Origin of the sequence: Moorena sp. SIO1F2 (genome assembly GCF_010672755.1) — a bacterium.
GTDB lineage: Bacteria > Cyanobacteriota > Cyanobacteriia > Cyanobacteriales > Coleofasciculaceae > Moorena.
The window spans coordinates 1-53,939 of sequence record NZ_JAAHFV010000020.1 but is presented as its reverse complement, the minus strand read 5'-3'; the positions used below and the strand labels follow the sequence as shown (position 1 = coordinate 53,939).

Below are 53,939 nucleotides of genomic sequence, written 5' to 3'. Positions count from 1 at the left end.
GATGCGGCGAGAGTCCTTTAGCCCAAGATGCTTCCAGGTTTTTCCCGCATCAAAAGATTTCCAAATGCCGTAGCCGTGCGAAACGTTCCCGCGCACCGTTTTTTCACCGCCACCGACGTAGATAATCCCTGCTCCCTGCTCCCTAAAAACCATAAATTTGTACCTCATAAGTCGTATAATTGCTATATAATAGCGTAATTACTATTACTTCTCCACCCGATATCCCAACTCTAATAACCGTAAGCGAGATTGTCGCCATTTCGGTTTTACTTTCACAAACAATTCCAGGTAAACTTGACCAGCAACTAACTTTTGAAGTTGCTGGCGGGCCGCAGTACCAATTTGTTTGAGCATAGTACCCTTTTTGCCAATCAGAATACCTTTTTGGGAGTCTCTCTCTACATTAATCGTAGCAAAAATACGGGTAATTTTTGGTTGCTCCTCTACTAAATCAATAGTAATAGCAACCGAGTGGGGGACTTCCTCACGAGTTAGAAGTAAGATTTGCTCTCGAATCAATTCCCCCATGATAAACCGTTCTGGCTGGTCAGTTAAGAAGTCAGGGGGATAATAATATGGCCCTGGTTCTAAGCATTCAATTAATTTCTGCTGCAATAGGTCTAAGTTATTACCTGTTAGGGCAGAAAATTTGACGACTTCCCAGCCTTGAGCAGTAGCTAGTTTAGCGTAACTAGCATCGATTGATTCTCCCCTACTCTGTCGAGGTTGTATATCTGATTTGTTAACACCCAAAATTACTGGTGTCTTGGTATGGCTCAGTAGATCAACAATAAAGCGATCGCCTCCTCCCGCCTCCACCGTACTATCCACCACCAACAGCACCACATCCACTAACTCAATGGCTATTTGGGCGTTTTTCACCAATACCTTACCCAGTTGATGATGAGGTTTGTGAATCCCTGGCGTATCTACAAAAATCAACTGAGCTTCCGGTGTGGTCAAGATACCTCGCAGCCGATTTCGGGTGGTTTGAGCCACTGGCGAAGTGATGGCAATTTTTTGCCCTACCAGTTTATTCATCAGTGTGGATTTCCCCACATTCGGGCGTCCCACAATCGCCACAAAGCCAGACTTAAAGCCCTCTGGAGCAACCGGAATAGTTTCTAGAACTGATGGCTTGATAACTTTTTCCTCTAGGTTATCTTGGGAAGAGTCTACCGTCGGCTCCTCTTCCGAGTTTTGTTCGTCTTGGATTTTAGAATTGTCAGTCATTGAACCAATCGTAGTTTTTATTGTTTTATTATGAAATTTATGTTAGCAACATACATAGGGACTATGTTGAGTATGTTGTTAAAGGGGATAACACCCCGGTTAATTGACCAACATTATCATAAATAGAACTGATCGTGGGCTTGAAGTAAAAAATTTCAAGTTAGTTGCCCAGACTCAAGCAGTTTAGACTAAATACTACTACTGATGACCAATACCGCTACTTTCCCTGACCTAGAAAATCATTGGGCGAGAGATTGTATCAACCAACTGCGGGAGCGTAAGTTGGTCAGTGGTTACCCGGATGGTAAATTTCGTCCTAATTTTAGAATTACCCGCGCTGAGTTTGCCGTCTTAATGCTGAATGCGTTTCCCTCAGCACCGATTCAGCGGGGTGGTATTCGTTTTAAGGACGTACCTAGTAATCATTGGGCCAAAAAGGTGATTCAAGATGCCTACAAGCGAAGATTTTTTTCGGGCTATCCTGGCAGACGATTTAAACCGAATGAGTCCATTTCTCGAGTGCAAGCGATCGCCGTTTTAGCAGGAGCCAAGAATTATCCTATCCCGTCAGAACCCGATGGAACTCTCAAACGGTATTTTACTGATGCTACCCAGATTCCCCAGTATGCTAAAAATGCGATCGCATCCGCAGCAATTAATACTATTGTGGTTAACTATCCCAATATCAAACAGGTCAAACCAAATCAGAGTGCTACCCGTGGTGAAGTAGCGGCTTTGCTGTGTCGGGCGTTAAACATCTATGCTGTTCCACCTCAGTATATTGCTGGAGTGGAAGTCTCTTCTGATGATGTTCGTAGTTTACCAGGGCAATTGGATCAGGTGCCTGTATTTAATAGCAATAGTCCAGAACTAGTCAGAAGTGAGGGAATTTTGCTGTCTACGTTTTCACCGGAAGGGAAACAAGTTCCTTCAGCCCACCTTGATTATGGCTTTAATGGACGGTTTGATATCTTTACCCACCATATTGCTAGAGCAGAGACTCAGGCGGAAACCCATCCCCTTTATCAAGGATTGATAGTTTATAATCCCAATGAAACACCTGTTACAGTGGAGGTCTTGCAAGGGGCGAGTTATCTGTCTACCCCAGATGCACCGTTTATCTCGTTGCCGGATATGGTGGATAATCCCAATGGTACAGTCTATGCTGGTCCTGGCAGTCGGACAATGAATGATGTACTCAGGGGAATTCTCCAAGAACTATTTCCCGCCAAACTGGTGCTGAAGGCAAAACAAAGCCAAATGTTAATGAATCAGCCAATTCCAGTTAAACGATCACCAGCTTCTAATGGTCGTTCTACCATGATGCGGTTACGGAGTGATGGGATGGTCTATGTGGCTAACTTAGCGATGAAAGCCCCTCGTGATGGCAATGGAATCTATCGGGAACCTACGGTAGCAGAATGGCAAGACTTACTGGATACGGGCGGCTTAGCTCAACCCCGTGGACCAATACCCACTCCTCTCGAACCACCTCAAGAACCGACGGTGTTTGGTCGGGTGGCTGGTGTTTCCCAAGGTTCTCAATGGCAAGTGCTGATTCAAGATAATCCAAATGTTAACTATTTGAGTATTCCTCAGCTAGGGCAGGCATTTTCTTATGTGGTGGGGACTCTACATCTGATTACTCTGAGTACAGGGCAAATTCAAAGTGCACCGATGTTAAGGCGCTATGCCGATACGGCCTACTTTGCCCACAGTAATTATGGGGTAGAATACAATATAACTTTACCATTGAAGAATACTACTAATCAACCCCAAACGGTGACGGTATCGCTGCAAACGCCATTGAAGGATGAGGGGGGTACTGATCGACTGCTGTTTTTGAACCCACGGGTTGAAAACGTGTTCTTTCGGGGTACACTCAGAATAAATTATGATGATGATGATCGAAAGGCTCAGACGCGCTATGTGCATTTAGTGCAGCGACGAGGACAGCCAGGGCATCCATTGGTGACGTTGAATTTAGCCCCTGAAGAAGTTAGGCAGCTACAGGTGGATTTTCTCTATCCCCCGGATTCGACACCACCCCAGGTGCTTACAGTTCGGACTTTGGAGGGTTAGGAGAGTTGGAAATCGGCTCACAAATACAAGGTCGCAATTGTGCGATCGCACAATCAAATATTAATCTCGATTCTAGTAGTATCACGGATTTAGCCTGAATCTGCTATTGTGTAACGTTAGCAGCATACTAAACTTTATCAAAAATAGCTGATGCCAGCAAAAGCGATCAGTATTAACTATTTAGGAGTTTAGTTATTGCTGACGAAGTTTTGCCTAAGATCATCAAACCAGCAGAAATGCTTACTCTAGATGATAGAGATGATCTAGTTACGGCAGCTACTGCCTAGGGATATACCTAGAATTGCTGTCGGCACCAGAACAACTATATCACACTCAGGTTGCTTGATAACTTTTGCTAGATAACTATTGATATCTTGACCACTTATGCCTTCTCAAACCTTTATCGTGCGTGCTCACACTCGTACGATCCATACCCGTCCAGTTACCTTTTTTTGCCCCAAATGCAATCATATGACTACTCGTGAGTGCTATCCTGGTAAGCCTCCTAAATACTGTCTCGAATGTAGTCCGAGGCGGAAACGTCAGCAAGATGAGCTGTATATACCCGAAAAGGGGATGTTCAAGCCAACACACAACTTGGTGAATCTTACCAGTGGGCAGAAGACACCAGTATGTCTGGAGAAGTCCCCCCAAGCTGGGTGGCTTTTCGTGAGGACAGCCCTAGATTGGTTTAGCGGGGAAAGCATCATCAAGTATCACACAACTAAAGGGGTTTACAGCCAGGAGGTGCCGTTGGCAGATTATATCGTCGAAGCTCTACCAGCTGGCGATATCACCACAGCATTTCCATCAGCTACCTCTGCTAAAAAGAAGATTACTCCTGCTAAATCTTCATCAGAGCTACTTTTAGTAGAACCCTACAGTGTGAAGAAGATGTGCGATCGCTTCCGGTGTGGGGACAGGTTACTCAAGAGGATGCGCACTGACCCAAACTTCAGCCAGTGGAGTAGCTCTCGGGATCCCGAGGGCATAACTTGGGAGTATCGGCAAGGAAAATATTTTCCTTTACTTAATCAGGTTAATCAGGAATCATCAGCCACCTCTGAACCTGAAATAGAGGAGACTACCCCCACGACTAATGGGTCATCCCAGGGGATTTCAGTAGAACCCTACAGTGTGAAGAAGATGTGCGATCGCTTCCGTTGCGGGGATAGGTTACTCAAGAGGATGCGCACTGAGCCAAACTTCAGCCAGTGGAGTCGCTCTCGGGATCCCGAGGGCATCACTTGGGAGTATCGGCAAGGAAAATACTTTCCTTTAGTTGATCAGCTTAATCAGGTTGATCAAGAATCATCAAACACCTTTGAACCTGAAATAGAGGAGACTACTGCCACCACTAATGGGTCATCCCAGGGTTTTTCAGTAGAACCCTACAGTGTCAAACAGATGTGCGATCGCTTCCGTTGTGGGGATAGGTTACTCAAGAGGATGCGCACTGAGCCCAACTTCAGCCAGTGGAGTCGCTCTCGGGATCCCGAGGGCATCACTTGGGAGTATCGGAAAGGAAAATATTTTCCTTTAGTTGATCAGCTTAATCAGGTTCATCAAGAATCATCAGACACCTTTGAACCTGATAGCGATGAGACTACTCCCACGACTAATGGGTCATCCCAGGGTATTTTAGTAAAACCCTACAGTGTCAAACAGATGTGCGATCGCTTCCGTTGCGGGGATAGGTTACTCAAGAGGATGCGCACTGAGCCAAACTTCAGCCAGTGGAGTCGCTCTCGGGATCCCGAGGGCATAACTTGGGAGTATCGGCAAGGAAAATACTTTCCTTTAGTTGATCAGCTTAATCAGGTTAATCAAGAATCATCAGCCACCTTTGAACCTGAGATCGAGGAGACTACTGCCACCACTAATGGGTCATCCCAGGGGATTTCAGTAGAACCCTACAGTGTCAAACAGATCTGCGATCGCTTCCGTTGTGGGGACAGGTTACTCAAGAGGATGCGCACTGAACCAAACTTCAGCCAGTGGAGTCGCTCTCGGGATCCAGAGGGCATAACTTGGGAGTATCGGCAAGGAAAATACTTTCCTTTACTTAATCACCAATAGTTCATTAGTTTCAAACCTAGTCAGCAGATGCGTTCGCGTAGCGTGACATGCATGTCAATCGCATAAGCGCGGAAGCTTCGCTTCCGGAGCGTAGCGTCGGCTGTGGCCGTAGGCCACGCTGCGCGAAGGCCGAATCGCATCTGCTTTACTATTTCTGGGATACGAGAAAGTTTGGTCTTTCCCAACTTGGGGTATCTTCGAGTCTGTTCTGCCTCTTCCCCTTCTCCAGTTTCTAGTCAGGGAAAGTAGTTACTGACTTTTCCTTTCCCTGTGCTAGCTGCTACGGGCGACCTAACCTTTAGCTGCCATAGATAAGATTAGGTCAATCATGCGGTTAGAGTAACCCCACTCATTGTCGTACCAACAGACAACTTTAAAGAAATTAGAATTAAGTTCCATTCCGGCTCCAGCATCGAAAATGCTTGAATGAGGGTCTCCTTGAAAATCGGTGGACACCACTGGCTCCTCTGTATAGCCCAAAATTCCTTTCATCGCCCCAACTGACGCTGCCTTCATTGCTGCACAAATCTCTGGGTAGCTGGTTGCCTTTTGAGTCCTGAAGGTCAAATCTACCACTGATACATCCGGTGTTGGTACCCGTAATGCCATCCCCGTAAGTTTACCTTTCAGTTCCGGTAACACTAGCGTTACAGCTTTGGCCGCACCCGTAGAAGCGGGGATAATGTTCTGAGCAGCACTCCGCCCCCCCCGAAAGTCTTTCTTACTTGGACCATCTACCGTTGGCTGGGTAGCAGTCATGGCATGGACCGTAGTCATTAACCCTTCCGCTAGCCCAAAATTGTCATTAATCACTTTAGCAATGGGAGCAAGACAGTTAGTTGTGCAACTGGCATTGGAAACGATACTATCTTTAGCCGGGTCATAGGTATCGTGATTGACACCCATCAACAGGGTGGGAACCAAATCAGGGTTTTTAGTAGGAGCAGAGATTACCACCCGCTTCGCTCCCGCTTGTAAATGCTTAGATGCCCCATCATAGGTGGTAAATAGACCCGTAGATTCTACTACATATTCCACACCGAGTTTCGTCCAAGGCAGCTCCTCTGGGTTTTTAATTGAGACACAGGGGATTTTCTTGCCATTGACCACAATTCCATCAGCTTCAGCTTCTACGGTACCCTTGAAACGACCATGGGTTGAGTCGTATTTGAGTAAATAGGCGATAGTCTGTGGTGGAACTAGGTCATTAATGCCCAGCACTTCGATTTCTGGGTAGTTGAGGGCAGCACGGAATACGAGTCGTCCGATACGACCAAATCCATTGATACCCACTTTGACAGTTGCCATGGACAAATCTCCTTTAAGAGGTTTACAAATTTACGTTTGTCGATAATTAATAATCCTCATCCAGCGATGCAGAGGTGCGACCCGTGATGGCGAGCAATCCCTCACCATCACGGAAAGCGCACCTAAGAAGATTAATTCTTCCTTTGTTGTTGACAGCTGGGAGCATCAAAACTATCATGAACGGATTGCAAAGCAACCAGATGTGACTCAATCATTTTTGCTAGGCATCCAAGCTATTGTTTATAGCTCACTATACTCATTATTTGTTAATCCTTTAACTTAATTTAAGACTGTGGTAATTGGTGTCAATCTCTACCACTGTTCTGTGTTAAACTTCAAAGAAATAAAAGAGAAGGTAAGCATTGACATGACCCCTGAGAGCTGAATGTTAAATGCTTGCCATAAAATTAACCTTTTCTTTAAACCTACTCTTTAAATTTTTATCTACAATTTAATTAAGCTGGTTTTGGCATTACCTCTATGAAAGTCGCTGTCTTTAGTACCAAAGTCTACGACCGACAGTTTCTGGAAGCTGTTAATTCCCAATACGGTCATGAATTAACTTTTTTTGAACCGCACCTCGATACTCAAACGACTATTTTGGCATCAGGATGTCCAGCAGTATGCGTTTTTGTCAATGATTCCCTCAACGGACAAGTGTTGGAAAAGCTGGCGCAACAGGGAACTCGTCTGATTGCTCTACGCTGTGCTGGTTTTAATAATGTGGATGTCACAAAAGCGACAGAATTGGACATGACAGTAGTGCGTGTTCCCGCTTACTCCCCCTATGCGATCGCTGAACATACGATTGGCTTAATGCTAGCCCTGAATCGCAAGATACATCGTGCTTATTCTCGAGTACGAGAAGGAAATTTTTCCCTAGATGGACTCTTGGGATTCGATATGCATGGTCGAACTGTAGGCATCGTGGGAACTGGTAAAATTGGTGTTATCGTAGCCCAAATTCTCACTGGTATGGGGTGTCAATTAGTGGCATATGATCCTTATCCAAACCCGGAGTGTCAAGCTTTGGGGGTCAAGTATGTAGAGCTAGCTGAACTCTTTGCTATCTCTGATATTATCACGCTACACTGTCCCTTAACTCCTGAAAACTATCATCTGATTAATTCCGAAGCTCTAGAGCAGATGAAACCAGGTGTGATGCTAATTAATACTAGCCGAGGGGGATTGATTGATACCAAAGCCATTATTGGTGCGCTCAAGTCTAAGAAAATTGGCTATCTCGCTCTGGATGTCTATGAGCAAGAATCTGCCTTGTTTTTTGAGGATTTGTCTAATGAAGTCATTCAAGATGATATTTTTGAACGTTTACTCACGTTTCCTAATGTAATTATTACTGCTCATCAAGCTTTCTTCACTGAAAATGCCCTCGATAACATTGCTGAAACTACACTATCTAATATTACTAACTTTGAGAAAGGTGTTCCTTGTCCGAATAAAATTATTATTAATAGAGAATAGGTCATAATATTAAATCAGCTTGAATACCAAATCTTAACAACTAGTGACCTCGGCAAAATTCAATCAAGATTTTAGTAATTGGTAATCCTAATCTAATTACAATTATCAATTACCAATTACTAAATTAGCCTAAAGTAAGCATTCAGCCGTCAGCCGTCAGCCGTCAGCCGTCAGTGGTCAGTGGTCAGCTTATTTTATTCAAAAGTACCGATTGCGCTACGCGCACGCTGCGCGAACACTAGCCTGACCATTTCCGTAGCGTGGCCATTCGCGTAGCGTGGCCCAAAAGCCAAGGCCAAGGTCTTTGGCTGATAGCTGATAGCTGATAGCTGAATGCTTACAGTCTAAAACGCACTAGGAGGAGGGGCAACAAAGGAACGAGGAGGGAAGACTTGTAAATCAATATGCTGCTCTGGACTGAAATTAAGACCTGCTTGTAGTTGAGCAAATTGTTGCTCTTCAAAGGACAGAGCACCTGTAGTTTTATTGTAGGAGATTTGATCAATATCAAGTTCCCCAAAACTAACAATTTCAATCCTGTCTCCCTGTTGGATATTGAAATCGGTAATCCTGTCAATTCCGCTTTCAGGTCGTGGAACTTCCGAGTCAGAGTTACTCGATAATAGAAAACTATCAGTTATGTTGATTCCCGTTGAAGGTTGTAGCGGTTGTGATGGAGGCATTGAAGGCGGGAAGATCGGTAATGGACGATTTGTAAATGTGAAGCGGAATATATCAGCTCCATGACCACCAGTCAGGGTATCGCTTCCGTTGCCACCTACCAGAGAATCATCACCATTACCACCAATTAGAGAATCATTCCCGCCACCAAAGACATTTTGATCATCACCATCACCAATCAGGGTATCATTGCCAGTCCCACCAATGAGAGTATCACTGCTACCCCCACCTTCGAGCACATCATTTCCGTCTCCACCGTCAAGGATGTCACGACCTGGATTATAGTTTATGGGAATTCCAGTCAAACGCCTACGAACATCACCTAAAAGGGAATCATCACCAGCTCCGCCTTTTAGGGTATCATTACCATCTGCTCCGTTGAGCGTGTCATTTCCTGTGCCACCGTCGAGGAAATCATGATCAGATGTCTGTTTAATCTCAAACAAATTCAAGAAGCCAAAGCTAGGACCCGGTCCACCAGTAAAGACATCATTCCCTGAGCCACCAATCAGGGTATCATTACCCTCTCCACCATCGAGAGTATCCGAATCCTCCTCCCCTTCAAGACGGTCATTACCTCCTCGACCATTGAGAATATCATCCCCAGCTCTACCTTTGAGGGTATCATCCTGTGAGCCACCGTTGAGAGTATCGTTGCCACTGCCACCTATGAGAATTACACTAGTATTTGTAGTATTTGTTTCCAACCCCACGAAGTTCAAGTTAAACATTGATTCGATCACCTATTCCTATCCAACTCCGACCTCCTTTATTGTCTGGTCTTAGGTATGGTAACGGTAGCCAAATTGGCAGTATTTGGCCAATTTGACCGGTTTCTTGCTGCGCGTTCACGCTTGTCGGAAAACCCGAGCGGCGTCGCACCGTAAAATACCGTAAAAAATGCTCAAGAACTATTGACGTTTTCCGAAAATTTTGCTTCCTAGGCGAATCATCGTTGCCCCTGCTTTAATAGCTTGCAAATAATCTCCCGACATTCCCATTGACACTTCTTTTAAATTTAACTGAGTTGTTTGATTAAGCTGTTCCTTGAATTTAGCAACTTCTACAAATGCATCAAAAATTTCAGCTTCTGATAACCCCAAGGGAAGAATCGTCATTAACCCTTGAATATCTAAGGAATCGCAAGCTTGCAATTCTGGTAGCGTTTCTAATAACTGCTCAACAGACCAACCATATTTATTAGGATCGGGCAATATTTTAAGTTGTAAACAAACCTTAGGCCGTTTATCTAACTCATTCGCCCGCCGATTTAAACTCTGGGCTAACTTTAAATCATCAACGGAATGGATCCAGTCCATTGTTTGAACAGCAAGTTTGGCTTTATTCTTTTGTAAGTGACCGATAAAATGCCAGGAAATATCTTCTAAATCTTGTAACTGTTCCTGCTTAGCACAAGCCTCTTGCAAGCGATTTTCTCCAAAATCACGAATTCCAGCACCATAGGCTTCCCGCATTTTGTCTACAGATACGGTTTTGCTCACCGCAATTAAACGGACATTAGGCTTTAACTTTTGACGAATCTGCTGGATATTATGAGTAATAGGTGTAGTCATAGTGAAAGGTATTTTTTCCATAGTCTTCCCTATTCCCTTTTTCCTCCATACCTTTAACCACCAATCACTTTGGACAAATCTTGCAGGATTACCTCAGCTGACTGGTATCTGTCAGCGAAATGATAGCTTACCATCTTTTCTATAATTTGGGCAAATTCTTCAGGTACATCTGCCAGGTTGCGCCAGATCACTTCACCAGTTTCTGGGGAAATGGGCAAATGATAGGGACGAATTCCAGTTAATCCTTGAATCCCAATCATACCTAAAGCATAAATATCACTATTGAAACTGGGGTGTCCCGCTAATTGCTCTGGTGGGGCATAACCACGAGAGCCAATGGCAACCGTATCATTTTTTTCCTCACTTTGCTCTGGGCTTTTAATCTGTTTAACTGCTCCGAAGTCAATTAGTACCAGTTGACCATCAGTTTGACGACGGATAATATTGCCAGGTTTGATATCCCGGTGGATGACGCCGTATTTGTGGATAAAGACGAGAATTTCTAAAATATCTTTCAGTATATCTGCGACTTCCTTCACTCCAAGCCGTTTATCTACTGGTAATTCGTCACTAAGGGACTGACCGGGAATATATTCTTCCACTAAGTAAAATACTTGATCTTCTTCAAAATAAGCTAGTAGTCTAGGAATCTTTAAATGATTACCCAAGATTTCTAATATTTCTGCTTCAGTGCGGAATAGGCGTCTGGCAATTTTCAAGAATTGCGGATCGCTACGAGCTGGTTTCAATTGCTTGACCACACACTGGGGTGAACCAGGTCGCTGAGTATCTTCTGCTAGATGGATTAGACCAAACCCACCCGAACCAAGAACACGCTTAGTTTGGTAGCGTCTAGCTAGGAGGTTATGTTCGGGTCGGTACTCTACCGATGTGCCATCAGGGTCTGCACCTGCTGTTGGGTTCCAAATTGCTGTGGCATCTTCTTGAGATAAATCGGTTTGTGGTATCGGTATAGTTTTGGTGTTAGTGCTGGAGATGGTTTCGTTTTTTTCTTTCAACAACGCCTGTAACAAGGCTAAGTTCTGTTCCTGTTCTTGAGCTTTTGCTTCAATTTTGCGGCGCTCTTGCTCTGCTTTTATACTCTCCTGTTTAGCCTTGTAACCGGTGTAAGTCATTACACCAGTACCCGAAAGGATTAATGCCAACGCAGGTGCCACAACAGGTATCCATCCTGAGTTGAGTAATAGCAGGTAGGATGTTCCGAGCAAAATACCTAGAGCAATGCTCTCAGAGAGTACTAACTGTCGAGTGTTGCGGCTTACCCCAACTAACACGCCCCCTATTAGTGTCCAACCCCAAATCCACAAGCCTTCTGTCCACTCAGACCAAAACCAAAACTGTCCTCTTCCCTCTCCAAGTGCGCCACTGAGCAGTTGACTCACGATTTGACCATGTATCATGACTCCTTGCATATGCTTGCTTTCTTTTTGAGCAAAACTGTAGGGTGTTAAGAAGTCATCATCTTTGATACTAGGAGCATTCATACCGATTAGGACAATCCGGTCTTTGACCAAGTCTGGTTCAATCTCCTCATTCAGAACCTTAGTTAAGGTAACGGTATCGGCAAGGTGATCAGCAGAGCGGTAATTCAATAAAATTTGGTAGCCTCCCGTATCCCCCTTTTGGTAACCTCCAGCAGTAGGAGATATCTTTTTATAGACTGTTTTTCCTAGCTTGATCTGTTTTCGGGAGATGTTTTCGGGCTTGATTCCCCGCTGTTCCAAATAGCTTCGGGCTAACTGAAAGCCGAATGATAATCTGGTGGTGCAACCCACGATGCTGGTATTATCACTGGTATTGTCAAAAAATAATGGAGCCCGCCGGACGATTCCATCGGGATCTTCAAGTAGATTAACAAAGCCTACACGATGCTGAGAAATTTTTGGGGGGGCTGCAACACTGGATGCTTCTGATTGACCCCGATAGCAAATTGGAATTATGCGATCGCTACTTTGCAGTAGTTCAGAAAATTCGCCATGACCCGGTTCTACTGGACTGTCTCGAAAGATATCGACACCAATGACAGCGGGTTGATGTTGCTCCAGCTTCTGTAATACCTCATACATTACAGCATCTTTGATTGAAGACCCTCCTGGAGCTGTTGTGCCTTTTAAATCTGGCTCAGTCACCTCTACTACTAAGAGGCGGTCATCCGGTGGTAAAGCTGGTCGCAGCTCTATCATCCGGTCGAAAGCCTTTAACTCAAAAAACTGCAACATTCCTAGGTGCTTAGACCCTAGCATTAAACCAGTTACGGCCAAACTCCCTATCAATGCTGGATTTATCCCAACATATTCCCCCAAGCGTTTCAGCCGCGACCAAGCTTTCGTCGGTTTTGGGGGCGGGGGGGAGGGATTTTCCGCCTGGGGGCTAAGTTTTGAGTTGTTTGGTGACTCTTCTGTGGCCACTTTTACCAGCTGAGCACTCATATATAATCATTATCACTAGAAATAATCACCCTTGATGTTCACCCTTGATGATTCTATTAATCATACGATTAACAGTTTAATCACCCTGTAGAGTAGTGACTCATTCCTTGATTCTTAGCCCTGATCTAAGTCCGAAAGGTTGCTCTGATTATTTTCCCGATCGATTTAATCGATTGAGCAGAAGCAATGGAAGCGAAGTTGCTTACACTACCATTTTGCTTTTTTTTCCTTAGGAAGCAAGTCGTGATTATTCTGTCAAGCTATCAATCGGAGCATATTAAATTTGTCTTCAAGTTCGCCGTGGTCAACCACCCTTATCCCAATTGTTGATGCCCACCTGACTAATATCTTGGGTAATTCCACATTGACAGTTTTGACGGCAAAAATTTGCACTTAGCCTATACAAACAGCTTCCTGTATTTCAGCTCAACCATCAGTGGATAGTATTTATCCAAGATATCGGCAAGCTTCACTACTCACAGGATATCCTACCACCAACTTTTCGGTTTTTGATTGCTTTATCCACACTATTCGGTTCAATCCCTGGTTGATATTTCCTACAGGCGCACTACTAATCTACACCATCATCAACCCTGCCAACTGATCATCCCACCATGACCTAAGTGGTTCATAGGTAGGATGAATCGTAGGGCTTATTGATTACGTAGTCTTTATCAGAGACAAACGTTGGTCAGGTATTGAGGTTACTCACCCCCGGATTCATCCGTTGGGTTTGTACTACTCCCTTCTGACACAACTAGCGAGATTTTTGGGAGATATGTCTAAATTTGTCAATATTTATCCATAAAACCAACCCCTAGAGCCAAACAGGTTTTCTAGCGGGGCAGAAGTTTACCGGAAACCCACGGCGGCTTGCCAGACAAAGGCTAGCAGCAAGAAGAACACAGGGATGACTGGTAGAACGTCCACCACTGGACCAAAAATAGAGTAAGCTTCGGGTAATGTTCCTAACAGGAGTGCAGCTTCCATATCTTAAATCTTCCTTTCCAACACAGATTTAATAATTGACATGTATCTTAACATGAAGTGAACAGCCAATGAGCAAATTGTGTAGTGAATTGATCACTTAAGATGGCTGCCCTGATCGCTTGAGTAAACCGAATTAGCTCAGTCACATTGTGGTGAGAGAGTAACATATAGCCTAGAGATTCACGCGATCGCACTAAATGGTTCAGATAAGCACGACTGAAATTCTGACAGCAATAGCAAGGACAACTGGCATCTAAGGGGGAAAAATCTTCCCGAAACCGGGCATTTTTCAAGTTCCAGCGTTCCCCCTGCACTAAGGCAGTACCATGACGTCCCAGGCGAGTGGGAATAACGCAGTCAAACAAGTCTATCCCAGATGCGATCGCTAAAACCATTTCCCTGTAGGTACCGACCCCCATCAGATAACGAGGCTTATGCCATGGCAGTAATGGAGCAGTTGTCTGGACAATTTGGTGAATCAATTCAGGCGGTTCCCCTACACTGACACCACCAATGGCATAACCTGGTAAATCCAACTCGACCAAGGATTCGGCAGCTTTTTGACGCAAATCTAGGTACACCCCACCCTGAACTATACCAAACAAAGCTTGTTCATTGGGGCGATTGTGAGCAACAATACAGCGTTTGAGCCAGCGATAGGTTCGTTGAGTTGCTAATTCCACCTCAGTTCGCTCAGCTGGATAGGGGGGACACTCATCAAATGCCATGATCACATCTGCTCCCAAGGCATGCTGAATTTCCATACACCGTTCTGGGGTTATATCAATCATCCGCCCATCCCGAGGAGATCGAAACCTCACCCCCTCTTCAGTAATAGTACGGAGCTGGCTTAAGCTAAAGACCTGAAAGCCACCAGAATCAGTCAAGATTGGTCCGTTCCAACCCATAAATCGATGCAGCCCACCCGCTTGTTTAATGATGGCTTCTCCTGGTTGCAGATGGAGATGATAGGTATTAGCCAAAACCATTTGGGCCCCAGCTACCTCTAACTGGGCTGGTGTTAGAGTTTTTACCGTTGCTAGGGTGCCTACTGGCATAAACCTGGGAGTTTCCACCACACCATGGGGGGTCACAAACACCCCAGCTCTTGCTTTAGTGTGGCTACAGGAAGCCTGACATTGAAATGAAAAATTAATTTTCTGTTGATTCAAGTTGATCTAGGTCTTGAAATATCGTTAACTAGACGATAGCGTCTAATTCAGTTAACCCAGGTGAAACTCTTGCGTCTTTGATATTGTGTATTCGATGCATCCAACTTGAAGCAAGCCAATACTTATACCCTTGAATTTCATTTATCAACCTGTAACCTGTAACCTATAACCTATAACCTTCTAACCTTCTAACCTTCTAACCTAAAAAGGACAATCTCCATCATCATCAATTTGCACATCCCATTTCGCGCTTAGAACCTGTGTGACCATAGCTTCAAGGGCTTCCGCCTGAAGTTGCTCAACACACTCTTGTTGTAAGGGATTCAACAGGGGAATTAGCCGCAACTGACGATTTTCGCTAATTAGGTCAAAGTAAGCTTCTTGCTCTGGAGACTGACTCAGTTGTAAATAGTCAAAACTATGGACATTGATGTAAAGTGTCCGATTGGCAATCAGGGTAGAGCAATGGGGATCAGCAAATACTTCCTGAACTAACCCTTCCCCCTGGTTTTTTAGTTGACCATCGAGAGTGTGGATGTAACGGACGCAACCTAAATCACCAAGCAAGCGTTTCATATCTCGCTTGTTGATGATAATGCCAGTTTCAATGATGCAAGGAGCTGGGAGTTGGTGTCTAGATTGGTGGTGACTCATGGATAAAAGCCTATAATGCTTTTCAGGGCTGATATTGACATGCAACTGGTTAATTTAATTGATTGGCGAGGCAAACCTAAAGGTGAAACCAATTGATGAGAACACAGCTACGGCAACGGGTTAAAACCAACAATAAAGGTGTTAGGTGTTGGGTTAATGGTTATCGTACTTAATACCTAATCTAAGCATGCTTAATTGTTAATACAAGGGTATAAGCGTATAAGCGTGCCTAGTAAGCAGCAACAGATAATTCCAATAGATGCAGGGAATAATCGCGTGTTAGGTGTTTATCCTTAAATAGTTCATAGTCAACTAGTCAAATCTAGACAACTAGATTACTACTTTTTAAGGGTTTACCCTTATTGAGTAAACACCAACAGCTTATACCCCAAATGGGATAAACCCATTGCCAACTACTTTTCGACCAAGGAATGTTGATTGAGCCGTTTTGGTCGGCACGAACTAACTAGATTAGCAGCCCGTTGCTGTTGAGACCTAAGCCATAGGGTGAGGTAACTTGCTGCTTATAACAACAGCTTATGACACAATACTATCTCAATCTTTCGATGGTGCTCAAAGGAAAATTCAATAAATTTCAGTAACACCAGTTACCCATGAAGTATTTCACTGGACAACAATTTAGGCAATGGGGACGTCAACTTTTCCGTTATTTGAGGGGTGCTATAACTTTTTATACCAGCATACCTCTACCAGGTACCCAGGAGATGGAGTTTCGGGGGATTGCCCGTTGGGCACCGATCATCGGATTGCTGATTGGGGGAATACTGATAATATTAGACATCTTATTGCAACAGTTGGGGATGCCAGCACTTACTCGCTCTGTTGCAGTTGTGGTCAGCTGGCTTGCCCTGACTGGAGGATTACACTTAGATGGGGTGATAGACACAGCTGATGGTTTAGCAGTTCCAGATCCCCAGCGCCGTTTAGATGTAATGGCAGATAGTGCTACAGGAGCCTTTGGGGCAATGGCAGCCTGTACTCTATTACTGATCAAAACCGCTGCCCTAACTGATATCGGGGCTTATCGGTGGGCAGCTTTGATGGGAGCAGCTGCTTGGGGACGCTGGGGACAAGTAGTAGCGATCGCATTTTATCCCTATCTCAAACCCACCGGTAAAGGGGCATTTCACAAACCATGGATACGTATTCCCCAAGATATTCTCTTGGGATTATTCGTTGTCTTAAGTTTATCTCTAGTGCCAGTGTTGCTAGATCCCACAAATACTTGGTTATCCTTAACCATGGCCATCGGAGGATGTGCGATCGCTCTACTGACTGGCGGCTGGTTTCACCGCCAGCTGGGGGGACATACTGGAGACACTTACGGAGCAGTGGTGGAATGGACAGAAGCCCTGTTTCTGTGCTTACTGACCCTGATCCTTAACTAATTACTTTTACTAATTCTTTGTCAAAGACGACCTGTTAGTTTATCGAGTACTTACCGACTCGACCACTAACCCCCTAAATTGGTTTAAGTCTGGTTATCTTTAATCTGAACTTGCCACCGCCGGTTGAGCCAAAGGCACGCACCCTGATAATGTACTCATCTGTCTCAGTAATGCGAGCAAATAGCAAGGAGTTAGTACTGCCATCAGGTCCATCATCATTTTCCGCTACCATAGAACCGTCAGAAGCGATCACAGAGATCATCGTGTCAAAGTTGTCTGAGATCAGGTCAATGGCAACTTGGTCTCCCGCATCAAGAGTTACTACATAGTCTCGGGCAAAGCCACCATCCCCGATCGGAATATCTTTCTGAGTCAGGGTGTCAACAATTTCTTTGCTATGAGAAATCGGCTGCGGATTGTACAGGTTTTGTGCTCTGACTACCGGTGCAGTTACGCTCGTTGCCAACAACGTTGCTGCCACAGGCATAACCCAGCTAAACCAAGCAGCAAAAGCTTTACTCATTTAAATATATCTTTACGTTAGTAACATTTCTAACACTGTACCGTAACCCCCTTAAAAAAGGAGGGTCGTGTCGAGTATGGGTCTAAAACAGACCCAGGCTATCCCCTGACGATACAACTAGGTTACTTTACTACTGACGGGATGTCTCACCGCCAAATTTATGATATTTTCCGTACTTTACTCTAGTTATTTTAGCGAATGCGATCGCTATTGCCACCTCACTTCGACATCACCAACTTTATCCAAGAATTAAAACCTTCGAGTCAGGTCTCCTCTCTCCTCAAAAAAACCGCCAATTTCTGACATCAAACTGAGGGTATTTAACTCAATAGTTACTTCGGAAGAGATTTTTTTAACTAGACCTTGTCAATGATTAATTTATCCTATATAATAGTGATATAGGAAGAGTTAAAACAAAAGAGAAAAATGAACAAGTGTGTTTGTACTACCGAAGCAGCATCTCTCTTAGGTATTTCTTCTCGGCGATTGCGCCAACTTCTAGAGAAGGGTCGGGTTCGGGGTGCCTATAAAAGCGGGAAATTCTGGATTATTCCCTTGTTTAACAATCTCCCGCAAATCACCAAGGGCACTAGAGGACCAAAAGGGAAATGGCGCACTAATCGTGCTCCGGCTATAGCTAAGATCAATGTCAACCGCAATAACATTGGCTCGAATATCCACAAAAACCCCGAAGAACGGAAGCCAGTGATTTCCGTAAAACGCAGCGGCAACAATATATACGGCAACCAAGTAGAAATCCTTGGTCCGTGTCGGATTGTCTATAATCCCGATAACCCACTATCTTGTGGAGCTCGTCTATGGATCGAGACTTTCAGTGATGTCCACTTCATTGGTGGCAGCTTCCCTGCCAGCTAATGGTGGATTTTGGAGCGTCCGCTCACCATAGCGCAATAATCGTTGGATCGTTTCCAGACGGTTGTCCCATACCTGGACTTGATACGGTTGCTCAACCGATTGTCCAAACATCCACGTTTGAAAGCGAGTACGGAAGGATGACATGGACAATTGTGCTGATAGCAAGCTCATCATGGATGGCTTGTCCGCTAGTCGATTCAGCAACAGGGAAAGGGTATCGGCTTGTTGTCCCCACTCTGAAAGGTCTGGTTCCCCAATTACTATTTGATTATTTGCTAACATAAAACTCCATTCCTGTTGCAGAGCCTGATAACGTTCTGCTGCAGCTAGGAACGGTTGACGGTAAGGTACTTGTACTTCAGTGGTAGGCTCTTGTTGTCCTTGAGTGCGAGTCAAGATGCCCCTGAGATTATCATTGAGATTTTCTACTGCAAATAGGGCATAGCCAGGAGCTGGTAAATCTCGCAGCAGTTGAATTTGGTCAACAGCTACAATATCGGGCAAATTCAATAGGCGAATCCCTGGTAAAACTAAGGCTGAGCTTAGGGAGGATTTTTTTAGCCATGGTTGGGCTAATTTTTGTAACTCTTCCGTTTCCAACGCATAAGTCATCGGTACCATCAGGTCAATCTCACCCCGAGACGCCCAATCTTCCCAGTTTTGTTGGATTTTTTGCAATCGGTCTTCCCTAGGCATGGGAAATACAGCAGCAGAGATAATCAACTCGGGACGTTTCTGCCGCAGCATTTGTGACACTGACTTGACTAAAGTGTCGATTTGCTCTATACGAAAATCTGTCCACTGTCGCCATAAGTTCTGATTCTTTGGGTCAATCTCAATGGGGTCAACACCGGTCAATTCCTGGAACTGTTCACGGGCGGCCTTACCATAGCCAAAGGTATGACCAGCTTTGGGGTCTTGAAACGGGTAGCGAATATAGTCGAGCTGAATCCCATCCACTTCATAGTTGCTGGCTATCTCTTCCAATAGCTTGGTTAGATAATCCCGCACTTCCGGATTAGCGGGGTCAAGAAATGCCTTTCTAGTTCTCTTGTGAAACACACGTTTTTCGTTATCCAAGATTGCCCAGTCTGGATTCTTCGATAGCACTGGTCCGAGATAGTCTGCTGGTTGATCCAAAACCGCATTGTGACGCTGGTTAGCTGCAGCAAACATCCAAACCCAAGCGTGCAATTCCATCCCTCGCTCATGGGCTAACTTCACTGCCGCTTTTAGAGGATCCCATCCCTCAACCAGGGGATTTTGCTCTGGTGCGATCGCACTCGGGTAAATCGTATAACTAGCGTTAACCGTTTCAAAAAAGATGGTGTGAAAACCAGCTGTAGCCAATTTGTCAAAAATCTTAGCTAAATCTTTTTCAGACTTGGCTTTAACAATAGTACCCCGGTCTAGCCAAATGGCTCGAATCTCTGACTGGGCTAGTTTACGATCAGTTGGGTAGTTTTCCCACAGAGTATTTCGTGCTGTCATCCACAGCTGACTTGCCTTTTGATACTCTCTGCGAGCCACTGCTCGACGGAAGTTTTCCAAACCCACTCTGGCCTGATTCAATGCCTCAATAGCTGAGTCAGTAGCTGAGTTAGTTTCATTCGTTTTACCCTCAGAGGTTTCCTCGGAAGTTTCCGACACTTGCTTAGCACCAGCAGTGACAAATTGTTCGATAGCAGCACCTGTAGATAAATTCAGATTACTGTTAGCTGCATCGGCTCTTAGCAAAGCACTTTCAAACCGACCAATCAGATTTTCTAACTCCATCTCCATTGCAGTAGCTTGCTTTAGGGTTAGAATTCGTCTTCTATATCGTGGTGGTGGGGCTTTTGCTGGCTTGGGTGACGGAGCTAATCGGGAATTAGTAGGCTTGGCTGAAGCATCTGTGTTATTGCCAGACTCTGCATCTTCTGTTTCCACCTGTTTCTGGGCAATAGTGGTGTCGATATCCCGACAATGTTGTGGAGAGTGATCAGAGGATTCAGACGATGTAGATGAATTAGTGATGAGTTGGACATCAGTGAGATTGACATCAGTGACTTGGACATCATAGCGACCAAGAGCCGCTCGTAACCAAGCACTATCGACCTCCGCCGGAGCTACCCGATCGATACCCCAGCGCCAACCAAAAAACGTAGCATTATTAGAGGTTACTACAGCAGGGGGCTTGTCAACCTGACTCCAGACTGCAACAGTAGTGGAATTAAGATCAGCAGGAATAAGAGTGCCCCCCTGGATGATACCTGTAATTCCAGTATCCTGCACCCATGTTTGGTTACTGTCTGGGGAAGGATGGAGGATAGAGGGTTGGGTCATCGCAAACCCCCAATAGGCACCCAAAAGCTCACGCAATTGTTTGCGGATGTCAGGTTTGGAAAGTAACCCAGTAGGACCGCTAACAATAACTTTTCCTCCTTGTGCGATCCATTCCTGTAACGCTTGGAATTGTTTGGGGTGGAGGAACTCGACATTGGGCAAAAATAGCAAGTTAGTGTTCTCGAAGTCAGAGGCTTTCTTAACGTCAGTCAAGTCAACAATACAGTAGTTAACTCCAATTGAATGTAAGCGTTCGGTAATGCCAGACCAATGCCCTTGATTATCTCGACTTTTAACTACTCCCAGTTGCACCGTTTCAGCTCTAGCAGCTGGTAACCATGGTAGACAATTGAGCAAAAGCCCGATCAAGGTACTAACTACAATAGTCTTGGGCTCGATAGGATTAGATTTGACTCTGGTTAAATCTCCGATCAAGGGGGTTAGCTGCTTGGACAAAGAGCACTGCCAATTGGAACTACTATCGCTACTCCTGAACACCGTTCACTCCTTAAAATTAGTTATCAAAATCTTAACCTCTGTTGGTAATTAACAAGGTTAGCGAGAAGTGGGGATTTAGATCACACAGATAGTGGCAGGTATTGGTTCAATTGTAGTTTATGACTGGTATATCCCATACGGGATATCATCTCAGCTAATTCTAGCCGAGATGAAGGGAATAGTTTTACCATCAATGATTACTTTTCTTTAGTTGATGATTCACATAACTACGAAGAACGTTATTAATTGATGATTGATAGCCTTTTCCTTGACTTTTAAACCAGTCTATGATGTCACTATCTAAGCGAATAGAAATCGCTTTTTTAGTAATTGGTTTAACCATTTTGGCATTTTCCCAAAAATGATCGTCTAACTCAGGTATATCTGAAGTATCAATTTCAGAGTCAGGAATATTTTTGATTTCTTCAAGTCGTTTGGGCGAGATACTCATAATACTTTCTCTTTTCCTTAGGGGTAGCTTTTCGAGCAGAAATTAATCGAATTTTACTGTTTCTTTCGGTGTGGGCTACGGTGACAATGACAACGCCTTGTATGGCACCGATGCTGATTTCTCTGATTTCATCATAATCGTATCGTTCATCAATTGAAGTAAAAACGATTCCAAAGAAGATTTCCTTTGCTTCTTCAAAGCTGATGCCATGTTTTCGCTGATTTTGTCGGTTTTTGTTTTCGTCCCATTCAAATTCCATTAAATTGTATATACTTTTTGTATATACAATAACTTTAACATAAAATTTAGTTTTTTTCTATCCTACTTTCCGGGAAATGGTATATGGACGCGATCGCATTCTAGGGTAAGCGCAAGAAAACATTGCCCATAGTCTGCATTGGCTAGATATGCTGATTGCTGATTGCTGATTGCTTACCTAGGGAGTAGGAGTATGAAGTAAGGTGAAGAAAATTGGATGGCTCTGATAATTATTAAAAACGCTAGAATTACTGATAAGGAAATATATAGCGTTTGTGTTTGAGATGTAAATCTTTATGGTTTTTTTTCTTGGAAAATAAAACTCCGAATCTCTTTCCCCTTTTGCCTCTTTCAGCAATTCCTGTGTTTACAACCCAGATCCAAACGCTATAAACCCTACCGAAATTAATATCCTGGATAGGTTGGGTATCTCCCATGAAAACTAATAAGCATCGGTCAGTGTGTGGGAAATTAAAGCAGCAGTTAAATAACAGAGTTAAACGCTGGTTTAATTCCCCTAAAAATGGTCATAGCAGCACCACACAACCAATAGCTGTTAATGTGGCAGAGCCTTATGCTCCCTACAAACCTCCCTCAACTACTCAGCCACCTAACCACAGCAACGGCGTAGGTAATAATACCTGGCTCCCTGGTTATCGGCTACAAAACGGTAAGTACACTATCGAAAAAAAACTAGGAGAAGGTGGGCTGGGTATTACCTATTTAGCCCGAAATAATAAAACAGGCGATCGCATTGTTATTAAAACTATCCTTAATCATGTACTACGCCAAGATAATTTATTAGAATATTGGAAAATTTTTGCCAACGAAGCGGTAAAGTTAGCCCAATGTAGCTGTGGCAATCCTCATCTAGTCAGCTTATGTGAAGAAATCATCCGAGAAGGTGAATTGCCCTGCCTAATCATGGAATACATCGAGGGGGAAACCTTGTCGGCTCTGGTGAAACGGCAGGGTGTGCTTTCGGAAGAGAAAGCCTTGCTTTACATCCAGCAAATTGGTAGCGCCCTCTGGGACATTCATCAGCAAGGGTTGCTCCATCGGGATGTTAAACCCAATAACATCATGGTGCGGAACGATGGTACTGGTGCGGTGTTGATTGATTTGGGTATTGCTACTAAGTTTGTCCCTGGGGTTACCCAAACTCATCTGTGTGGGCGGACTCCAGGCTATGCTCCTCTGGAACAATATGAGTGGCGGTCCCAACAGGGTCCCTACACTGATGTTTATGCTTTGGCCGCTACCTTGTATGTGCTCTTAACTGGAAAGAAACCAGTATCAGCTGAGGATAGGGCTGAGGGAGCTGTATTACCACCACCAAAGGATTTTAATCCCAAAATTAGCGATCGCATAAATCAAGCCATTCTCCATGGTATGAATTTGGTGGCAAGGGATCGCCCTCAGTCTATACCAGAATTTTTCAACTTACTGGGTATTGAATTACCAAATAATAGTAGCACAAATACCACCAATAATCAAAAACAGACAACTGCTCAAGTTGGAGAATTTTATATACAACGTCCTCAAGATGCTGAGTGTTATCAAAAGATTGTACAACCAGGGGCACTAATTCGGATTAAAGCACCGAAGCTGATGGGTAAAACCTTACTCAGTCATCGGATTCTTGATTATGCTAAATCTAGGGATTATCGCACGGTTTATTTGAATCTGAATGAGTTTCCTTGCCATGACTTGGATATATTTTTACAGTCTTTTTGTGTGCGGGTTACTCAAAAATTGAAATTACCTAATGAGTTGCAAAATTATTGGGAGGATAGTTTTTTTACCAGTGAAGTCAAGTGTAGCACCTACTTTGAAGAGTATTTGTTGGTTTCTTCAGAGAGTCCTTTGGTTTTATGTCTCGATAACCTAGAGCGAGTTTTTCCTCATCAACACGTTGCTGAAGGGTTTCTTACTTTGCTGCGGAGTTGGCATGAAAATGGCCAGTTTTATGAGAGTTGGAAAAGACTGCGGTTGATAGTGGTTTATGCTACGGAAGTTTATATTGAATTGGCTATCAATAAGTCGCCTTTTAATGTAGGATATCCTATAGATTTAACTGATTTTACTTTGAATCAGGTTCAGGATTTGGCGAAATTTTATGGCTTCAATTTATCAGTTAATTTACTACATGAATTAATGAGTATGGTAGGAGGACATCCTTATTTATTACAGTTAGCTTTCTCTACTCTTAGCAAAAATCCCAACATCACCATCGAGCATCTTTTAGAAACAGCCCCGACAGAATCAGGGATTTATCGCCATCATTTGCGAGAGCTTTTAAATAATCTCATGCTCCATCCCAATTTACTAAACGCTTTCAAAAAATTACTGACAACTACTCAAGCAGTGCGCCTGGATTATAAAGAAACCTATCTGTTAGAAAGTCTGGGATTAGTCAGAGCAATCGGTAATGATTGTATTCCCAGATATAATTTGTATCGTGAGTATTTTAGTAACAGACTTTTATAGTTGCGTAGGGTGCGTTAGGGACGGGCTTACCCTGATTTTCAGGCTCAAATCCCGGGTTGCGATCGTCCGTCCCGTAACGCACCAAGGGACGGGCTATGCCAACAGTGGCTATCGATAAAATCAGGGCTTGCCCAAAGGTGGTGCGTTACGGGGCGGGCTATCCCAACACTGGCCCTCGGTGTTGAACATGATGGCAAGCCCGCCCCTAACGCACCCTACGCAACTCCCCACACTCCCCAAACTCCCCACACTCCCTACTCCCTATTCCCTACTCCCTACTCCCTACTCCCTACTCCCTACTCCCTTTCCAATCATGAAAAACCAACCAACAATCTATCAAGTTGGGGGAAGTTTACCTAACAATGCTGCTACTTATGCAGTCAGAAAAGCTGATACGGAAATTTTTGATGCTTTGATGGCTGGGGAATTTTGTTATGTGCTCAACTCGCGACAGATGGGTAAATCTAGTTTGCGGGTAAAAACGATGCAAAGACTAATAGATAGGGGAGTAGCTTGTGCTTCTGTTGATGTTACCCAAATTGGCAATTACGTAACGTCAGAGCAATGGTATGCTAGCTTAATTAAGAGTTTGGTAAATAGTTTTAAGCTATCAGATAAATTCAAGGTTTTACCTTGGTTACGAGAGCGTCAGCAACTCTCGCCAGTCATGTGGTTGGGTGAGTTTATTGAAGAGGTGCTGTTGTCAGAGATTCCAGACAATATTGTTATCTTTCTGGATGAAATTGATAGTATTATTAAGGTAGAGTTTAAAGATGATTTCTTTGCCTTTATTCGCAGTTGTTATAACCAAAGAGCCGAAAAACCAGTCTACAATCGGCTGAGTTTTTGTTTGCTGGGAGTAGCAACTCCAGCGGATTTGATTCAGGATAAACAGCGCACTCCCTTTAATATTGGTCGGGATATTGAACTGACTGGCTTTACCTTTGAAGAAGCGAAAACACCACTGCTCCCTGGTTTGGTAGGTAAAGTGGATAATCCGGAACAGGTGTTAGCTGAGATATTGACCTGGACGGGGGGACAACCGTTTCTGACCCAGAAGTTGTGTAAGTTAATGGTGGAGCATTCTCAAGCTTCCCCCTTACAGCCGTGTTCAGATGAATTAACCTCACTACCAACAGCTGCAAGCCCCCTAAATCCCCCAATTCTGGGGGACTTTAACTCCAGTTCCCCCCAAAATTGGGGGGTTAGGGGGGCGAGATACTTTAACTCAATTTCAGTTGAACAGGTCGCCCGTACCCAGATTATTGAGAATTGGGTATCTCAGGATAAGCCAGAGCACTTGAAGACTATACGCGATCGCATTCTCAGAAATGAGCAACGGGCGAGTAGGCTGTTGGGATTGTATCAGCAGGTATTAGATCAGGGTAGTCTTGCCGCTGATGGCAGTGAAGAACAGACTGAATTAAAGCTATCGGGGTTGGTAGTGGAACGCAATGGCTATTTGAGCGTTAACAACCGGATTTATGGCAGTGTTTTCGATCGCGATTGGGTTAAGCAAGAATTAGCGAGACTGCGTCCCTATTCTGAAGCCTTTACCGCTTGGGTTGAGTCTGGGTGTAAAGATGAATCCCGTTTGTTGCGTGGGGTGGCGTTAGAGAATGCTCAAGCTTGGGCTAGGGGTAAAAGTTTGAGCGATTTGGATTATCAGTTTTTGTCAGCTGCTCAGGAATTAGACCGACAGGTATTAGTAGAAGAAAGGCGGATCTTAACTGAAGCAAAAGAAAAAGCGAAGTGGATCATAAGTATAGGTGGTACTGTACTGGGTTTGTCCTTAATTGTGGCTGTAGTGACTGGGATCAAAGCTAGAGATAATTTTAAACAATCACAGGAAGCTCAAACAGGTACCCGACTAGAACAACAAGGGGTTAGTATTTTACGACGCTTAGGAGGGGATAATGTTTACTATGGCGAGCGAGAGCTTTTATACTCAGCCATGGAGACTGGGCAACAACTATATAATATCGTGAAAGATGGTCGCCCCCTGGATAACTATCCTGCTATTAGTCCTCTGTATGCTCTACAGCAGAGTCTTAGTAAATTCAAAGAAAAGAGAAGATTTCGAGGACATGAATCCTTGGTATCAAGTGTAAGTTTTAGCCCCGATGGTAAGATGCTTGCTACTGCATCATTTGACCAAACTGTCAGACTCTGGGATTTACAGGGAAATCAATTAGCTCTGTTGAAAGGACATGAATCCTCGGTAAGAAGTGTAAGTTTTAGCCGAGATGGTAAGAGGCTTGCTACTGGATCCGACCTTACTGTGATACTTTGGGATTTAGAAGGAAATCAATTAGCTCTGTTGAGAGGACATCCATCCTCGCTATTAAGTGTAAGTTTTAGCCCCGATGGTAAAAGGCTGGCTACGGCATTATCGGACAAAACTGTCAGACTCTGGGATTTACAGGGAAAGCAATTAGCTCTGTTGAGAGGACATCAAAAGTTGGTAAGAAGTGTAAGTTTTAGCCTTGATGGTAAAACCCTGGCTACGGCATCAGACGACGCAACTGTCAGACTCTGGGATTTACAGGGAAAGCAATTAGCTCTGTTGAGAGGACATCAATTCCGGGTAAATAGTGTAAGTTTTAGCCGAGATGGTAAGATGCTGGCTACGGCATCATACGACAAAACGGTCAGACTCTGGGATTTACAGGGAAAGCAATTAGCTCTGTTGAGAGGACATCAATCCTCTGTATCAAGTGTAAGTTTTAGCCGAGATGGTAAGATGCTCGCTTCTGCATCAAAGGACAAAACTGTTAGACTCTGGGATTTACAGGGCAATCAATTAGCTCTGTTGAGAGGACATCAATCCGAGGTAAATAGTGTAAGCTTTAGCCTTGATGGTAAAACCCTGGCTACGGCATCAGACGACAAAACGGTCAGACTCTGGGATTTACAGGGCAATCAATTAGCTCTATTTCAAGGACATCAATCCTCGCTATCAAGTGTAAGCTTTAGCCCCGATGGTAAGATGCTTGCTAGTGCATCATCGGACAAAACGGTCAGACTCTGGGATTTACAGGGCAATCCATTAGCTCTGTTGAAAGGACATCAATCCGAGGTAAATAGTGTAAGCTTTAGCCCCGATGGTAAGATGCTTGCTAGTGCATCATCGGACAAAACGGTCAGACTCTGGGATTTACAGGGCAATCCATTAGCTCTGTTGAAAGGACATCAAGAGTTGGTATTTAGTATAAGTTTTAGCCGAGATGGTAAGATGCTTGCTACTGCATTATCCGACAATACGGTCAGACTCTGGGATTTAGAAGGAAATCAATTAGCACTGTTGAAAGGACATCTTGACTGGGTAGAAAGTGTAAGGTTTAGCCCCGATGGTCAGAGGCTGGCTACGGCATCATGGGACAATACGGTCAGACTTTGGGATTTAGAAGGAAATCAATTAGCACTGTTGAAAGGACATCTTGACTGGGTAGAAAGTGTAAGGTTTAGCCCCGATGGTCAGAGGCTGGCTACGGCATCAAGGGACAAAACTGTCAGACTCTGGGATTTAGAAGGAAATCAATTAGCACTGTTGAAAGGACATCTTGAGTCGGTAAATAGTGTAAGTTTTAGTACCGATGGTAAGATGCTTGCTAGTGCATCATCGGACAAAACGGTCAGACTCTGGGATTTACAGGGAAATCCATTAGATGTGTTGAAAGGACATCAAGACTCGGTAAATAGTGTAAGTTTTAGTCCCGATGGTAAAATGCTGGCTACGGCATCAGCCGACAAAACTGTCAGACTCTGGGCTGTTGAAGATTTAGGTGAGATGCTGGCTAGGGGATGTAAGTTGCTTGAAGATTACTTTGTGGATCATCCTGAATCCTTAGATAGCTTAAAGAAATGCCAAGATTAAGATGGCAAAATAGCTGCAGCTTCTGGTTTTGTTAAACAAGGTGAGGAGTTAGCGAAAGAGGGGGATGTGGAGGTTGCTATTGCTAATTTTAAAAAAGCCAAAGAATGGAATCCAGAGCTAGAATTACAGCCAGAGATAAAAGCCAAACAGCTAGCAGCTGCTGCTGCTAAAGTTGAACAAGGTGAGCAGTTAGCTAAAGAGGGTAAATTCACCAAAGCCCTATCTCTCTATAAACAAGCGCAACAACTAGATCCAAACCTAGAAATTGATGCTAATTCTTGGAATGAACTCTGTTGGTTTGGTAGTCTCCATGGATATGCTGCTGACGTGATGGATGCCTGTGAAAAAGCAATAATCAAAGATCCTAATCAAAAGTTTCATCAAGGTAATCGTGGTTTGGCTAGAGCCTTGACTGGGGATACAGCAGGCGCAATATCAGATTTTAAAGCAATTGTAGACTCGATTGATGATAATGAGTCGAAAGCAGAACTGCAAAAATGGATAGATGAGCTGCGGGCTGGTAAGAATCCTTTTACGGAAGAGGTGTTGAAGGGTTTACTTGAGGAGTAAGGGTAGGGAAGGCAATAGGCAATAGGCATGCTAGCAATAGGCTGTAGAACTGGCATCTTGCCAGTTTCATGCTTATTGTCGGGCGGGCAGGATGCCCACTCTACTGATATTGACACTGGCAGTAGAACTGGCATCTTGCCAGTTTCAATATATTTTTTGTAACAAAATTTTTCAAAATATGTTATAATTAAATATTTTTGTGCTATAGTATAAGGGTGGGCGCTGAGACGCCCAGAGTCAAGAGCTAGCCCGGTGAGTGTCCAAAATCTACGGGCTAGCTCTGGCTCCCCTAAAAAAGGAGACAATTTGATTATGAGTTATTCTGAACGCCTTCATCCGTGGGTGGTCATTAGGCTGTTACCACAAATGCAGCGAGTTGTTGTTGCTCGCTTCCGCAATCGATCGGATGCCGAGGGACATTTGTGGGCTCTGAAACGATTAATGCCTGATGCGGAATTTATAATTGTTTTTGATGTTGGGAATAATCCAGTAGGGAATAGGGAATAGGGAACAGGGAACAGGGAACAGGGGTCAAGAGATAGATTACCTAGGAAAATGTTGCTATGTTTGTTAATAACTGATTGTAGTGTTTCTCCTGACTCCTGACTCCTGACTCCTGACTCCTACCCTTACCAAAGGACTTTTTCAGCAAGCCCTACTTAACTCTTTCATTCACCGGAAAGCGGTCAAGTAACTGAGCAGCACGAATCGCATTAGCTTTTAAAGACTCTGATAGAGGCAACACATGGGGAATTTGGGATAATATATCTAAGGTTCGACGTAAGATTCGCACCACGTCCCCTTCATCTAAGCTGGTATTACCGCATATCTCCCGCCAGGATTTGCCTAATGACCACTGTTCTATTAGACCAATTAACCTATCCTCTGACCAAACCGGTAAGGCGACATGATATCGACGCTGTAGCTGAAATACTTGACGCCGAATCCTCCTGAGGTTTGTCAATGCTTCTAGCACTTCCTCACTTGGTTGATAGTTTGTCCAACTATCCGGTCTAGGAGTTTCCGTAACTAAAGCAGAGCAAGCTGCTGCCAGTTGGTGGGGGTCTAAATCATCTAATTCTCCCGACAGCATGGCTAAGGCTAGCCACAACTCATTTTCTCCCCGAAGCGAAGCAGCCGCTTGCCCCAGAACAGTGGGAGTTAAGTCCTCCAAAGAACCAGATGCTTTTAAAATTTCAATCAGGTTCAGAAATTCGTGCCAATGCTGAGCCTGGTATTCTCGGAATTTAGCTTGACGTTGGTTAATTTGCTCCTGCAAAAACAACCGTTTTTTGTGGCGTTTGATCAGTTGAGAAGGATTACCCCACTGACGAAGAGCATGGGTTTCCATTTGACCCTCTAGATCAGCAACAACACCTTCTTGCTCCCTGACTTCTGGAGCAACCCAGAGTTGAGCAATGGTGGGAACTTGGTTAGCCAAGGCTTCAGTATCTTCATTTCCGCTTTTGACTTGACCTGGTTTAATCTCAAGCCCCTCTAAAGGCTGGAGAGTTCCAATATCAAGGCATCGAAGATTAATAATGTGAGAAGAGTCACCTTGAGTTGAGCCGGTTGAGTAATCTTCCGTAGAGCCATTGGATACTTGGTCATCGGCCACTTCAGGAAAGCCATCTAACCCCATCACATCAGCAGTTGTTGCCACATACCATCGGTTAGCAGCACTTAAGCACACCAGATAGGGGAATTGACCGGAACCCTTTTGTTTAGACACCAAAACAGCTGGAACAGGAGAAGACACTGGCACATTCTTGCCCTTCAAATAAAGAATGACTCCCGGTTGCACCTGTTGTAGTAATTGGGATACGGCTTTAGAAACAGATACCTCTGCTTGGTGTTGCAGGTCTTTAAGGATGCGGCGCTCTACTTTCAGGTGTTCCTTCAGTTTTTGATAGCCTTCCATTACTGCCACATCTACCGGTGCCAGTTGAAAATCAATTCTCGTCAGTTCCGCAGTCAGTTCAGTAATTGCCTGTTGTTGAGGTTTGAGGTACAAAGTAGCTAGATACTGAGCAAAGCTGCGTTCAACTAACTCCTTAGCTTGAGGCAGAGAGTGAGTTTGCAACAAATTCAGTACCATACCATAGGTAGGGGTAAACTGACTAACTAGGGGATCAGCACCAGCCGTTGCTAGATAAGCCGCCTCCTTAGCCCCTTCAAAGGGGGTTTGCACCGTCACCACATAGCCATTGGTATCCATCCCTCGCCGTCCTGCTCGTCCAGCCATCTGCAAAAATTCCGAGGCAGTCAGTAGCCGGTGTCCTCGGTCAGTACGCTTAGATAGACTGGAAATAACAGTGGTACGAGCAGGCATATTAATTCCTGCTGCTAGAGTTTCTGTAGCAAATACCACCTTCACTAGTCCTTGTTGGAATAGTTCTTCCACTAGACCTTTCCAAGCAGGTAAAATTCCAGCATGATGGGCAGCTATACCTCGGTAGAGGGGGTCAATTTGTTTCGTACGAGCTGCTTCTGGATTTTTACTGATAAATTCATCAATCCGTTTCTTGAGTTGAGCTGCTTCTTGTTCATTGACCAGGGATAGTGGACCCATCTCATCTACTGCCTTATCACAGCCTCGGCGGCTAAAGATGAAGTAGATAGCTGGTAACATCTCCCGTTTTTTTAGTTTGCTCACCACAGAGCTAATGCTGGGACTTTCCGGACGTCCACTTTTGTCCTTGCTTTTGGGACGTCTGGTTTTCAGGAAGTTGTTAATCTTGGTTTGGTCGTCATTCAGCAGGGAGACAATTCCCTTGGGATGGGCAAAGTAAAACTCTAGGGGAACAGGTCGGAAGTCAGAGTAAATCAGCTGAGTGGAGCCATGAACTTGATTCAGCCAGTCGGTCAGCTGGTCAGAATTGGCAACAGTGGCAGACAGGGCAACAATTTGAATATCTGGCGGACAATAGATAATTGATTCTTCCCAAACCGTGCCTCGTTGTCGGTCATTCATGTAGTGACATTCGTCTAGGATCACCGCCTCAACCCCTAGCATAGAGGCTCCCACTTGACCAATTGGGGTACCATAGAGCATATTACGGAAGATTTCCGTAGTCATCACTAAGACCGAAGCTTCCCGGTTGACCGAGGAATCACCGGTAACTAGACCGACTTTGTCTGCGCCAAATTTTGCCCGAAAATCCCTTAGTTTCTGGTTGGAGAGCGCTTTGAGGGGGGTGGTGTAGAAAACACGTCCTCCTTGAGACAAAGCACGATAAATGGTATACTCACCAATCAGGGTTTTCCCAGAACCAGTCGGAGCACAGACAACTACTGATTTACTATCATTGAGAGCCTCAATTGCCTGTTTTTGGAACTCGTCGAGTTCAAAGGGAAATAGGTTGTTCGGGTCAAGGTCTACTGATGAAGTAGCAATATTCACACAAGGTTTTTCCAATAAGGTATATAATCGTTAGGTGTTGTTTGTAATCACATAGTCCTTTGGTTGTATATATTGTATGTTAGTTAATTAATTGAGAGGGTGTACACCATTTTACTCAAGATACCCCTGGTGTATTTATAGGGATTTGTTTCCTCTAACAAAGGGCGAGACAAACTTGAGGTGCTTTAGGGTAGGGTGTTTGAGGCTATTTCCAAAAACTATTCCGAAAGGGGTTCAGGTATTTGCGGGGAGTCTGGTCATAGGGGAACCCTGCCGACTGGACTGCTGGTACACTGGGGCTTTGCTGTGTTCGGTAGAGTTGTTGCTGACCATGTCTCGATACTATTCCCTTGATCATCAAGAGAACGCACCACCACAGTCACAGCTGGTTCCGAGGTACCGTAGTCTGGGTGAGTTGCGATCGCACTCAGGTAATCTCCAGGCTCGACATTACTAAGACTAATCCCAAACTTCCCGTCTTGATCTGCTTCGGCTGTAGCAATCTTCTTACTCAAGGGACCTATCCCATGGGTTTTTGGGGAAACCTGGTCTACAACATAGATATCTACCTCAGAACCAGGGTCAGGTGACATACTCCCACACTGACCTGACCATCCCGTTGGAAAAACTCTACCGCTAACCACTGAGGTGTATTTACAGAATTATTCCCAGTGTCTCGCCTACGGTTAGGAGAGTCTCGCTTGGGGTTTGGTCGATCACCTACTTGATAATGCCTTGCTCCGGTATGGTTTCTAGTGACTAGGTCAATGCTCAGCCGTCGAAGTATTCGTCCTTTAAGACTGGTTGGAGATAAAGGTTACACAGGTCGTAGAATCCGTAATTACCTCCGTCGTCGTGGTATCCGTCTTACCATACCACGACTTTCCCGCCGAACCACGTCGCGGTCGATAAAACCTTTGAAATCTATCGTCAACGCCACCTTGTAGAGCGTGCTATCAATCGAATCAAGCAATTTCGCTCCCTTCGCTACCCGATACGATTTGCTTGCTGAAAATTATACAGCCATGTTGACGATCGCATTAATTTTATTGTGGTTATAGTTTGAAAACACGCCCTAGAGTAGTCACTTTGAAGTGCATAGGTAAAAATACTTAATAGGTCGTAAACTATCAGCCATAAGTACTAAATATTTCCTGTAGTTGCTTTTTTTTTTCTAGTAGCAGGTTATAGTACTGGAGTCATTGCTATAACTAGCTAATCAAAAGGGGTTACAGCAGCAGATAGGTATGACTTCAGGGTCAAGGTCGGTGATGTTAGCTATATCGAAGGGCGTAAGTAAACTAACTATAACGTATCTAAGCTAAATTAAGTGATTATGCCCATACTTATTTAGTCATACCCTTGATGCGCTAATCCCCCACTTAGGGGACAATAGATTAATTAATAATTCATACAGTGGTTTAGGTGTGATGAAAATTATAATGATTAACTCTATTAGTTATTGGGATAAAAATTACTTATTAAATAATTATATGGTAATAATAAATATGTTGTGAACGCTCAGGCGGACAAGATGCCCGCACTACAAATTTTTTTTGTCTGGATTTTTACAACTCGTTTATAAACGCGCTTAGTAAGTTGTTAACCATCTAATTTGCACAGGAAAAGTTACAGGTTGCGGTGGGACAAAGCGCGAGTTTTCCAACTCCTAGGTCGCCGCTCGGCGAACGCCAAGGGAACGCTCACCAAGAGATAATTTTGAGGGTTGACGGTTGAGGTTTGAAGGTTTACGGCCCCCCTAGCTTCGCGTGCGGAGCAATAAGGGTGGATCCCTGCTGACTGTTAAAGCCTATTAATCAGCCTCTACACCCAAAGCTATCAATTTAAATGTGCCATTTCAATGACTGTCATCTTAGTTATCTACCAAATTCAGCAAAATTACGCTGAATTACAGTCAAATTATCCCAAAAATAGGTTTTAGTAAAAATACCGCATGGATAGCTCATAAATCTTGACTGCTGATTAATCATAATCGAATTTAATTAAAATACCTACAAGTGCTTTAACACATTATCGCTTTGGTGTTTATTGACACAAGGTAGTGAGAATGTTCACTTTTTTAAAAGGGTGAAATCAACGCCATGCTACGGATAATTATTAATTATTGATATTTAAAAAAAACAATGTGAAGTTTTTGTGAACACAATGAAAAATGTTAAATATTATACAAATTTACCGCTAGATTCCCCATTATTAATCAAAATTAAGCATGTTTTTTTTATTTGAATAAATAAAATTTTATAGTAAATTAATATCCCAATACAGTTAATATTTGCAAATAACTGAAGTATCTGCTTACCTCATTACTGATACCAAGTCTAGGTAACATACCAGGGTAAGCGCAAGAAAAATGAATTCATAATATGCTAGTGAAACCGATGTCACAATAAAGGTGTCCCATGGTGATTGGCTTCGATAAACCCACTAACTCAACTTACACCAGTAGTCCATCCTTACCACAGAGCGCCAGCCCTTGATGTTCAACAGGTTCAGCAGCAAATGCTCGAGCATTTTGAACATCTATCAGATCCGCTCCGGAAACAAGGAGTGCTCCATCCATTTGTAAGTATAGTGATGATTGCACTGGAGCGCCACCATGGTCGGGGCAAGGGGCAACGGATGATATCGAAACTTATGGGATTAGCCACCAGCATTGGTTATCGACCTTTTTAGCATTACCAAATGGGATTCCCATTGCAGATACATATCGGCCAGTGTTTGAGCAGATATCCCCTCCAGCCTTTGAGAATAGTTTCGAGAGCTGGCTCACGAAGTTTTGTGATAGATAATGGAGCCGAGGTGATTCCTATTGATGGCAAACAAATCAAGGGTTCCTATGATCGCAACCAGGGAAAATCGGCTTTACATGTGGTTAGTGCCATAGCGAGTGAGCATCGGTTGTTTCGTAGGTCTTGTGAAAGTAGATGATAAAAGCAATGAAATTACAGCCATCAAGCGCCCTACTAGAAATACTCAACATCTCTGGATGCATCATTACCATTGATGCCATGGGGACTCAGCATCAAATAGCCGATGGTATTCGTGCTCTTGGTGCTGATTATGTTTTGGCGCTCAAAGGAAATCATCCTACTTTGTTCGAGCAGGTTAAGCAATGGTTTGAAACTGCTGTTGCTAATAAGTTTGAGGGTATCGAGTATAGCTATGATCTGCGGGTAGAATCAGGACATCATCGTACTGAAAAGCGTCAGGTTTGGGCAGTAACTCTTGCTGAAATAGACTTCGATTTGTACAAACAGTCCCAGTGGTCTGGATTACAGACCATTGTAATGGTTATTCGCACCCGCCATCATAGGAACAAGACTACCCGTGAGGTGATGTTTTACCTTACTTCTTTACCACCCCTCAACACGTCGGGCTTAGCAATCCGACAACACTGGTCCATTGAAAACCAACTGCACGCTCGTATTAGATTTCACCTTTGGGGAGGATGCGACGCGGATTCGTACAGGACATGCACCACAAAATATGGCTAATCTCAAGCGCGCTTAGTCTCAATCTACTAAATCTGGAAACGAGTTATAAACGCAGTACTCGTCAAAAAGTCAAACGATCCATTATGGTAGCAAGGTATATGCTTAAGGTTTTAAAAGCTTCGATTCCCCTACAGTCTAACTTATCTGAGCCATAATTTTTCGCCGCTGTACCCTGGGTAACATACCTCCCAATACTACTGAGTTAGTAGCGGACACCCGTAGATCGCGCAGCTACACCAACGAAACCTGCTTTCCCTACTTTGCTCCAACTGTGGCCGATCCCTTGCAGTATTGAAATAGGTGGTTATATCTTTACGCTGTTCCTTAGCAAAACCTTGTTCAAGATCACCTTCTATGTCCACTACACTTGATTTAAGTCAAAAGAACTATGAATAAGATTCTAGTAATCGAAGACGAGCCAATAATTCGGAAGAACCTACTCACCCTGCTCAGAGCAGAAGGGTTCGAGACGATTAGTAGTGACAACGGTAACAGTGGGGTCAAGCTTGCTCAAGAGGAGCAGCCTGATTTAATTATTTGTGATATAATAATCCCTCAGCTAGATGGTTATGGTGTTTTAAAGACTCTGCAGCAACATCCCGTAACTGCTGCGATTCCCTTTATTTTCCTCAGCTCCAAAGCTGACTGGTCAGATTGGCGTATGGGGATGAGGTTAGGGGCTGATGATTATCTGATCAAGCCTGTTAAGCGCGAGGAATTGCTAGATGCGATCGCGACTCGACTACAAAAACGACTTTATCAAACCAAGTGCCATCATCTTGAACTGAAAAAAGTTCAAGCTCAACTGGACTATCTACTCCGTTATGACCAGCTTACTAACTTACCGAACCGACTCTTGCTAGAAGAGCGATTTAATCAACTACTGATACAACGACAGGGACGTTATCGTCGTCTGCCAGTGCTGTCTTTAAGTTTTGACCAACTTAATCAGATCAACAATATCCTAGGCCCTGTTAGTGGTGATTTGTTACTTCAGGCAGTGGCCAAACGACTTCTTGGTAGGGTTGGACCTTTGGATACAGTGGCTCAGTTAGGGATAGATCAATTTGTGATCTTGCTAGCTACTACAATTAACCAGACAGAGATAGGGCAAATGGCGGAAACACTGATCGATGCTTTATCCTTACCCTTTACTATAGAAGAATATGAGATTGTCCTGACCCCTAAAATCGGCATTGCCTGCTTTGGTAGGGATGGTCTTGATCTAAATACCCTGATCACCCATGCCAACGGAGCCAGAGAAAATGCTGGACACAAAGGACAGAAGGCTTACGAATTTTATATTGCCTCGATTGGTGACAAATCCCAACAAGCCCTATTGCTAGAATTACAATTGCGCCAAGCATTGCAACAGGATGAACTTCAACTTTACTATCAGCCCAAAGTAAATCTTAGAACTGGAGAAATCGAGGGAGCAGAAGCCTTAATCCGTTGGCATCATCCAGAATTGGGAGCAATCTCTCCAGCTAAATTCATTCCCCTAGCCGAGAAAACTGGTTTGATTGTGCCTGTAGGAGAGTGGGTACTCCGAAAAGCCTGTACCGAAGCAAAACTCTGGCAAACTCAAGGGTTGTCCCCAGTACAAATCGCTGTAAATTTATCGGGACATCAGTTTAATCAACCCAATCTCAGTGACTCCATCGTAGCAATTCTGGAAGAAACCGAACTGGAAGCGAGATATTTGCAATTGGAATTAACCGAAAGTACCCTGATGGAGAATCCAGACCATGCGATCGCTACCTTAAAAGAGTTAAAGTCCTTTGGTATTCAGATCTCGATTGATGATTTTGGAACCGGTTACTCTTCTCTGAGCTACCTGAGACTATTTCCCTTTGATGTGTTAAAAATTGACCGTTCTTTCGTTTGCCAACTTACAGAGGATGTAAAAAACGAAGCCATTACTACTGCGATTTTGCAAATGGCTCACAGTCTCAACTTGAAGGTGGTGGCAGAAGGGGTGGAGACAGCTAGCCAACTAGCGTTCCTGTGTGGTCATAAGTGTGATGAAATTCAGGGTTATTGCTTCAGTCCTCCATTATCGGCTCCAACCTTCACAGAATTGCTTAGTACTGGTAAAAGGCTTTCAATCTCTTCTCTGGGATAATTAATTAATTAATTTTTAATTGTTGCTATAGGGTTTTAAAATGAATTTTCAAAAATAATTACAGTTATTTTAATTTACCTTAATTTACCTAAAATACCTATATACTATATTATATCTCATCTCTTTCCTTTTGCATGGAAGCTTTTCCCTCAGGGATTATGTTAACAAATAAAAGGTAAATGCTATAGCCATTATCAATGGTTTGAAAGACAGATATTTTGTAGGAACACGATCAGATCGTGCCCCTACTGTTTGCAATCGAGATCAGAGCAACTATAATAATCGGCTGAACACTCAGAACTGCGCACTCAGTAACTGAGTATTCAGCTTATATTACTTGCTCCACTTCAATGATTTCAGGGATAAATTCCTTTAAGCGGCGCTCAATCCCCATTCTGAGGGTCATGGTAGAGCTAGGGCAAGACCCGCAGGCTCCCTGAAGTCTTAATTTAACAGTCGGACCATCTAACTCAACTAGCTCCACATTACCACCGTCAGCGATCAGGTAAGGACGCATCTCATCCAGGACTGTTTCAACATTTTCTGGAGTGAGTGCCATTGTTTCTGACATAATCAACCTCAGCTACATTGTAATTTCATGATAACTATGTTAATGGTAGCTTTCTGTGGGAAATGACCAATGACTAAAAACTGATGACCGATGATCGATATCATGGTTAAGGTTTAGGATAGCGATCGCACCATGTCTCATCCTCTATACGTTGCCTTTATCTGGCATCAGCACCAACCGATTTATAAATCCTACAACGGTGCCTCGGTGGCATCAGGCCAATATCATCTACCTTGGGTGCGCCTACATGGCACGAAAGATTACCTAGATTTGGTGCTGCTCCTAGAGAGCTACCCTAAGTTGCATCAAACGGTTAATCTAGTACCAACTCTAATTTTGCAACTGGAAGATTACATTGCTGGTACTGCTTTCGATCCTTATCTGACCCTAGGGCTAACCTCCACTGAACAACTGAATCAACACCAGAAGCAATTTATCATCGAACATTTCTTTGATGGCAATCACTACACCCTGATTGACCCCCATCCCCGTTATCGAGAACTGTATGAGAGCCGCCAGGATAAGGGTAAAGAGTGGTGCCTAAACAATTGGACACTAGAGGATTACAGCGACCTACTAGCATGGCATAACCTAGCGTGGATTGATCCGTTGTTTTGGGATGATCCCGATATTGCTAGATGGTTGGAGCAGGGGCGAAACTTCACTTTGTCAGACCGACAGCGCATTTACTCCAAGCAACGAGAAATCCTCAGCCGCATCATCCCCCAGCACCGGAAAATGCAAGATGCTGGTCAACTGGAAATAACTACAAGTCCCTATACTCACCCTATTCTACCGTTGTTAGTGGATACGAATTATGGTCATGTAGCTGTTCCTGAGATGAGTCTACCCCAACAGCGATTTCAGTGGGAGGAGGATATTCCCCGACACCTCCAGAAGGCTTGGCAGATGTATACAGAAAAATTTGGACGAGCTCCACGTGGGCTATGGCCTTCCGAACAGTCAGTCAGTCCTGAAATTTTACCTTACATTGCCGAAGCTGGGTTTAATTGGATTTGCTCTGATGAAATAGTATTGGGTTGCAGTATCAACCACTTTTTCCATCGGGATGAGAGAGGGAATGTTACCGAACCAGAGTTACTTTACCGCCCTTATCGTCTAGAAACAGATCACAAAGACCTAGCAATTGTGTTTCGAGACCACCACTTATCAGATTTGATTGGCTTTACCTATGGGTCAATGTCACCGACTAAGGCAACGGCTGATTTCCTGGGACATTTAGACGGGATTCGCGCTTCCCTTGCGATCGCAGAGTGTAACCCTGACACCTCGAAACCCCAGCAATCTGAGGCTTGCAGCGGTTTAGAACAGCCTTGGCTAGTCACGATTGCTTTAGATGGGGAGAATTGCTGGGAAAACTATTCCGAAGATGGTTTACCCTTCCTCCAATGCCTCTATCAAAGTCTGAGTGATCATCCTCATATCAAACTCGTAACGGTTTCTGAGTTTATCGAACCATTTTCCCCTACAGAAACTATTCCGATCAGTCAACTACATAGTGGTTCCTGGATAGATGGTAGCTTCACCACTTGGATTGGTGACCCAGTCAAGAATCAAGCTTGGGACTTACTAAGTGCAGCACGACAAACCTTAGCCAAGCATCCAGAAGCCACGGAAGAAAATAATCCAGAAGTTTGGGAAGCTTTGTATGCAGCAGAAGGTTCTGACTGGTTTTGGTGGTTTGGTGAGGGTCATTCGTCCAACCAAGATGCCGTCTTTGACCAGCTGTTCCGGGAACATTTGTCGGGGATTTACCGAGCACTGAATGAGCCAATGCCACCTAATCTCAAACACCCCTTAGTATCTCTTCAGGTACCTTGATTGAACCGGCTAACTAATATACTATTATTTGTGGCTGTCGTGCCCGATAAATTGGGCTGCCATTAGGCTGGCTGGTTTAATCGGCAAGATTAATCAGGCTAGTTATGTCAAGGAAAATTTCAGCAGTCCAGAAACCAACTATATCCAAGCCGTGAAGCTATCTATCTACCACACCCCGGAAGAAACTCCGAAAGACACCTTACCAGACTGTGCGATCGCAATTGATGTCCTGCGAGCCACGACGACCATGGCTACAGCTTTAAATGCTGGTGCTGAAGCGGTGCAAGTGTTCAGTGATATCGACAAGTTAATGCAAATCAGCGAACAATGGCCCACTGACAAACGGCTACGAGCTGGGGAAAGGGGTGGTAAAATGGTAGAGGGCTGTGATATGGGTAACTCGCCCTTAATTTGCACACCTGAGCGAGTAGATGGAAGGCGACTATTCATCAGTACCACCAACGGTACCCGTGCTTTACAGCGTGTCCAAAATTCCCCAGTAGTCCTAGCTGCTGCCTTAGTGAATCGTGTCGCAGCAGTGGAGTATTTGCTGACCCACAAACCAGATACTATTTGGCTAGTGGGGTCAGGTTGGGAAGGAGCCTACTCCCTAGAAGACACCGTTTGTGCTGGGGCGATTACTCAAAGACTTATGGAAGAAACCGGAGACTCAGTGGATGACATGGCTGGTAATGATGAAGTAATTGGTGCGATCGCACTTTACTCCCAGTGGCAAGATAAATTACTAGAGATGTTCTATCACGCTAGTCACGGAAAACGCCTGCTGCGGCTCAATGGTCATGAAGATTTAAAGTATTGCGCTCAAACTGATGTATTAGACGCTTTACCGATTCAGAAAGAACCAGGGGTTTTGGTTAACAACCCAGTTAGCAGGTAACAGCCACGTAACTAAAGACAGCTTTTTAGCTGTTTTAGTTTACGTACGCAATTATTTTTGATTTTTTTAGATATCCTCTAATTTTTGGGAATGAACTCACCAGAATTTAATTCACTGAGCCAATTTCTACAAGGACTAAGTGAAGAAGAATTAGCTCAACGATTAGGAGTGGCACCAGCAACACTCCAAGAATTAAGAGACCAAGCTGATTTTAAGCAGTGGAGTCAGGATAAAGACCCAGAATCAGTTTCCTGGCGATATCAGAAGGATAAGCAACGCTATATAATTAACTTATCCTTTGGATGATTGTGGTTTACCTTGTGATTTTTTTTTGATGAATCAAAGTTTCGTTGAATTTACCAGTAACGCTAATCAAAACTAAAACTGCTTCAAAAAGCGCAAATCACTGTTATACAAGCGACGAATATCATCAATCTGGTGCAGCACCATGGCAAAACGTTCTACTCCAAAACCAGCAGCGAAACCTGTAGAAATTTCAGGATCATAGCCTACAGCCTTGAGTACATTGGGGTCAACCATACCGCAACCCATCACTTCTAACCATTTCCCTTTCCACTGCACATCCACCTCTGCTGAAGGTTCAGTGAAAGGAAAATAACTGGCACGGAAACGCACTTCTAACTCTTCCCCAAACATTGCCTCCAAAAATTCCTTAAGGGTACCTTTGAGGTCGGTAAAGGTTATCCCTTCATCCACTGCCAAAAGTTCTATCTGATGGAACACTGCCGAGTGGGTAGCATCTACCGTATCCCGTCGATAAACTCGACCAGGTGCCACAATCCGAATCGGTGGCTCATGGTTTTCCATGTAGCGAATCTGTACCGAAGAGGTATGGGTACGCAGCAAATTACCATCGGGCAAGTAGAAGGTATCTTGCATATCCCGAGCCGGATGGTCAGGGGGAGTATTCAGGGACTCAAAGTTATAGTAATCTGTCTCCATCTCTGGGCCAGTAGCAATGGTGTAGCCTAAACCAACAAAAATATCTAATGCCCGATCAATGGTGCTATTGAGGGGGTGAATTCGACCTTGGGGACGATATACCCCTGGCATAGTCACATCCAGGGTTTCTGAACGCAATTTTGCCTGAATTTCAGCTGCTTTCAGCTCTTGCAGCCTCTGCTCTAGGTTCTGCTGGAGGGTTTCTTTGACAACATTTGCGATCGCACCAATCTTAGGTCGGTCTGCTGGTGCTAACTTACCCATTCCCCGCAATATCTGAGACAGTTGCCCTTTCTTGCCTAGGTAATTAATGCGCAACTGTTCCAAGTTTTCCAAGGTATCAGCAGAAGCGATCGCAATGGTTGCTTCTTCTTTGAGTGTAGCTAGTTGGGTCTCAATCTCGTTGAGGCTTGTCATCAGTAATTTTAGGTTAATAAGAGAAGAACCGGAAACCCCTGTCATTTATGCAGGACTGTTTCATTTTACTGAAAAAATGGTCAGGTGAGTGGGGTAAACGGTCTTAGAATATATCAATTTCAGATTAGAATCGAACAGCGACTTTTCTCTTTAGCTGTAGCCTCATATCCTATGAAATTGCTGATCAGCAACGATGATGGTATTTTTGCCCTTGGTGTACGTACCCTTGCCAACACCCTCGCTGAAGCGGGGCATAATGTTACCGTAGTATGTCCTGACCGAGAGCGATCAGCAACTGGTCACGGTTTGACTCTCCATGAGCCCATCCGTGCTGAAGTTATAGATAACATCTTTCATCCCAAAGTTACTGCTTGGTCTTGTTCTGGAACCCCTTCAGACTGTGTAAAGCTGGCTTTGTGGGCATTAATGGATAGCGCACCAGATTTAGTGCTTTCTGGGATTAACCACGGCTCTAACCTGGGTACTGATGTCCTCTACTCTGGCACTGTTTCAGCCGCTATGGAAGGGGTAATCGGAGGGATTCCCAGCATTGCCTTCAGTCTAGCCACCTACACCTCAAAGGAGTTTCAAGTAGCGGCTTCATTCGCGAAAACTCTCCTAAATCAGCTGTCAGAGCAACCTTTACCAAAAACAACATTACTCAATGTGAACGTGCCAGCTGTGAAGCTCTCAGAAATAGCTGGGATTGCCATCACCCGTCAAGGGATTCGTCGTTATATCGAGAATTTTGAGAAACGAGTTGATCCCCGAGGTAAAATCTATTACTGGTTAGCTGGTGAAGTTATTGAGGATGTGGAACAACCCGATCATATTCACTTACCTCAAGATATCCCTACTGATGTTCAGGCAATTCGCAACAACTACATTACCATCACCCCTTTACAATATAACCTCACTGATACCGCTAGGGTGTATCACTTGAAGCAGTTGAAACTGGGTCAGGATGAAGGATGTTCGCCGTAGGCTTTCCTTGTAGGGTTTCATCAAGGAGGGAAAATAAAGGATGAAGGATAAAGTTTGGCAAAATTTACCTGAATTTATATTTAAAAATGAGGATATTTACTGCTTTTATACAGAAATACAATTGACCGTTTAATCCTCAAAAATAAGGTAAAAAGCACCCATGCTGCGACAACTTTAGTCAGCGGATTTCTATAACCATTGAAGCAGGCATTGATGAGATACTTCTTAATTGTAAGACCTGTTGGCAATAGCTTAAGAAAGAAAAAGGTGAAACCAACTAGTCAACTCTTTTTTGGTTAAACTTTAAACCTTCAACTTTAAACCTTTGACATTTAACCTTCAACCACCGCCTCGATAGTACAGTTCAAGAAAGCGGAAAAACTTTTCACAGAGTTCTGGATCTCTTGCACCAACGTTTATTTCTTTGGTAATTTCTGCTACCGCCTGTTTCCAGTAGGGGCGAATGCCTGGGGGATCACTACGGTTACGATATAGCCGCTTGCTGATGATAGCATCTGCCGCATTCACCAGCTGAAAGACCTGAACAATGTAAGGAATTTTCTCACCACGCAACCCATCCGGATAACCAGTGCCATTCAGCCTCTCTTGGTGGGTACGCACTAAGAATGCAAACTCCTTCAGGAGTGGATGCTGGTTACAAATCAGTTCTGAAACTTCAGGATACTCCTTAACTTTTGTCCACTCCTTTTCTGTCAGCGGTCCTGTTTTGAACAGGATCTGATCGGGAATGCTAATTTTCCCTAAACCGTGGCAATAGCACAAAAAAACCAGCTGACGCATTGCTTCTGGCTCTAAGTTTAACCAGCGCCCAAAATGCATGCACATAGTTCGCAGACGATAGCACCTTAAGCCAATCGGGACGTTGCGAGCCAACTGGATTTGTTCAAGGAAATTTAGGATATCGGCGTCCCCAGAACGAAGCATCAAACTTTGAAGTTGGTTTTGGTTTTAACAATTAAATTATCCCTATCTATTAGCTTACAGTTGTGATTTTTTTATGAAGCTAACCCAGTTTATTAAGTCATTATATCATAATGGTAGTCCTCTAAAAGTAGTAATAGACGTTGGTAAACTCGACTCCTAGCAAGACATAAAACTGCCAAAATAACTACTTGTTTAGAACGAGCGAACTCACGATTTTAGTTATTTTTTTATGAAGCTGATTCACTTTATTGAGTTGCGATCGCATAGTGAACTAACTCAACTAGTTTCTGACGCAATGTCTCCAGTCCAAGACGTTTACTAGCAGAAATAAAGACTCCTTGAGGAAATTCTTCTTTCGCTAACGCTAGGGTATCACTATCTACTTGGTCGATTTTATTAAATACTACTAAAATCGGTCCTGGTGTAATGGGCATATCCCTCAGAATCCCCATTACAGAACGAATGTGACTAGCCCACGCTGAATGGGATAAATCCACTAAATGCAGCAAAGCATCTGCTTCTGTTACTTCTTCGAGGGTAGCCCGAAATGAATCTACTAAGGGTGGGGGTAACTCGTGAATAAACCCTACCGTATCGATCAATAGCATAGCGCTAGATTTACCCGTTACTGAGTCAACAATAGGTAAGCGTCGGGTGGTGGGGTCAAGAGTAGCAAATAACTGGTCAGCGGTATAAACCTCAGCATTGGTTAGGGTATTCAACAGGGTAGATTTGCCGGCATTTGTATAACCAACGACCGCCACTGTCGGAACGTCCTGTTGCTGACGCCGCTGCCTTAACCTTGACCGATGAGCCTGTAATTGGTTTACTTCTTGTTGAAGTCGGGCAATTCGACGCTGAATGGAGCGACGTTCGGTTTCCAGTTTGGTTTCACCCGGACCACGAGTACCAATGCCACCCCCTAACCGGGACATCGCCTGACCCCGACCAGTAAGGCGAGGCAACATATATTCTAGTTGTGCCAGTTCCACCTGCAATTTACCAGCACGGGACTGAGCTCTTTGGGCGAAAATATCGAGAATCACTTCAGTACGGTCTACAACCCGAACACCAATTTGGGATTCTAGGTTGCGAGCTTGTGCTGGTGATAGGTCGCGGTCAAATACTACCAGATTAGCGGCTAGAGTTTGGGTAGTCAGGGCAATTTCCTCTACTTTACCGCTACCAACTACTGTTTGGGGATGGGGATGCGATCGCTTTTGCTGGATTACCCCTAATACTTCTCCACCAGCGGTTTCCACCAACCGCCCAATTTCTGCTAAGCCATCTTCAAATCGCTCTGGGCTGATTTTTTCAGTCATTAACCCTATAATCAGCACCCTATCTTGGTCAACATCGACTTCCTGAGCCACAAATTGCCGTCGAAACTCAGCTTCTAGCTCTTCGACCAATTCCTGGAAATCCTGCTTGGTCAGAATATCCAGACTAATGGGTGATGATACACTCCAATTTAGGAGTTGAGAGTCTACCTTATTGTGTCCTTCTGAGTTACTAGGAGGGAGCAAATGTGCGAGATAGGTTTCTTTGATATAACCTGTTGCTCCACCACCCCGCCTTATCATACCTGACCCAGTAATCGTAAGTACCACCAATGCATCCAATCGCTGAATTGCCATAGCCGTGAGGGTAGATTCTCTAGGGGTTTCTGATTTGAGCTGAGTGGCGATACAGCGAATCCCGCACAATCGTTCAGCACCGTAACGGGGCAATTCCAGGGGAGGAATTTTGGTCTGAGTAGGGGTACCTACAGCCACACGAATCACTTGTCCCCGGCGATTGATGTAGGTGCATAGGGGCTGTTGAATGTCTGTGCTAATGGCCGCAACACGTTGAGCAAACTCCGGTGTAGTCAAGTTATCGCTAGGTAAGCGTTGGTGATACAGCCGTTTTAGTTGCTTGAGCTGGCTAGGCTTAAGACCTTGAAGATTACCGTAGATAGTATCGATAGGCGCTACTGACCAGTAACCTGGTTTCCAAGACTACTCTATCTATTTTAGGACTTACACAGTGAAACCAAAAATCCGGCTTTGCTACGGGTATAGGGTGATGGGGTGGGTGACCGGTTGACCGGGTGTGGCGAGCAAGGTATGACAACAAAGCGTTAGTCCACAGGAATTACGCACCAAGACCCTTATAGCGCTACGCGCAAGTCAGAAGTTAGAAGTCAGAAGTCAAAAGCAAGCTAGGACTAGGTTTCGGAGTTTAGAAATGTCCTAACAGTAGCGCGTAGTGCTATAAAACCAGGTTTTTGGTGATAAATCAAAGATCCTTGCTTCCATGGCTTTTACCTTTTATATCAAATCCGGATAATTGCCCAGACTGAAGATATCTAGACAAAATATTTCTCTCCCTGCTCCCCTGCACCCGAAGCTCCCCTGCACCCGAAGCTCCCCTCACCACGAAGTATGGTTATTCAACCAGATTTGATATTACCTTTTGCCCTAGCCAAACCTTCCCCTACCTGTAAGACTAATACTGATTCACCAGCCCGAATCAAGGTTTTACCGATTGGCACCACTGCTAGACCATTGGTATAAGCAAGATTAATCAAATTACCAGAACTATGACTACCACTGGCCAGATGAAATTCGTAGGCACCAGCTGCATCTAAACACAGTTGTCCCCACAGGTAAGTTTCCCGGCTTCCACCAGCATGTAAGTCATTAGATGCGATCGCTTTGACAAAAACTGGTTTCGAGACTTCCTCCGGTAAACCAGATAGTTTTAACAGTGCTGGTTTAACAAACCGCCAACAACTGACTAGTGCTGAAACGGGATTCCCAGGTAGACCAAAGTAAAGTACTGGACGTTTTGAACACGAAGGAGTAATAGAAAGATCACTTTCTTCTGGGGAATTAGGCAAGGGGGAGGTAAAGGTAGCAACTGTTAGGGGTTTACCGGGTTTAACGGCAACCGAGTGTATGTGAATCTCTGCTCCGAGCTGGGCTAAGATTTGGTCTACATAGTCATAATCCCCCACTGATACACCCCCAGTAGATAGAACCATATCTGCTTCGGAGATAGCGTTTGCGATCGCATTTTTTAGATCGTCTGGCTGATCGCGCACAATCCCCATAGGTATGGGTACTCCTCCCAAGAGGGAGACAAAGGTAGCCAAGGCATACTGATTAGAATCCACAATTTGACCAGGTTTTAGGGGTTGGTCAGGGGTTACTAGCTCGTTGCCAGTGGAAAAAATTGCCACCCGAGGACGCCGATACACTGTCAATTGGTTACACTGAGCTGCAGCTAAAATGGCGATTTCTGGAGCACCAAGCCTAATGCCTGGTTTCATAAGACTGGTTTGGGCTTGGTAAAAAGATGCCCGATGACGGACAAAGGCTTGGGATTGGGGAGCCTCCAAAATCACCACCTGGTTATCCTGGAGTTTGGTGTTTTCTTGGATCACCACCGTATCAGCTCCTTTTGGCATACAACCTCCAGTAAAAATCCGTGAGGCTTGTCCCGGTTTCACTTCACATTGGGGTTGATATCCAGCAGGGATTTCTTCGACAATAGTTAAAACTACTGGTTGTTCGCGATTGCAGGATTGGACATCGCCATAGCGCACGGCATACCCATCCATGGCTGAATTATCCCAGTGGGGAAAATCTAAGTTACTGGTCACTGTTGCTGCCAGAATTCTATTAGTGGCAGCAGATAGCTCTACCACCTGTGTTTCCAGCCGTGGGTCAAAGGGTTGAACCAAATTGAGAATGATTGACTCTGCTTCTTGAACTGCTAGCATTGCCTATTAAGTATGAAAGATGAACGATGCAGCACTATTGCATGAAGGACACAGTGAAGTACTTGCGCTGTGGTGGGCGTGAAATCTTCCCTAATTATCCTCCACTTCATCAATGGTAGGTTTTTAGTTTTGATCGGAAGTTTCGATTCTGATCGGTTCATCTTTGGTTCCAACTCTTTAATCCACGAACAACTTGTAGCTTTCATCCCGTGACTAGATCAATTATCGATAGATTACGATTAGGGTTATCCGTAGGCATTGCCAAAACCGTCACCGCTCTGGTTCGGTTATTAAACCTAGGGGCAGCAAGTGTTCTGCCTGGAGCAATTGCCCGTCGTCTCCAGCCTCAAGTGCTTCCCTTACTCTTGGATCAGGTCAGACGAGGTGTGATTCTAATTGTTGGTACTAACGGTAAAACTACCACCTCTCTACTTCTATGCACTATCCTGGAAGACCTTGGTTGGCAAGTTGCTCACAATAGTACTGGGGCAAATTTGATTAATGGCTTAGTGACCGCACTCCTAGTTAATACCAATGGCATTGGTCAGTTGGATGCTGACTACGCCCTTTTGGAAGTAGATGAAAATGTGCTGCCCTTGCTATTGCTTGATTGTCAGCCTAAATTTATTTTGGGCTTAAACCTGTTTCGTGACCAGCTGGATCGTTATGGGGAAGTGGATACTATTAGCCGTCGCTGGCAAAATGCGATCGCTCCCTTACCTGAGGAAACCGTTGTAGTTTTAAACGGCGATGACCCTACCCTGTCTTACCTCGGTCAACAGTTACCCCAGAGAGTCCTTTTCTTTGGGTTAAGTGAGCCAGATCTCTATCTTGATGAAATTCCCCATGCCGTTGACTCAATTTACTGCCCCAGTTGTGGACATCCCCTGGACTATGAGGGGGTTTATCTGTCCCATCTAGGAGACTATCACTGTCCTCAATGTGGCTTTAGTAAACCTCAACTCGGAGTCAATAGTAGCCAGTGGCCACAAATATTAATTGGTATCTATAACAAATACAATACATTGGCAGCGGGATTACTAGCCATAGAGATGGGAATTGACCGGGATACCATCTACAACAGTATTAAAACCTTCCGCGCTGCCTTTGGACGAGCAGAAGAATTAGTTGTGGATGGGAAGCGGGTTCGGATTCTGTTGTCCAAAAATCCAGTAGGGATGAATGAAACGATTCGAGCTGTTAATGACTTGCAAAAACAAGGTGGAGCATCCACTAAGCTAGTGGTACTCAATGACCGAACCCCCGATGGCACAGATGTGTCTTGGATTTGGGATGTGGATACAGAGAAATTAGTGAACTCAGGGGGAACTGTGGTAGTCAGTGGCGATCGCGTTTATGATATGGCACTCCGTCTACAATACAGCCAGAATCAAGACCAGAATCAAGACCAGACTAATTGCCAATTGATTATTAAAGAAGATTTATCAGACGCGATCGCTACCGCTTTGGAGCAAACTCCAGATCATGAAACCCTTCATATTTTGCCTACTTATTCTGCCATGTTGGAAGTGCGGGGACTTTTGACTGGGCGCAAAATTTTGTAGGTATTTTTAAGGGAGATAATTGGAAATTTTATTAAGTCCTGACTCATAAAAAATTCTGCCAAAATAAATCTATACCCCCAGCAGTAGCCGATCAGGAAACCATGACTCAAAGTATTGACCGGGTTGTTTTACCTCCTCCTTTCCCAGATCACACCCAACTACCAGAATCAGATGGAAGTTTTGTGAAAAATTTTCAGGAACACCCCCAAAGCATATTACTGACAGATTCGATTGGACCAGTTTTACAGCAAATCCATCCTGATGGACACTATGCCATTGGGCAAGACTGTGGTATTTATTGGCGAGAAACTGACCCACCCGAAAAAGGAGCAGAAGCTCCTGACTGGTTTTATGTTCCCAATGTTCCCCCTAAGTTAGATGGTGAAATTCGCCGTTCCTACGTTATATGGCGAGAATATATCGCTCCTTTAATTGCTCTTGAATTTGCCAGTGGGAACGGGGAAGAAGAACGAGACCAAACTCCTCTATCCCGAAGTGAGGAAGGAAAAGTAACTAAACCAGGCAAATTTTGGGTTTATGAGCAGATTATACGCATTGCCTATTACGGTATTTATGAAATCAAAACTGGTAACTTGGAGGTCTATGAATTCCTTAAAGGTTTCTATCACAAAATGAAGCCCAACGAGCGAGGTCATTATCCCATTGAACCATTAGGAATCGAATTGGGACTGTGGCAGGGAACCTATCAAAATCAAAACCAACTCTGGTTAAGGTGGTGGGATAACCAAGGTAATCTATTGCTGATTGGTAATGAGCGGGCGGAAGTAGAACATGCACGAGCTCAAAAAGCTGAACAGGCAATCTTCGAGGCTGTGCCCCGTTTCCTGAAGATGGGACTAACAGTGGAACAGGTAGCAGAAGCCCTTAGCTTGAGTGTAGAACAGGTACGAGAACAAGTTGAGGGTTGAATAACTGTAAAAAGTCATGAGCATTATCAAACAAACCACCGAATGGTTAGAAACCAACTGGGTTAATCCCGCCTATGGAGGTTTGCTTTTAGCAGGTATTGCCATTTGTTTCTTTGGCGCTGCCACCAATACCATGGCAGGATGGCTCTATGTGATCAGTGCAATTATTTTTGCCCTACTGGTAATTGCCGTTATCTTACCAGTGCGATCGCTTAACCATCTATCAGTACGCCGACGTCCGATCTCACCAGTCAGTGTGGGAGACCAGTTAACCATTGAACTAGAAATCGAAAACCCCACCCTCGGACCTCAAACCCTATTACAAGTTCAGGATATGCTCCCACCAGAACTCGGAGCAATGACCAAAACACCAGTAGCTAGCATTCCAGCCCAAAGTGTCCATCGCTGGGTTTATTACCATCCCACCCCCAAACGAGGAGTCTATCGTTGGCACCAGGTACAATTGAGAACTGCCACACCCTTGGGATTATTTTGGTGCCGTCGCCGTCGATATGTCAGCGCTAGGGCAGTAGTTTATCCCACTGTACTCCCCCTTACTTGCTGTCCCCTAGTGGATGAAATCGGTGAAGAGGACAGTATGCAAGTCCAAAGCGATCGCAAATCTCAATCACTTAGCCAAGACCTTACCAAAGCACTACGACCTTACCGAGTTGGTGACCCTACCCGTCTGATTCACTGGCGCACCAGTGCTCGTTACGGTGAATTACTGGTACGGGAGTTAGAAGTATTGACTGGTTCTCAAGAAATTATCATATGCCTCGATAGCTCCAGTCAATGGCATCCCGAAGACTTTGAACAAGCCGTGATTGCTGCTGCTTCTATGTACTCCTATGCTTGTCGGACTCAGCCAAATGTGAAATTATGGACACCAATAACAGGGTTATTGCACGGCAGTTCAGTAGTGTTAGAAGCCCTTGCTGCCACCCAAGCCGGAGTTGATGGGAAAGCTGAAGAGCAACCCTATTTACCCCCCTATCTACCCTTGATCTGGCTGACTCAAAATCCTGTTAGTCTTAACTCCCTACCCCCTGGAAGTCGTTGCTTACTTTGGCCAAAAGATGTATCCGTGGGGAAGCCAGTCCAACAACTTAAGCGCGATAGTTTGGGAATTGTAATTAATACGACTGAGCCCCTAAAACCCCAGTTACAGCAACCGATACGATAGCAAATAAGCTGTGAAACGCAACGGATTATGAACGGAGCTAAGGTCAGGTTGTTTGCAGTCTGGTCTGCTGATTTAGGGTAAAGCAGAAGGTTTTGGTATTTCTTAACACCAATTCAACCGATCAAGCAATTATCCTAAACTATGTTATGTATCGCTATCCCAACGATCAACAAATATCCGATTTACCTGTAAGACAGTACGATACAATTCTAAGAACTCTTTCATAACTGAATTTTACTAAATGACTACATCACCAATAGCTAATCAAGCCAGTGATAGTAAACTGGAGGCGATGCAAAACTTTGCTCAGACTTATGCTCAGCGGACTGATACTTACTTCTGTGTTGACCCAAGCGTAACTGCTGTGGTTATTGAGGGACTTGCCAAAAACAAAGAAGAACTCGGTGCTCCCTTATGCCCTTGCCGCCATTATGAAGACAAAGAAGCAGAGGTGAAAGCTACCTTCTGGAATTGCCCTTGTGTCCCAATGCGGGAACGCAAGGAGTGCCACTGTATGTTATTTTTGACCCCGGATAACGATTTTGCGGGTGATAAGCAAGAAATTTCCCTAGACGAAATTAAAGCTGCGCGAGATAGCATGGCATGACAGCCATAGTACTACCTGAAGAATTTTGGCAGGGTGTCGATCAATTTAATCAGCAAGAGTTTTACGCTTGTCACGACACCCTTGAAGCTTTATGGATAGAAGCAGTTGAGCCGCAAAAGCGGTTTTATCAAGGCATTTTACAAATAGCTGTTGGCTGCTACCACCTAGGTAATCTAAACTGGCGTGGTGCAGTGGTTTTACTCGGTGAAGGGATTGGACGTCTCAGTAACTATCAACCGGACTATGGGGGGATTGATGTCACTGAGCTACTATCTCAAAGTGTTAATCTCCTACAGGCATTGCAAAACGTTGGCTCAGAGCAAGTTGCTGATTTTGTTAGACAGTTAGAGGCGGCTGACAGCAATGATGTTGTAGTTGGTGGCGAAGGGGTTAGGGGTTTTCCAAAACTCAAAGGAGTTGATGGTTAACCATTAACTTGTTAACCATTAGTTGTTAGCACATGCTTTGAAGGGATGAGAAACTTTGTTGGTGCCTAGTCGTCAAAACTAAAACACGTGCCTTAGAGCAAAAAGCCCATTTTAATTCCCAAGCTATGGCTGGATTTGCTTAAACTAGTAGGCAGAACAGCTTATTGGTATTCGAGATCAGTCATCACACACAACAGCATGAAGTCCGACCTTAAATATACTAACCGATTAAGGCATAATCTAGGTCTAAGATTATTCTTGCCAGTTACCTTGGTAGGTGCGATCGCATTACCAACTTTCCTTAACATCCCCCAAGCACAAGCCCAAAATAAACCATCAGCAGCTGATGGAGGTGCCTTGACGGTTCGCTCTGATGTCCAGGAAGCTAACTCCAAAACTGGCGTAGTCACAGCCCGTGGCAATGTCCAAATTAACTATCCCGCTCGCCAAATACAAGCAACTGCAGCCCAAGCCCAATACTTCAGCCGTGAGCGCCGTCTGGTTCTCAATGGTAATGTTTTTGTGTTGCAGGAGGGCAATAGTATTCAGGGTGAAACCATTACCTATTTGATTGATGAAGGACGCTTTGTAGCCCTGCCTCAACAGAACCAACAGGTAGAATCAATTTACATCGTTACTGACTCAGACAGCACCACATCACCTGCTCCAGGGCTTCCCTAACTAGGGCATGTCGTCAGTTAGAGAATTGACAACCAGTCAGTGCAGCTATAGAACTGAGGGGAGTCAGGAAAACTCAACTAAGGAGGAAGTAATGCGTCGGTATGCCTTGCGAGATGATCAGTGGGAGCG

The 53,939-nt window shown here is 44.3% G+C and carries 44 protein-coding genes; 25 read left to right on the top strand and 19 right to left on the bottom strand.

The features are described from left to right. Positions 1–204: 204 nt before the first annotated feature. Entirely contained in the window at positions 205–1,233 is a 1,029-nt protein-coding gene (gene era / locus F6J94_RS04525) for a GTPase Era (protein ID WP_293037295.1), read from the bottom strand. Positions 1,234–1,437: 204 nt separating this feature from the next. On the opposite strand from era, the gene F6J94_RS04520 reads away from it, so the two are divergent. Together F6J94_RS04520 and F6J94_RS04515 are read left to right on the top strand one after the other, a co-directional pair. Continuing rightward, complete coding sequence (locus tag F6J94_RS04520) at positions 1,438–3,315, top strand: DUF3370 family protein (RefSeq protein WP_293037292.1); 1,878 nt, start codon at positions 1,438–1,440, stop codon at positions 3,313–3,315. A 384-nt stretch (positions 3,316–3,699) separates the two neighbouring features. Further along, complete coding sequence (locus F6J94_RS04515) at positions 3,700–5,394, top strand: hypothetical protein (RefSeq protein ID WP_293037289.1); 1,695 nt, start codon at positions 3,700–3,702, stop codon at positions 5,392–5,394. A gap of 291 nt (positions 5,395–5,685) precedes the next feature. Here F6J94_RS04515 and gap read toward each other — a convergent pair whose 3' ends face one another. Continuing rightward, positions 5,686–6,702, bottom strand: a complete 1,017-nt coding sequence (gene gap / locus F6J94_RS04510) for a type I glyceraldehyde-3-phosphate dehydrogenase (RefSeq protein ID WP_293037286.1) — start codon at positions 6,700–6,702, stop codon at positions 5,686–5,688. A gap of 480 nt (positions 6,703–7,182) precedes the next feature. On the opposite strand from gap, the gene F6J94_RS04505 reads away from it, so the two are divergent. Beyond that, on the top strand, positions 7,183–8,184 hold the full coding sequence (locus tag F6J94_RS04505) for a 2-hydroxyacid dehydrogenase (RefSeq protein ID WP_075903476.1): 1,002 nt from the start codon (positions 7,183–7,185) through the stop codon (positions 8,182–8,184). Positions 8,185–8,528: 344 nt separating this feature from the next. Here the strand turns inward: F6J94_RS04505 and F6J94_RS04500 are convergent, their stop codons facing one another. From F6J94_RS04500 to F6J94_RS04475, 6 genes are all read right to left on the bottom strand, one after another. Continuing rightward, the gene (locus F6J94_RS04500) at positions 8,529–9,572 is read right to left on the bottom strand and encodes a calcium-binding protein (protein ID WP_293037283.1); all 1,044 of its coding nucleotides are present in this window, start codon (positions 9,570–9,572) and stop codon (positions 8,529–8,531) included. A gap of 204 nt (positions 9,573–9,776) precedes the next feature. Beyond that, the gene (locus tag F6J94_RS04495; protein ID WP_293037280.1) at positions 9,777–10,460 is read right to left on the bottom strand and encodes a YggS family pyridoxal phosphate-dependent enzyme; all 684 of its coding nucleotides are present in this window, start codon (positions 10,458–10,460) and stop codon (positions 9,777–9,779) included. Between the two features lie 32 nt (positions 10,461–10,492). After that, complete coding sequence (locus F6J94_RS04490) at positions 10,493–12,889, bottom strand: CHASE2 domain-containing serine/threonine-protein kinase (protein ID WP_293037277.1); 2,397 nt, start codon at positions 12,887–12,889, stop codon at positions 10,493–10,495. 852 nt (positions 12,890–13,741) lie between these two features. Continuing rightward, a complete protein-coding gene (locus tag F6J94_RS04485) occupies positions 13,742–13,879 on the bottom strand; it encodes a photosystem II reaction center protein K (RefSeq protein WP_008177837.1) in 138 nt (45 codons plus the stop codon). A gap of 47 nt (positions 13,880–13,926) precedes the next feature. Continuing rightward, on the bottom strand, positions 13,927–15,051 hold the full coding sequence (tgt, locus tag F6J94_RS04480) for a tRNA guanosine(34) transglycosylase Tgt (protein ID WP_293037274.1): 1,125 nt from the start codon (positions 15,049–15,051) through the stop codon (positions 13,927–13,929). Between the two features lie 201 nt (positions 15,052–15,252). Next, positions 15,253–15,705 (bottom strand): hypothetical protein, encoded by a 453-nt coding sequence (locus tag F6J94_RS04475; RefSeq protein ID WP_293024356.1) that lies wholly within the window; start codon positions 15,703–15,705, stop codon positions 15,253–15,255. Between the two features lie 614 nt (positions 15,706–16,319). On the opposite strand from F6J94_RS04475, the gene cobS reads away from it, so the two are divergent. Beyond that, positions 16,320–17,114, top strand: coding sequence for an adenosylcobinamide-GDP ribazoletransferase (gene cobS, locus F6J94_RS04470; protein ID WP_293037270.1), 795 nt, complete (start codon positions 16,320–16,322; stop codon positions 17,112–17,114). 73 nt (positions 17,115–17,187) lie between these two features. Here cobS and F6J94_RS04465 read toward each other — a convergent pair whose 3' ends face one another. Then, positions 17,188–17,637: a PPC domain-containing protein gene (locus F6J94_RS04465; RefSeq protein ID WP_293024360.1), complete on the bottom strand. Its 450-nt coding sequence runs from the start codon at positions 17,635–17,637 to the stop codon at positions 17,188–17,190. Positions 17,638–18,063: 426 nt separating this feature from the next. Here F6J94_RS04465 and F6J94_RS04460 point away from each other — a divergent pair, with 426 nt between their 5' ends. Beyond that, positions 18,064–18,513 carry a helix-turn-helix domain-containing protein gene (locus tag F6J94_RS04460; protein ID WP_293037266.1) on the top strand — a complete coding sequence of 150 codons (450 nt, stop codon included), beginning with the start codon at positions 18,064–18,066 and terminating at the stop codon, positions 18,511–18,513. Here the strand turns inward: F6J94_RS04460 and F6J94_RS04455 are convergent. The 3 genes from F6J94_RS04455 to F6J94_RS04445 form a co-directional block, all read right to left on the bottom strand. Beyond that, entirely contained in the window at positions 18,454–21,294 is a 2,841-nt protein-coding gene (locus tag F6J94_RS04455) for a family 10 glycosylhydrolase (RefSeq protein ID WP_293037263.1), read from the bottom strand. The two genes, F6J94_RS04460 and F6J94_RS04455, sit on opposite strands and share 60 nt — an antisense overlap. A gap of 232 nt (positions 21,295–21,526) precedes the next feature. Next, a complete protein-coding gene (locus tag F6J94_RS04450) occupies positions 21,527–21,787 on the bottom strand; it encodes a BrnA antitoxin family protein (protein ID WP_293024366.1) in 261 nt (86 codons plus the stop codon). Further along, a complete protein-coding gene (locus F6J94_RS04445) occupies positions 21,762–22,046 on the bottom strand; it encodes a BrnT family toxin (protein WP_293037260.1) in 285 nt (94 codons plus the stop codon). Before F6J94_RS04445 ends, F6J94_RS04450 begins: the two co-directional genes overlap by 26 nt. 434 nt (positions 22,047–22,480) lie before the next feature. Here F6J94_RS04445 and F6J94_RS04440 point away from each other — a divergent pair, with 434 nt between their 5' ends. From F6J94_RS04440 to F6J94_RS04425, 4 genes are all read left to right on the top strand, one after another. Next, positions 22,481–24,535 carry an AAA-like domain-containing protein gene (locus F6J94_RS04440; RefSeq protein WP_293037257.1) on the top strand — a complete coding sequence of 685 codons (2,055 nt, stop codon included), beginning with the start codon at positions 22,481–22,483 and terminating at the stop codon, positions 24,533–24,535. Between the two features lie 187 nt (positions 24,536–24,722). Further along, positions 24,723–28,412, top strand: coding sequence for an AAA-like domain-containing protein (locus F6J94_RS04435; protein WP_367142162.1), 3,690 nt, complete (start codon positions 24,723–24,725; stop codon positions 28,410–28,412). Between the two features lie 66 nt (positions 28,413–28,478). Continuing rightward, positions 28,479–28,982 (top strand): hypothetical protein, encoded by a 504-nt coding sequence (locus tag F6J94_RS04430; RefSeq protein ID WP_293037254.1) that lies wholly within the window; start codon positions 28,479–28,481, stop codon positions 28,980–28,982. 312 nt (positions 28,983–29,294) lie between these two features. Beyond that, positions 29,295–29,489, top strand: coding sequence for a hypothetical protein (locus F6J94_RS04425; protein ID WP_293037251.1), 195 nt, complete (start codon positions 29,295–29,297; stop codon positions 29,487–29,489). Positions 29,490–29,637: 148 nt separating this feature from the next. On the opposite strand, the gene F6J94_RS04420 is transcribed toward F6J94_RS04425, so the two are convergent. Together F6J94_RS04420 and F6J94_RS04415 are read right to left on the bottom strand one after the other, a co-directional pair. Beyond that, complete coding sequence (locus F6J94_RS04420) at positions 29,638–32,385, bottom strand: DEAD/DEAH box helicase (RefSeq protein ID WP_293037248.1); 2,748 nt, start codon at positions 32,383–32,385, stop codon at positions 29,638–29,640. 257 nt (positions 32,386–32,642) lie between these two features. Further along, on the bottom strand, positions 32,643–32,978 hold the full coding sequence (locus F6J94_RS04415) for a hypothetical protein (RefSeq protein ID WP_293029039.1): 336 nt from the start codon (positions 32,976–32,978) through the stop codon (positions 32,643–32,645). A 162-nt stretch (positions 32,979–33,140) separates the two neighbouring features. Between F6J94_RS04415 and F6J94_RS04410 the strand changes: the two genes are divergently transcribed. The 6 genes from F6J94_RS04410 to F6J94_RS04395 all read left to right on the top strand — a co-directional run bounded on the left by F6J94_RS04410 (position 33,141) and on the right by F6J94_RS04395 (position 38,025). Further along, positions 33,141–33,332, top strand: coding sequence for a hypothetical protein (locus tag F6J94_RS04410; RefSeq protein ID WP_293037245.1), 192 nt, complete (start codon positions 33,141–33,143; stop codon positions 33,330–33,332). Between the two features lie 1,480 nt (positions 33,333–34,812). After that, the gene (locus tag F6J94_RS04405) at positions 34,813–35,079 is read left to right on the top strand and encodes a hypothetical protein (RefSeq protein WP_293037242.1); all 267 of its coding nucleotides are present in this window, start codon (positions 34,813–34,815) and stop codon (positions 35,077–35,079) included. After that, positions 35,031–35,195 carry a transposase family protein gene (locus F6J94_RS34135; protein ID WP_367142163.1) on the top strand — a complete coding sequence of 55 codons (165 nt, stop codon included), beginning with the start codon at positions 35,031–35,033 and terminating at the stop codon, positions 35,193–35,195. Before F6J94_RS04405 ends, F6J94_RS34135 begins: the two co-directional genes overlap by 49 nt. After that, positions 35,149–35,334 (top strand): hypothetical protein, encoded by a 186-nt coding sequence (locus F6J94_RS34130; protein WP_367142161.1) that lies wholly within the window; start codon positions 35,149–35,151, stop codon positions 35,332–35,334. The genes F6J94_RS34135 and F6J94_RS34130 overlap by 47 nt, the downstream gene beginning before the upstream one ends. Positions 35,335–35,342: 8 nt before the next feature. Beyond that, positions 35,343–35,900, top strand: a complete 558-nt coding sequence (locus F6J94_RS34125) for an ISAs1 family transposase (RefSeq protein WP_367142160.1) — start codon at positions 35,343–35,345, stop codon at positions 35,898–35,900. Positions 35,901–36,288: 388 nt separating this feature from the next. Continuing rightward, the gene (locus F6J94_RS04395) at positions 36,289–38,025 is read left to right on the top strand and encodes an EAL domain-containing response regulator (RefSeq protein WP_293037239.1); all 1,737 of its coding nucleotides are present in this window, start codon (positions 36,289–36,291) and stop codon (positions 38,023–38,025) included. Positions 38,026–38,353: 328 nt separating this feature from the next. Here F6J94_RS04395 and F6J94_RS04390 read toward each other — a convergent pair whose 3' ends face one another. Further along, a complete protein-coding gene (locus F6J94_RS04390) occupies positions 38,354–38,584 on the bottom strand; it encodes a NifU family protein (protein WP_293037304.1) in 231 nt (76 codons plus the stop codon). Between the two features lie 144 nt (positions 38,585–38,728). Here F6J94_RS04390 and F6J94_RS04385 point away from each other — a divergent pair, with 144 nt between their 5' ends. From F6J94_RS04385 to F6J94_RS04375, 3 genes are all read left to right on the top strand, one after another. After that, positions 38,729–40,438, top strand: a complete 1,710-nt coding sequence (locus F6J94_RS04385; RefSeq protein WP_367142159.1) for a glycoside hydrolase — start codon at positions 38,729–38,731, stop codon at positions 40,436–40,438. A gap of 151 nt (positions 40,439–40,589) precedes the next feature. Further along, positions 40,590–41,336: a 2-phosphosulfolactate phosphatase family protein gene (locus F6J94_RS04380; protein WP_293037301.1), complete on the top strand. Its 747-nt coding sequence runs from the start codon at positions 40,590–40,592 to the stop codon at positions 41,334–41,336. Positions 41,337–41,426: 90 nt separating this feature from the next. Continuing rightward, on the top strand, positions 41,427–41,642 hold the full coding sequence (locus F6J94_RS04375; protein WP_293037236.1) for a hypothetical protein: 216 nt from the start codon (positions 41,427–41,429) through the stop codon (positions 41,640–41,642). A 72-nt stretch (positions 41,643–41,714) separates the two neighbouring features. On the opposite strand, the gene pheS is transcribed toward F6J94_RS04375, so the two are convergent. Beyond that, on the bottom strand, positions 41,715–42,716 hold the full coding sequence (gene pheS / locus F6J94_RS04370; RefSeq protein WP_366514156.1) for a phenylalanine--tRNA ligase subunit alpha: 1,002 nt from the start codon (positions 42,714–42,716) through the stop codon (positions 41,715–41,717). A gap of 171 nt (positions 42,717–42,887) precedes the next feature. On the opposite strand from pheS, the gene surE reads away from it, so the two are divergent. Then, positions 42,888–43,700: a 5'/3'-nucleotidase SurE gene (gene surE / locus F6J94_RS04365; protein ID WP_293037233.1), complete on the top strand. Its 813-nt coding sequence runs from the start codon at positions 42,888–42,890 to the stop codon at positions 43,698–43,700. A gap of 339 nt (positions 43,701–44,039) precedes the next feature. Here the strand turns inward: surE and F6J94_RS04360 are convergent, their stop codons facing one another. The 3 genes from F6J94_RS04360 to glp all read right to left on the bottom strand — a co-directional run bounded on the left by F6J94_RS04360 (position 44,040) and on the right by glp (position 48,414). After that, positions 44,040–44,645 carry an HD domain-containing phosphohydrolase gene (locus F6J94_RS04360; RefSeq protein ID WP_293029945.1) on the bottom strand — a complete coding sequence of 202 codons (606 nt, stop codon included), beginning with the start codon at positions 44,643–44,645 and terminating at the stop codon, positions 44,040–44,042. Positions 44,646–44,890: 245 nt separating this feature from the next. Then, entirely contained in the window at positions 44,891–46,519 is a 1,629-nt protein-coding gene (gene hflX, locus F6J94_RS04355; RefSeq protein WP_364302420.1) for a GTPase HflX, read from the bottom strand. 560 nt (positions 46,520–47,079) lie between these two features. Continuing rightward, positions 47,080–48,414, bottom strand: coding sequence for a gephyrin-like molybdotransferase Glp (glp, locus tag F6J94_RS04350; protein ID WP_293037230.1), 1,335 nt, complete (start codon positions 48,412–48,414; stop codon positions 47,080–47,082). Positions 48,415–48,623: 209 nt separating this feature from the next. On the opposite strand from glp, the gene F6J94_RS04345 reads away from it, so the two are divergent. The 6 genes from F6J94_RS04345 (at position 48,624) to F6J94_RS04320 (ending at position 53,810) form a co-directional block, all read left to right on the top strand. Continuing rightward, a complete protein-coding gene (locus F6J94_RS04345; RefSeq protein WP_293037226.1) occupies positions 48,624–49,979 on the top strand; it encodes a Mur ligase family protein in 1,356 nt (451 codons plus the stop codon). 101 nt (positions 49,980–50,080) lie between these two features. After that, positions 50,081–50,908: a Uma2 family endonuclease gene (locus tag F6J94_RS04340; protein WP_293037222.1), complete on the top strand. Its 828-nt coding sequence runs from the start codon at positions 50,081–50,083 to the stop codon at positions 50,906–50,908. Positions 50,909–50,924: 16 nt separating this feature from the next. Further along, positions 50,925–52,094, top strand: coding sequence for a DUF58 domain-containing protein (locus F6J94_RS04335; protein WP_293037219.1), 1,170 nt, complete (start codon positions 50,925–50,927; stop codon positions 52,092–52,094). A gap of 241 nt (positions 52,095–52,335) precedes the next feature. Then, positions 52,336–52,701, top strand: a complete 366-nt coding sequence (locus tag F6J94_RS04330; RefSeq protein ID WP_070395220.1) for a ferredoxin-thioredoxin reductase catalytic domain-containing protein — start codon at positions 52,336–52,338, stop codon at positions 52,699–52,701. Next, positions 52,698–53,129: a DUF309 domain-containing protein gene (locus tag F6J94_RS04325; protein WP_293037216.1), complete on the top strand. Its 432-nt coding sequence runs from the start codon at positions 52,698–52,700 to the stop codon at positions 53,127–53,129. Before F6J94_RS04330 ends, F6J94_RS04325 begins: the two co-directional genes overlap by 4 nt. A 198-nt stretch (positions 53,130–53,327) precedes the next feature. Beyond that, the gene (locus tag F6J94_RS04320; RefSeq protein WP_293037213.1) at positions 53,328–53,810 is read left to right on the top strand and encodes an LptA/OstA family protein; all 483 of its coding nucleotides are present in this window, start codon (positions 53,328–53,330) and stop codon (positions 53,808–53,810) included. Positions 53,811–53,939: the final 129 nt, after the last annotated feature.

Coding starts and splice junctions, on each gene's coding strand:
- pheS (WP_366514156.1), bottom strand. CDS start 42,716: ATGACAAGCCTCAACGAGATTGAGACCCAACTAGCTACACTCAAAGAA.
- F6J94_RS04375 (WP_293037236.1), top strand. CDS start 41,427: ATGAACTCACCAGAATTTAATTCACTGAGCCAATTTCTACAAGGACTA.
- F6J94_RS04415 (WP_293029039.1), bottom strand. CDS start 32,978: ATGTCACCTGACCCTGGTTCTGAGGTAGATATCTATGTTGTAGACCAG.
- glp (WP_293037230.1), bottom strand. CDS start 48,414: ATGCTAGCAGTTCAAGAAGCAGAGTCAATCATTCTCAATTTGGTTCAA.
- F6J94_RS04475 (WP_293024356.1), bottom strand. CDS start 15,705: ATGAGTCACCACCAATCTAGACACCAACTCCCAGCTCCTTGCATCATT.
- F6J94_RS04385 (WP_367142159.1), top strand. CDS start 38,729: ATGTCTCATCCTCTATACGTTGCCTTTATCTGGCATCAGCACCAACCG.
- F6J94_RS04360 (WP_293029945.1), bottom strand. CDS start 44,645: ATGCTTCGTTCTGGGGACGCCGATATCCTAAATTTCCTTGAACAAATC.
- F6J94_RS04330 (WP_070395220.1), top strand. CDS start 52,336: ATGACTACATCACCAATAGCTAATCAAGCCAGTGATAGTAAACTGGAG.
- F6J94_RS04485 (WP_008177837.1), bottom strand. CDS start 13,879: ATGGAAGCTGCACTCCTGTTAGGAACATTACCCGAAGCTTACTCTATT.
- F6J94_RS04320 (WP_293037213.1), top strand. CDS start 53,328: ATGAAGTCCGACCTTAAATATACTAACCGATTAAGGCATAATCTAGGT.
- gap (WP_293037286.1), bottom strand. CDS start 6,702: ATGGCAACTGTCAAAGTGGGTATCAATGGATTTGGTCGTATCGGACGA.
- F6J94_RS04490 (WP_293037277.1), bottom strand. CDS start 12,889: ATGAGTGCTCAGCTGGTAAAAGTGGCCACAGAAGAGTCACCAAACAAC.
- F6J94_RS04335 (WP_293037219.1), top strand. CDS start 50,925: ATGAGCATTATCAAACAAACCACCGAATGGTTAGAAACCAACTGGGTT.
- F6J94_RS04465 (WP_293024360.1), bottom strand. CDS start 17,637: ATGAGTAAAGCTTTTGCTGCTTGGTTTAGCTGGGTTATGCCTGTGGCA.
- F6J94_RS04425 (WP_293037251.1), top strand. CDS start 29,295: ATGAGTTATTCTGAACGCCTTCATCCGTGGGTGGTCATTAGGCTGTTA.
- F6J94_RS04450 (WP_293024366.1), bottom strand. CDS start 21,787: ATGAGTATCTCGCCCAAACGACTTGAAGAAATCAAAAATATTCCTGAC.
- F6J94_RS04440 (WP_293037257.1), top strand. CDS start 22,481: ATGAAAACTAATAAGCATCGGTCAGTGTGTGGGAAATTAAAGCAGCAG.
- F6J94_RS34125 (WP_367142160.1), top strand. CDS start 35,343: ATGAAATTACAGCCATCAAGCGCCCTACTAGAAATACTCAACATCTCT.
- surE (WP_293037233.1), top strand. CDS start 42,888: ATGAAATTGCTGATCAGCAACGATGATGGTATTTTTGCCCTTGGTGTA.
- cobS (WP_293037270.1), top strand. CDS start 16,320: ATGAAGTATTTCACTGGACAACAATTTAGGCAATGGGGACGTCAACTT.
- era (WP_293037295.1), bottom strand. CDS start 1,233: ATGACTGACAATTCTAAAATCCAAGACGAACAAAACTCGGAAGAGGAG.
- F6J94_RS04390 (WP_293037304.1), bottom strand. CDS start 38,584: ATGGCACTCACTCCAGAAAATGTTGAAACAGTCCTGGATGAGATGCGT.
- F6J94_RS04395 (WP_293037239.1), top strand. CDS start 36,289: ATGAATAAGATTCTAGTAATCGAAGACGAGCCAATAATTCGGAAGAAC.
- F6J94_RS04520 (WP_293037292.1), top strand. CDS start 1,438: ATGACCAATACCGCTACTTTCCCTGACCTAGAAAATCATTGGGCGAGA.
- F6J94_RS04515 (WP_293037289.1), top strand. CDS start 3,700: ATGCCTTCTCAAACCTTTATCGTGCGTGCTCACACTCGTACGATCCAT.
- F6J94_RS04445 (WP_293037260.1), bottom strand. CDS start 22,046: ATGGAATTTGAATGGGACGAAAACAAAAACCGACAAAATCAGCGAAAA.
- F6J94_RS04460 (WP_293037266.1), top strand. CDS start 18,064: ATGAACAAGTGTGTTTGTACTACCGAAGCAGCATCTCTCTTAGGTATT.
- F6J94_RS04505 (WP_075903476.1), top strand. CDS start 7,183: ATGAAAGTCGCTGTCTTTAGTACCAAAGTCTACGACCGACAGTTTCTG.
- F6J94_RS04435 (WP_367142162.1), top strand. CDS start 24,723: ATGATGGCAAGCCCGCCCCTAACGCACCCTACGCAACTCCCCACACTC.
- F6J94_RS04325 (WP_293037216.1), top strand. CDS start 52,698: ATGACAGCCATAGTACTACCTGAAGAATTTTGGCAGGGTGTCGATCAA.
- F6J94_RS04340 (WP_293037222.1), top strand. CDS start 50,081: ATGACTCAAAGTATTGACCGGGTTGTTTTACCTCCTCCTTTCCCAGAT.
- F6J94_RS04495 (WP_293037280.1), bottom strand. CDS start 10,460: ATGGAAAAAATACCTTTCACTATGACTACACCTATTACTCATAATATC.